This window comes from Bacillus cereus group sp. BfR-BA-01381 (assembly GCF_022663555.1).
Classification (GTDB): Bacteria; Bacillota; Bacilli; order Bacillales; family Bacillaceae_G; genus Bacillus_A; species Bacillus_A pacificus.
Genome location: NZ_JAKUFR010000006.1, coordinates 57,672 through 106,138, shown reverse-complemented (window position 1 = coordinate 106,138; position 48,467 = coordinate 57,672). Strand labels below are relative to the sequence as shown.

Sequence of the window (48,467 nt, the reverse complement as noted above, 5' to 3'; positions counted from 1 at the left end):
TTGTATTACACAATCCATACTAATGATTATAAATGTTAAAGGTGGTGCATTGGATTGATAGTTCTTGAAACTGAACGCCTCGTTCTTCGCTGGTTTGATATAAAAGATGCTCCATTTATTCTTAAATTAGTAAACGATCCTGCATGGATTCAGTATATCGGTGATAAAAGGATTAAAAACTTAGAAGATGCAAAAAAATACATCTTAAACGGACCCATCGATATGTATAATAAAATGGGCTTTGGCCTTTACTTAGTAGAACGAAAAGAAGATTTCACTTCACTTGGTATGTGCGGTCTTATTAAAAGGGATTCATTAGAAGATGTTGATATCGGCTTTGCCTTTTTAGAAGAATTCCGTTCAAAAGGATATGGCTACGAGTCAGCCTCTGCTGTAATCGAATACGGTGTACAAAAACTAGGACTGAAACGAATAGTAGCAATTACTACTATTGATAACATCCATTCAGGAAAGCTTTTAGAAAAAGTAGGATTGAAGTTCGAAGAGATCATTTCAGACTCAGGGGAAGATTTAAAATTATTTGGGTATAACGCATATTAAATTGACAGCGTTCTCTTTTAACCTAATCAAAAAATATTTCTTCAATATATGATTAAAATACTCATCTGTTTTTTAACGATATAACAACGCTAACATTTAAATCACAACCCTAATTTTCAGTACTGTATTTATTCTTAAAAACTCTCTATCTTGTTCTTAAATTTGTCAAAACTCTTATGTAGTTACATGAAAAGTTTATGCTAATATGTTACTAAGAAACTATGCGTTCCCTTAACCCTGTATTCGGCCCTGTATTTTTTGCAGGGCCTTTGTTTATTTAATTTACTTATCACGTGCTTATACACATTAAAAGTTATTTCAAATGTAATAAACAATAAATAATAAAATAATTTTAAAATGAAATGTCCAAAAAAGCCTAATCTTTCTACAATACATTGAGAAATTAGGCTTTTTAATAGGAAAATGAAAATTCATAAACAATGAATAATTTACATGTTAGGCTTATCTGTTAAAGCAGAAATAATCCTGTTCACTAAGTCTTCTGGCATCCATTCATGATTTGTATCATTCGTTTCAGTTGGTCCTAAAGAATCAATGAACTTTTTAAACTTTGGAAATAAAACAATAGAAGTGATCCAATGGATCGTATGATTTATAGAGAAAAAATGAAAAACTCCTTGTTTTTCACCCTCCTGTAATATTGCTTTTAACTGTTCAAAACTACCTATAAAATACGGTTTAATCTTTTCTAATCTTGCACTTTCCTTAATAATCTCCTCATAGGCCAATGTGCCAATTTCAGGATTTTCTTTTATATGTGTAGTAAAAACTGTTAAATATTCTCTTAGAGCATTAATAGGATTAAATTGATTCTTCTCAAGAAAATTAGGTAACTCATTTGCAAGCCCATATTTCTTAAACACCTCATAATATAGGTTTTCTTTCCCATTAAAATAGTAAGAAGCCATAGCAACATTGACTTTCGCTTCTTTTGCAATTTCTTGTATGCTCGTACCTTCGTAGCCACGCTCTCCAAATTTTTTCTTAGCAGCCTTCAAAATATTTTCCATCGTCTGCTCTCGAGACTTCCCCATTTTACACACCTCAAATAATATATATTTCACTTCAAAAATCCAATACGGACTTTGAATAGAGTATCTTTTTAATGAAATTTAATTATATATTTAAAGTAGTAACTTAACAACCGATGAAGTCTTGATTACTTTAAACTATTGGCCACACAACGTACATCTCCTAAATCTCTCCTGTCCTATGTCATCATACAAAGAATTCATTTAAAAATGAAATAAAAATAAACACCATACTTAAAACAATATCCCGCTGTGTAGCATGAATAGCTTTCCAATACTTCACACTCTTTTCTAATTGAGTATAAGAATGAACAAACAATAATAAGGACCAGAGTTTATCTGTTTTTACAGATAAACTCTGGTCCTTTCATTACGTTATGCAGATTTAACATAAACCTTTATACTCATATCTTGATGAAATAATTATCCATCAATTGTACTTCGTTTGCTGATTAGATTTGTTTAATCTCAATATAAGGTCCTTTGATGTTTAATTTGTTAATGTCATTTGAGATATTACCTACAGTTGTTTTTTCATTAAACGTGTAGACCTTTTCACCATTTACAAAGATACCCCAATTTTTATCTTCGTAACTGATACCATAACCAGCATTGCTAGATGTCGCTTTGAGTTGGTTTCCATTCATTGAAAAAGATAATTTCCCTTTTCCTTTGTTAAGTTGGTTATTCACATTGTTGATACTACTCATTTGTTCTACAAGGGCTTTTTGGTTATCAAGAGTAACTTGATGGTTTTTCCAGTCTAATTTATAGTTGTTTGTAAAGAACTCATTATATGTATCTTTATTATTTGTTCCCCACCATTTTGAACTTACCCATTCGATATTGTACTGGTCTGAAATTCTACGATTTGTTATTTTTAAATCAGATGTAGATTCTGTTTTATCAGCAGTAATAACTGCTACTACATTAGGAGAAAAACCATATCCTGTTAAAGCAGGTACTGTATCTTTTGAAACAAAATTATTCGTTCCTTCATTATAACTACGTGATTTCATAAATAGTTGATTACCATAGAAAGTATTAAATGAATCACGATTATAAATTCCCCACTCCGGATAATTAAACGATTGGAATCCTACTTTCCAATTCAATTTTTTATCTGTATGAGTCTCTAATACCGTTTTATAGTCTACTTGATCGTAAGATACACTTTCTTTCCAAGCAAAGCTACCTGTAATACTCGCATCGGCATTTGGCCCTTTATCATTTACCCCAACTTTCACACTTCCGCCAAGTGTATATCCTACTTCAGAAGTAACCTTTGCTGAAGTCATTGTATTCACTGGGGCAGCTTTATGAAATTGAGCGCTATCACCACTTGTTATTTCTGCTTCCGTATGATACGCCGATGGCCATTTTAAACCTGCGTTATAGTATCCGCCATTAATTGTATATTTCGCATCTATATTACTACCATCAGTGGTAACAATTGCAATCTTTTTATCTGCGTAAGGATCCTCAATAAAAGAAACCTTTATTGAATTTTTAATATTCTGCTTCATGTCATAAGTAGTTTTAAAACTATTATAGACTTTTCCACCATTTTGAAGATTTTCTACAGTTCCTTTAGAATCTGCAAATGCAGATGTTGCTTGTAAACCAAGTGATCCAGACATAATAACCGACGCTACCGCAACACTTTTAGCTATTCCATTTGCTTTTTTCATACAGACAGCCACTCCTTTTTAAACATTTAAAAGATATAAACGTATTATTTTTAGCTCTCAATACTAAAGATAGATTCATAACGTTACAATGTAGAAATTTATTAATCTTTATGACAATAACTATCAACACTTGTTTTGCTAATTTCTATCTCTTTTTACTGATAACTATTATCAATATTATTAAAACACAGAATAACGATTTAAACAATAATTTTAAATATACATTTAAAATTATTGTTTAAAAAAGTGCAAAAAAATTATAGAATTCTTTATTTCGAGAATTACTATATATTCATTTACCTATTGCAACCTATATTCAGATACATTATTCCCCTTCCATTCATAATAATCTAAAATCCCCTCGTAAATGGCTTCTGCTGCAATCTGTCTTCCATTTTCTGTAGATAACTTACTGTAATCAATACCATTATCTATAAAAGCAAGTTCCGTTAACACAGCTGGCATGTCATTTTCTCTTATAACATGAAGATCTCCATGTTTAACACCTCTATCACGTGTTTGAAGTGCGTCTACTAATCGTTCTTGAATTTTTTCAGCTAAAACACGACTTTCTTCCACATGAGAATTTGTTTTTTCAGATTTAGAAGATTTATAGTAATATGTTTCTGTCCCTTTTGCATTACCGTTAAAAGCATTTGCATGAATGCTTATAAAGATATCACCCTGATTTTGCTTAGCAAACTTAACACGTTCCTGTAAAGAGCTTTTTTGATCATGTCCAGGTCTAGTATCAGATTCACGAGTTAGTAAAACTGTAAATGGAGTATGTTTTTCAAGCAATTGTTGAAGACGTAAAGAAGTATCTAGTACAATCTTACTTTCAGGTAATCCCTTTGTGTTTTTTCCAGGATCTTCGCCGCCATGTCCGGGGTCAATAATAATTGCTTTATTTTCTAAAGGATTACTTTGACTATATTGAAGCATATCTGTTTTTGCGGTTAGTTGTGCAGCTTCAGCACGTGTTATAAATCTATTTGGTTGCCAACCATTATCTGTACCAACTGAAATTTTTAAATCAATTAAGATATTTGCGAACTTTTCACCCCAATGTCCCTTTAAATCTTCAAATTTACTTTGTCCATTGTTAGTGCTTTTATTTTGTAGTTTATATGCATTCACTAGCATAGTAGCCATAGCAGCACGAGTAACTTTTCCAGAAGGGTTAAATATTCCATTTCCTTCACCTTTAATTATTCCTGCCTTTTCAGCTGCGGCAATATAGGGAGTTCCCCAGTGGTTTTGTGAATCTTTAAAAGATGGTTTTGCATTTAAATCAATGTGTATACCAAGAGCCTTTGTCATAATGGTTGCCGCAGAAGCTCTATCTAATGTGTCATTTGAACCAAAAGTTCCATCTGGATAACCATTCAATACTTGCTTATCAACTAAATAAGTAACTGATTTGTCAGCCCATGCAGGAACATCTGGGAATTTATGAGTATCTGCAAAAATACTAGAAGAATAAGATAGTAGACTTCCAGCAAGAATTCCTGTAGCAATTAATTTGTTCTTCAAAATTTAGCACCTCTAAAAATTTATTACAAGTTAGTAAATATATCATTGATAGTTAATCTTTACATAATACTCCTTAGAATAAAGCATAGATTAAGTTGGTATTAACACTATATTACAAATGAATAATTTAAAATCGAACTATTATTCCGAAAAGAATCTTCAGACATACACTTATAGATTGAAACTATTCAATATATTCACCAACATTGTGTAACTAGTATAGTTACTTATATATATGAGTGTCAATTGAAATAACCTTACAGTTTTGTAAGGTAACAAACTTAATAATTTATTAAGTAATTATTAAACAATGTAAATAATTATCTTTTATTTTAAGCACACTCCTTCTAAATTATTATTGATGCCTATTTCCAGCCTTAATGCACATCTTAAAAAGAGCACTTTTGAAAAGTACTCTTTTTACTTTGCACGCCACTGATTCTATTAGAAAACTTTTTACGAATTATGAACCTACAAACCTAGAATTCCTACAATCTGACGAGCCTTAGCATTATCAATATAATAATGCATCTCTAATCCACGTCTTTCTGCACGGAGCACGGTTCCCCTTAATTTTGATAGATGCTGTGAAACAGTGGATTGCGGGAGCCTTAATATTTCTGTCAACTGTGTAACATTACACAGTTTATGATGCATTAATTCATTTACAATTTTTAATCGAACGGGATGTGCCATTACCTTTAATACATCTACATCTTCCTCTCGGATTTTAGCTAGATCTCTATTAGATATTAATGTTGTCATTTCGCATTCCCCTTTATTATTAATTTCTATTTTCCAATTATCCTTATAAGTAGTACTTATAGCTATTTATCATTTGTCCTGTTGAGAAAATATATTCTCGTTCTTAAACAAAAAAAGACATCAATCCTATAAACAGTTTTTACTGTTCCAATGAATTGATGCCCTCTAATTTTTAGCCAAACTATATTTTGTTTTAAAAGGATTATTTTATAACTTTGAATGAGACTTAACATTCTTCGTTGCATAAAAAGTAATACTTTTCTCCCTTACTTAAAGTACAAATTAAAATCTTGATTCCCCTTACACATATTGTAAAATCCAAAAGAAATGTTTCTTCATTTTATCTTATACAGACAGATATATTATGTATTTCTCAACAGCAATAAACGTAGCTAAATCCCCTATAATAGTATCTCTAGCTGGTAACTGTCATACCTTTTTAAAATATCACTGTCTTTAATAACAGATCCTTTTAACTTTCCTCAATTAAAATATGCTTTTTATTTCATTTTCTGTTTAACCTCAATGATATGTAAACCTCTTTTAATCTATTAATCTCCTACTAAACTTCCCCATGTAGAGATAAAGGAGACTTCTCGTTCAAATAATAAATTATGCAATATTACATTTGATAATCATTTTCAATGTAACTATAATGATTACAGGGTCACTTTTAATCCAAATATTCTATGTGGAGGTTTTATTATGTTTAAAAAAATCATTGTATCTTCTATGGCGCTTACTATGTTTGGTGGGGCTGCAACTATGCTAGAAACACCTACCGCTCAAGCGGCTTCTTATAACTCAACATCATCTTCTTACTTTGATGTCACTCCTGAAGAAGCGGCTACTTTTTATCAATCTCAGGACTATAAAAAATTAAAAGCCTTTATGGATGACTTTGAAGCTAGAAATCCTTATGTTCCTGGTGGAGGCTACGCTCAAGGTAGTGTTCGTATGCAAAAATTCAATGATGCTCTTAGAGATGCCAAATTAACAAATGTATACCAAGAATTTATTAGAATTTCGTACTACAATCATTATCCAGAACCAAAATAATCTAAACAAATAAAATGCTTATTACTTTAACTTAGCCTAATTTTAAATGTATAGCCTAAAACTAGAAAAACCACTTATACAAGTGGTTTTTCTAGTTTCTTATGTAATTTAACTGAATTTCAAGTCACCTTCATTTTAAGATTTCTCAAAATCGACATCCTCGTTTTTACTTTTATGTGTAATTCTCATTTCAATATAGTTTCTTTCGAGTAAGTAAAGACTAAATTAACTTATAAAAAAGGCGTTTTAAATTTAATTCATAGATCTTACTGCAACTTGGAATTGTCCCTTAGAACCATCATCATTTGAAACGTAAATACTATACGTTCCAATTGGTAATGGAGATAGAGCATTCCGTACATTTGTAACATTAATTTGTTGTTCTCCAGGTTTTATATAACCACCAACAATTAGCTCCATATTTGGACCTTTTATACTATATCCCATTGTATTTTGACCATTATTTTTCATAAAGAAGCTTAAATTTTCACTCCCACTATATACAAAAGAAGTTATAGCCTCTCCACTATAATCCATTGTTTGAGTTAATAATATGTCTGTAGGAATATGTTCAACAAAATGAATTGTATCATTCATTTTGTTTACTTCTTCAGCATAAGTATTATTTCCTAACACACCAAGTGTTAATGCTGAAATGACTCCACAACTAAGCACTAGTTTATTAAACTTCATTTTAAGTTCCCCCTTGATGTTTGTATTCTATTACCATCATACATTCTTTTGTAAGTGCGTTTTTATGTAATAATTCATATCTTTAAACCTATATATCTTAAATTTACACCTTAATGGTTATTAAGAAACTGACATAGATAAGGCTACAGTATTATGCTTCACAAAAAAGAACATGTAAATTTCAAAGTCTTTTTCCCACAAGAATTCATACAATTAAATACCAAGACACTCAAATAAATAGTGTTTCCATTTCAGATAAAATATACTAATAAAAAATTTTGAAATTTTCACTTTGTAATTTGATATATTCCATGTTAATATAACGAAGGCTACAAAACAGAAGTCACCACATATATCATCTTCACAGAATATTCACAATCAAAAAAATCATTTTTATCAGTAACCCAATCCAAATTTCACCTATACAAAAATCAAATTCTAGTTTTATATATAAATATCTAAGTAGATTTTTTATCTATTATTTCTTCTAACTTCCTTATCAATTTTAATACGAATAATATAATAGTGCTTTTTCAAGTGCTTTTCCTATTTTAGATAGAAAGTCTACTGATACTAAACATCTAGGTTTAACTCATACATAATCCTATATACAAACTATCGGAGATGCAAAACTATGGGAATTTCTACTCTTTTATTAAATACCTTTATAATAATAATTTGTATCCTTAGCTACCATGTATTTTGGTTAGAATTTAAAGAAAAAATAATATGTAATCATATATTGATTTCTATCCTTTCCTCCGTTGCTATTATTTTTTGCATGACGTTTCCTTTTCATTTACATGCTGGATTTATTTATGATTTACGTTTTATTCCTATCATATTAGTTTTTCTATACGGAAATACAAAAAACATTGTTTTTATAGGAATTTTATATCTTTCTTATCGATTTTACTTAGGCGGAAATGGCGTTCTTCCATCATTTATTATCTTTACTATTATTTCTGTTATAACAATGTTCTTTCGTAACGTATTACCTAAGTATGTTAAAGAAAAAAAACTATTATTAAGCTTGCTTCTTATTTTAGTATGTACAACTTCACTTTCTATCTGCGGTTTTGTAACTCAAATAAATACAGGTGGTAAAATAGACTCTACTCTCATAGAATTTTTATTAAATTATATAATCATTAATATTTTCACAGTATTATTATCAGTTTATTTAATAGAGGGAATGATTGAGAAATATAAAATGAAAGAAAAGCTGCAACGGGCTGAAAAATTTTATATAGCTAGCGAACTAGCCGCGTCCATTGCACACGAAATTCATAATCCACTAACCACAGTACATGGATTCACTCAATTGTTAAATGAAAAACATGCCTCTAAGCTACCTCAGAATCAGTACTTAGAAATCATGTTAATTGAAATGCAGCAAATACAATCCACTATTAATAACTATTTATCCTTAACAAAACCACAGAACACCCTAAATGAGAAAATAGATATTAATCATATTTTAAATCAAGTGAAAGACACTATTTCACCACTCGCTCTATCATATAAAGTTGAAATAAAACAAAATAGTACAGATTCCTTTTATATAAATGGAGACCCCGAAAAATTCAGAATCTGTCTAAACAACATCATACAAAACGGAATTGAAGCCATGATAAATGGTGGCGTATTACAAATAAATATACAGAAAATAAAAGGGAATATTATAATCGATATTATTGATTCAGGGATTGGAATGTCCTCTCAACAAATAAAACGAATTGCTTTGCCATTCTATTCAACAACAGAAAAAGGGACTGGACTTGGCACTATGATTGCTTATAGCATTATTAAAGAATTAAACGGAGATAGAGAGTGAATTAGGTAAAGGAACACGTTTTTCTATTAGTATCCCCTGCTAATATGACGGAATTATTTAAATGATAAAATTTTCACTACTTAACTTATTAAATAAATTTAAAAAATCCCGCTACTCGACTCATTAGTCATCTTGATTTCGCGAATGAATTAAAAGTAATAAGGACCAAAGTTTATCTATTTTTACGGATAAACTTTGGTCCTTTAATTAAATCAAACATACTTGAATTTTATTACTTTGCTCACATCTCTATGAAATAATAATTTATAGATTGTACCTCATTTACTGATTAGATCTGCTTAACTTCAAGATAAGCTCTCTTAATACTTGATTTCTTCATATCATTAGATACTTCCCTACAGTTATTTTTTCATTTAAATTATAAATTTTTTTAATATGCATAACGATACTCCAGTATTTATTTTTGTAACTGATATCGTTACCTGCATTACTAAATATAAGCTTAAATTGATTTCCATTCATTGAAAGACTATTTCTCTTTTACTATTTCACTTCTACCGTATAATTCCCTGTTCCCCCGCTATACTGATACACATGTAAGTAATACTTTCCTGGATACGTGTAGTAACTTCCTACTAACTTATTCCCTTCTTGCTGTGCATACGTAACATAATTATTTAAATCTGCTTCCGAATAAAGAACCCAGTTCATTCCGATATTATTTTCATTCGTTACGTTAATTTGAAGGTTTTTAGCAGTATCCACATTAATTTCAAAGAAATCACTCGTATCGCCATTTCCTAAACTAGCACGTAAAATTTGATTTAGCTGCAGTTTATTTGCTGTTTGAAATGAGTTATTCGGCTCTTTTTCCACACTGTTATCTTCTTTCTTTTGAACCGTTACATTCGTTGTAGCAGTATTCGTTAATCCTTTGTCATCTGTTACTGTTAATTTCGCTGTATATGTTCCTTCTTTTGTATACACGTGAGTCGGATTTTGCTCATCACTTACTGCTCCATCGCCAAACTCCCATTTATACGAAATGATTTTCCCATCTTCATCTTTTGATCCATCGCTTTTAAACGAAATTGCTTCATTTACCTTTCCGCTATATGGACCATTTATAACCGCAACTGGCGCTTTATTCACAGCACCTTCTTCTGTATTAATACCATGGAATACAACATCATACTCAAATTGTCCTGCTGCATTCACACGATAGTTTACGAAGTATGCTGTTACTGTTTTATAGCCTGTCCATTCTTTCGCACTTAAACGTTTTAACGTATCATTCACGTTTTGTGTAATTGTCTTCCAGTCTTCATATTCTCCTTTTGCAGTAGTACCTGTGTATGTTCCTTGTAGTGTAAATGTATGAAAGAACTGTGATTTATTTTTCTTAACTGATACATTATTTAATTTTGCTTCTGCTGTAATTTCTGCCGCAATATCTGAAACTGGTTTCGGTGCGTGAGTTGCTAAATAATCATCTGATACTAACGGAACATTATATTTCTCACGGTTATCTACTAACATTTGCATATAATCTTGATATTCTTTATTTAAATTCACATCTTTACTTAAAGCAGAGCGGTATGCATCATATGCTGTTACATCATTTTTCCTAATAAGATCATGAATTTTGTCAAACATATCATATCTCTTATTGTACATGTACGATTGTAAAGCGAAGGAATAATTATAGAAATCCCACGTTCCATATTTTGCGTTTAACGTTCTCTCTGCTGTATAACGTTCTGCTGGATTTGAAGATATTCCTCCTATAATGCTCTTTCTCGGTACAACATTATCTGTTCTCGTTGCCCCTGCAAAAAACTCCGCATTCCCTTCTTCAAACCAAGATAATCTCTCATTCTCATACATCTTCCCTTGTCCCCAAAGTCCTGGCACTTCATATCTACCTTGTAAGTAATGTGTGAACTCATGTCGGAACAATTCTTCTAAACTATAAATACTTTCTTCTGGCGTACGTTCATAAGTAAAGAACGTACCTGTTCCTTCTATATAAAGACCGCCGTTATTCGTTTCATATCCGTATAATTGACGGTTAAATTGATATTCAGATGGGCTATTATAAATAACCATTGTTAATACATCATCAGGATTGCCTTTTTCTAACGGCTGGTCACTTTCAACCGTACGATGGAATTGTGCCTTCACTTCTTTTGCCGCCCAATATAGACGTTTTACTTTTTCTTCTGTCACCTTATCTCCAGCTTTTAACACAATTGCTCCATCATCGAACGTATACGTTTTCGGTAAATATTTTTTCTTACCATCTTCTCTTATTTGATCTAGATCAACCACTTTACCATTCGCATCTTTCCCGCCATAATTCGTCGCAATTTGCTCAGCAGCTACGAAATATTGCTCTCCTAAATACGGATACATTTTCATTGCGTCCGTTACAACTTGCAACCCTTTCGTTCCTGTACTATGGAACGTACCAAGTCTACCTGTATAATAAATACCATTATTAATTAACCAACCATTTTTCGCTGTCACCGTTCCAATTAAGGCAAAACGACTTAATTCATTAATATAGCTATCAATTTTTTGATACCACATTGTATCTTTCGGTGCTTTTCTCGTATCGTATAAATACGATTGAATATCGTAATCAACACCTTGCATAATATCGTAAATCGCATTTCCAGCTGATAGATTGTCTACCAATGTAGAAAAATTATCGTTATATTGTTTAAAAATCTTTGCAGCTGATGTTATCGTTTCCACATCACTCGAAGCATTTCCTATTAATTTTCCGTATGATGAGACAACTCTATTTTGTTCTAACGTACCGAGTTTGAAATTCGGGTTATTCGCAATCGTTTTTAATGCAGGTAAGCATTTATCATGATAGCTTCGATCATTTAGTTTACTTAATTCTGTATGATAAAATCCTAGATAAAACCCTGAGCGTAATACCTCTACTAAAGTCTCAATCCCTTTTGAATCATCCTTCGTATAAGCTTGTCCTTGCTGCTTCAATTTATCAATAATTGCCTGCATTCTACTATCATTTTGATAGAATGCAAGACTATCCTTATTAAACTGAAATAGCCCAGTAATTTGCTCCCAATCAATTGTTACAAGTAAATCCACTAACTGCTGATTGCTCAATTGATTTAATTCAGCAATTGTATACGTTTTCGCTGCGGTTAATTGTTTACTTTTCTTTTTTACTTCAGGCGGTCTTTGTGACAAATCAGCAAATTGTAGCCTTTTCTCAAAAGACTTATTTTCCAACACTTTTGATGAATGAGCTAATTCTTGCACTGGTAATTGTACACCAACCGGCTCCATTTTGAGCACATTCCGATATGAAACTTGCTCTCCCTTTGTACCTTCTGCCAATGCGCCCCCTTGAAAACTCCCTAACATGAAACTAGCAAAGCTTACCCCTACTAACACTTTTTTTGAATAGCCTTTCATGCTCTCCCCTACCTTACATTTTTAGTGTACCGCACCATTATTTTACTATTTTTACTTTTTATACTGTATTGAGAAAAAATAAGGTAACGTTCACACATGTATCCATACCATGCAAAATTAACACTTGACTTTATGTGCGTTTTATATCAAAAAAAGATAGATGATAGCGTAATTCCCGCTACATCTATCCTCGTTTTCAGCGCTATGATTTTAACTTTATGAATGTAACTTCCGGTAATGTTTGCATATGCTGAATAAACTCATTCTTTTCTTCTGGCGATATATTTTTCAGTTGCATCCCTACCTTATAAACAGTTTCTATACCTTGCTGTGAAGCTTCCACTTCATATGAAAGTATTGGAATGCCTTTCACTTGTAGTGTTTCTAATATTTGTTGTACTGCTTCATGTTTATTTATACACATTTGCACCGTTATATTTTGTGGAAATAAAAATTGCACCTTAAAAATACGACTTACAATCTCTAAACCAATTAAAACGAGAATCGTCGCTCCAATTCCTACTACATACATGCCAGCCCCAATTGTTAATCCAATTCCTGCTGTGGCCCATAAACCAGCTGCTGTCGTTAATCCTTTCACCGCCTGCTTTTGAATAATAATTGTCCCTGCACCTAAAAAGCCTACACCACTAACAACTTGTGCTGCAATACGGCTTGGATCAAGTGCCATATGTTCTTCATTCATAATATCTGAAAAAGCATATTTCGAAACGACCATTATTAATGCACTCCCTACCGCTACTAGGAAATGTGTTTTTAATCCCGCCTCTTTTGATCGAATTTCCCTTTCAATACCGATTATTGCCCCTAACAAACCCGCAACACCAATTCGTATAATGAAATCAAAATTTGCACTCACGAGCCCTTCCCCCTTTCATTCATTATAGATAGATAAAACAAAAATTATCACACACATCCATGTATCGATATGAAGGAATTTCACTAAAATACACTTAATACCTAGGTCGTTTTATGTTAATATTTTAAATATTAACATAAAATAAATAACTTCCAATTTTAAACATCCACTCATTTTCTTGAAAAAACAAAGGTGGATTACATGAAATGAGGTTGAGAAAGTTTGGAAAACGCTTTCATTTTTTGTTGTAATTTTTTATACATTCTACATAAATAAAGGAGCTTGCTAACAATGAACGTCTCTTTGCTTACACCTACTACCGATTTACAAGACGAATACTTAGATTTTTATAACGAATGGAAAGATAGCGGTGAAACGATGATTCCGTGGGTTATTACAAAAGACCCTTCTAACTTCCCCGCTATGGTACAAGAACTACTAGATGCCCATAACGGAATAAATCTTCCTGAATCTTGGGTACCAGATTCTACGTATTGGCTCGTTACAGATCATAATAGAATTGTAGGCGCTGTTAATATACGTCATAGTTTAACCGAACATTTATTTAACGCTGGCGGTCATATCGGTTATGGCATTCGCCCTTCTGAAAGAAGAAAAGGTTATGCTACGAAGTTATTAGAATTATCTCTAGAAAAAACGAAGGAATTAAACATCGAGAAAGTACTTGTTGTTTGTGACGAAGTGAATACAGCTTCTGAAAAAACAATTTTACATAACGGTGGACTTCGTGATGATGATTTCACTGAGGAAGATGGGAATGTAGTAAGAAGGTTTTGGATTGAGCTATGAAGAAGTCCACCAATAAACATACTCTTGTTATAGAGAAGTATAGTAGAAGTAATGAGCTACAAGTAAAACAACTATTAAAATTCTTTCCTTTCAATCCGTGTGCTACCTGGATTACGTATCAAAAAGAAATCGGAAGGTAATTATACACCTTCCGACTTCTTTTATGCTGTTTCTATTTCAAACTGTACTGTAATACCACTAGGGTCTACTACAGTAAATCCATTTAAAATCTCATTTATTCCATGTTGTTTTTCTATTAATCTTTCTTTCACTTCATCTAACGCTTCTTTATGCGGCAGTACTATCGTATACACTTTTAATCCAGTTGCATGTGCCGGTGGGTGCGGATTATTTACTCCGTTCCACGTATTTGCGCCTATATGGTGATGATATCCTCCTGCAGAAATGAATACGCAGTCATCTTCGCGTTGCTGTACTTCAAAGCCTACTGTATCTACATAAAATTCATATGACTCCTCTACATCGGCTATCCGTAAATGCACGTGTCCAACGACAGTATTAGCAGGTAATCCATCAAATTCATAATCAACAAGCGTTGCTAGTTCTTTTAAATCAAGCGGGGTACTTCCTCCTGGCCCTTCTCCCCATTGATCGCGCGGACGATCCGCATATATTTCAATACCATTTCCCTCTAAGTCATGTAAATAAAACGCTTCGCTATACGTATGATCACTCGCACTATTAAACCTTGAAATTGGTAAAATTTCATTTGAATATGTATAACGTCCCTCTTGCTCAGCTGGACTATCAATTACATTCTTATTACGAATCACACCAAATAATGCCGAAGCAAACGCCTCACGAGTCGGAACTAAAAAGGCTACATGATATATACCAGTCGTACGCGGCTCTTGCAGTAACCCGGCCTCTAACTTTTCAAGAACAAGTAACGTGTTCTTTCCACCTTTTCCAGATAAATACGCTTTATTCCCCTCTTGCTTAATTACTTCTAAACCTACAACATTCTCGTAAAAAGCAATTTGACGTTCTAAATCTAACACCTTAAATTCAACATGACCAATACGTGTTTTTGGATGAATTTGTACCATGAGTAACTTCCTCCCCAGTTTCCTTTTATTTTTATATAAGTTGATGGACAATAGCCACATTCAACGAACATACTTTAATTTTGTTTTTTTGTAGCATCAACTTTCAGCCATTTTGTTGATATTTCGCTTAATGTCCCATCTTGTTCTAATTCTTTCAATGCTTTATTTATATCTTCTAACTTTTCGCTCTTTTTAGCAAATGGAAATGCAATCTCTCCCCATTTAAGTGGACCAAATCCTACTTTCACATTATCTAAATCGGCCTTTTTAATTGTTGTTTCTACTTGCACTTTATCATTATAGTAAGCATCTACACGACCAAGTCCTACTTCATTCAATTCTGCTGTTGGATCTTCTGAGAACGTTTTAATTGTAAAAGCATTATTTTTATTTAAAGCTTTTAATTCTTGTTCCCCGGCTGTACCAAGCCCCACACCTACAGTCTTTCCTTTTAGATCTTCTATCGATTTAATTGTATTATTATCTTTCTTAACCGCGAAAACAGATCCTGAATAAACATATGGAATTGAAAAGTCATATTTCTTTTTTCTTTCCGGAGAAACCGATAATTCATTTGCAATTGTATCAATACGACCCGAGTCTAATAAACCGAATAATCCTTCAAAATCAGAAACGTTCCATTCAACTTTATATCCAGCTTTTTTAGCAGCCGCTTCAATAATTTCAGCATCAAAACCTTTTACTTTCTCACCCTCTTTAAAAATAAATGGACTACGACCTGCAGACGTCCCAACTTTCACTACTTTTTCATCTGTTTTTTTGCTCGCTGTATCTGAACCACAAGCAGATAAAAGCCCAACCGATACTGTTAATGCTAATGTTAGTAATAATGATGATTTCCTCATAATTTTTCCTCCTAAATAACGAAATGATTGCCTTCTTCTGAAGCATTCAATTGTCGTAAAAACTTTTTCGTACGCTCATTTTGTGGATTCCGAAAAATTTCTTCTGGCGTTCCCTGCTCTACAATAATGCCATCAGCCATAAATATAATACGGTCCGCTACTTCTTTCGCGAAATTCATTTCATGTGTGACAATAACCATCGTTATATGCTGCCTTGCCAAATCCTTAATGACTTGCAATACCTCGTTCACTAATTCTGGATCAAGTGCAGAAGTCGGTTCATCAAACAATAATACAGCGGGATTTAAAGCCATTGCCCTAGCAATACCTATTCTTTGTTGTTGCCCACCTGATAACATCGTTGGGTAGAAATTTTCTTTTTCAGCTAAACCTACTTGTTTTAATATTTCTTTTGCTATTCTTTTTGCTTCTTCTTCACTTTTTTTCTGCACAACTGTTAATGGCGTTGTAATATTTTGCAATGCTGTTTTATTTTTAAATAAATTATAATTTTGAAAAACCATCGCTGTTTTTTGGCGTAATTTTATTATTTCCTTTTTATAAAGCTTCTTCACATGAATCTCTAAATCTTCAATTCTAATACTTCCATCCTCTGGTTGTTCTAATAAATTTAAACATCTTAATAGTGTCGATTTACCTGAACCAGAAGGTCCAATAATGACTACCACTTCTCCTTTATTTACAGTAAGTGAGATTCCTTTTAGTACTTCATTACTTTTATAAGATTTATACAAATCACTTATCTCAATCACACATATCACCTCATCCTTGTTACAAATACGGTGCATCCAGTTTCTTTTCTAACTTTTTCTGTCCCCAGCTAATTACGATTGTAATAATCCAATATACAATTGCTACCGCTAAGTAACTTTCCATATAACGATACGATTGTGCCGCTAACATTTTCGCTTGCGCTAAAATTTCAGCCACCCCAAGTGCAAAAGATAACGAAGATTCTTTTAACAATCCAACAAAATTATTTCCAAGTGACGGTACTGCAACCCGAATAGCTTGCGGAAAGATAATCTGTCGCATAGCTTGCGCCTTTGTCATTCCAACTGATAAACAAGCATCCATTTGTCCCGATTCGACAGCATTTAATGAACCCCGAATAATTTCTGACAAATACGCTGCATTATTTAAACTGAGACCAATTAAAGTCGCTTGCATCGCTGTAAGTACTGTAAAGGTTGGGAATATTTGCGGCAATCCGAAATACAACACGAACAATTGAACTAATAAAGGTGTTCCTCTAAAGAAAGATATATATACTCTTGCAATAGAATATAGAAATTTCGTTTTGTTTTTCGTTATGATCGCCAAACCTATCCCTATAACAAAAGAAATAATCATTGAAACTACAGTAATTCCTAAAGTTATGTATACATACTTAAATAATTGCGGAAAACTTTCTAAAAAATACGTTACATCAAACTTCACTCTATCCCCCCTCTCTAAATAAAAAACTCTTCTTACACATATAAGAAGAGTTGAATGTTAATCCATTTCCCCTCATCTTCCAAACGCTTCATACGTTTGCTGGACTTAGCACAGTACTTTTATAGCCTGTTGCTGAGATTTCATCGGGCCAGTCCCTCCATCTCTCTTAATAAGAAAACTAATAAATTTTTCCATTTATTTAGTTGTTATTATGAAGAATACAGTTAATAACTAATAATGTCAATAGGAAAACTAAGAATTAAATTCGATAAAGTGAAACTTTAATCAGTGGGGGGTTCTTCATCCCCCACTGATTATTAGTTGAACCAATCGGGCTTTTATGGGCAGTTGATCCCCCATCTAACTTCTTTGTTTTCGCTGAATTTTGAGGTGGGGGGTCTTACTGCCCATTAAAGCGGGATAAATTCCCAAACATCTTGTTCCTCACATTCACCTAGTCTTGAAATGTATCACTAATACTGGATAATCTAGAAAAAGCCATTATTTCTATTGTTAATAGAAATAATGGCTTTTTCTAGATTATGATTCTTATCGCATTTTATGTACTTCAGCAACTAACTTTCCACCCTGAATGCCCATATAAAGTTTCACAGGTGCATCATTCGTGTTTTCAAATACTAAGTCTAAGTATGGATATGCAATCGTAGCATCTCTTCCTTGTGGAACATAACCTACCGTTTTAGAATGTGTCGTTCTCTCTACCATTTTCAAACCAGCTTGATCTGCTGCATTGTATAATGTTGATGATGTTTGACAAACACCACCGCCATATCCATCTACTAACTTACCATCTACAATTTCTTTTCCTAATTGATATCCTTTATCCGGTGTTGTATCACCAATTAATGCATTGAAAGAGAAACTGTCCCCTTTTGCTAATACAACTCCATTTATGCTCGCTGCTGACAAACGAATATTTTCAATACGTCCACCTGTTGAGCCACCTAAATTCGTTTCATATCTACCAATTACCGTGCCACTTCCTTGTGCATCACTTAATGTTGCAGTAGGCTTTTTCTCAACAATAGGTAACTGATATGAAGAATCCCACATACCTACGTTTAATAATTTATTTACTAATTCTTTTTCCATTAATTCATAAGAAGGTTTTCCTTCTTGCCAACTTCCATCAGGTCCTAGACGTGAAGGGACCATCTTTTTGTCAACATTTTTCCCAACTTCCCTAGCAACCTTCTCAACTGATGTTTTAAATTTCGCTTCATCTTCAAAATAACCTAGACTCGACAAATCTAGCTTTTTCACTTCCGTACCTGTACGACCATCTACTAAACTAATAGAATCCTGTACTTCTGCTTTAGCCTCTACCGTGTGGCCACCAATATCACTTACTAATGCAACATCACTTACTTTTGTACCACAGCCACTCACTACAGCTACACATAAAACCCCAACTAATATACCCTTTACTTTACGGAACAATATACTCTCCCCTTTTCCCCAATACTACTTTTATGTATTATTTCATTTTTATGTATGTTTTGTTACAATCATTTTACAATATATTTATAAATTGTTACAAGTTATTTTTTACTCTATATAAATTACTCTTTTCTTTTCCAAATGTCTATACATATTTACATAAAAGTTTGAGTTTGATAGGATTGTAACTTTTATGTAACCTCTCCCTATTATCCAGTATATACCATAAAACGAACGAAATACAAATGCAACACTCCATATTCGTATTTATAAAAAACATCCTGTGAATATAAATAGGTATTTGCCGTGCCACACTCCGCTTTTACACATACATTATGGTGAATTAACCTATTTTAAAGAAATGGAGGATGTTTTTATGTACCCCTACAATCCATACGATCCATATAACCAAACTGGTTATCAACCTCAATATGATTTACAAGCACAATACCAACAATATATAGATCCAGTAGAACAAGTTAATCCATATGATCAAACTCGACAATTCCAACTTCCAATCTCTTTTCCTGGTGCTGGAAACCGTCAATTAGAAAGACGAGTAAATGAGCTTGAACAAAGAGTACGTCAATTAGAAAACACGGTTGAGCGTCATACACGTAGATTAAACCGCTTAAACCAACGTTTACGTACAGTAGAAAACAGACTGAACATTCCATTTTCAGCATTAGAAGACGGATTTTAATTTCGAAAATAAAAAATATATGAAGGAAGGGGGCTTCCCCTTCCTTATATAAATTGACGAAAGTTTTTTCCATCTCTATACTGATAAGAGTTAATGAAATGAAACAAGGTGATAAATATGGATTTTGAAATAAATTATCTTTCCTTTTATGTTGTACAAGTAGAAGGAAAAGGTGAAGCTGTTGATAAACGCTACAAACATTTTCAAACATTAGACGCTGAAGAGTATGAAGATAGCTCCTTAAAAGAATTTTTGAATGGAGAATTATTAAAAATTTCAAAGCGAAAAGTAGAACGTCATGCGAAAACAGAACAAGCTCCGACAAAGATCGGTCGCTTTATTGTAGAAGAAGGGCACGAACTTGATTCAAACCCTCATTACAACTTATTTAATCGCATCCGCTTTGCAGAAACGAAGGAAAACTTCAAAGATATGAGCGAACCTCTCGTTTATACATATCTTGACACAAGTGCTGTGCGCGGTGGTGTATTTTTAATTGCGCAAGCAAAACTACGCAAATACTTTGATGATCCATTCGTCTTCGTTATGAAATGTGACTTCGAGCCAAAAGTCGCTTCTATTTCCGATGAATCCACACTAATTCGTAACGTTGAAATGGCCATCACAACAAAAAATATGAAATCTATCCAATATCCGTACATGCCCGAAGAAGGTATGGTCGAAGTGGGCGAGCTAAAAATTCACCAAGCATCACACGCCCGTTACTTTGAAGACTTCTTAAAATTCGTCGAATACGAACGCTCTATGCCTGAAATTATGAAAACACAAGTAATGGACATGGTATACGACCAAATTGAAGATGTATTTGAAGAAGGTACGGAAGAGCGCGAACAATTCGACCAAGCGATGGAAGTATGGGCTGCCAGTCCGAAACGCGAAATTATGGAACAATTTTCAACCGAAGAAGTAATGGAAGCTACCGCTCAAATCGTCGAGCACGCTCCTGAAGTGGAATTAAAGCTAAAAGCAGATCATATCTCTGTAAAGGCCCTGCTTGCTGATTTCGGAGATCAAATACATATCGCAAAGGTAAATGACCGATACGTACTAATGATCGAAGCTGATACACTTACATTTGAGAAAGGCTTCTCTCCAATTGAGTTTCTGAAGCCAGACGAGTTGCAAGACGTAATTGAGCGAATTGAGAATAAGCAGCAGTATTCTTATGATCCGAACGGGATTGAATAAATTCTTCTATATACCTATTTTTACGGAGCACTATTAACAAACGATCTTTTATTTAGGGCATATTTGAAAGTTATGTAAAAAACCGATTCTACTGAGAATCGGTTTTTCTGCTTTATAATAAAATATGCTTATTTTTGATCCAAGAGGACATTTGTTACAGAATCAAGTAGATTACTTCTTTATTACACAAGCGTATTTCCAATAGAAGGTCTTACTTCAATATTTCTAGTTGAACAAGTCCTTCTATACATTTTTTATGTTTTCTTTTTAGTCACTATGTATGTTGTTCAAGTGAAAATTTCACTTCACTACCTCAAATTTATTGTAATCGTAGAAAGATAATTGAAAACGATATTCTGGATGCTCTCTCACCCAATCGTAGGCTTCTTCTAAAATTTCCATTTTGTTTTGCAAGTCATTCAATTCACTACATTCATCCTTTTTTTGTTTGCACAGAGGACAAAATCCATTCACTATTTCGGCACTCATCGCCCTAATCGTTTTACTTTCTAAGTTAACTACTAAACGAAGAAGAAAAGAATGCTCTTCTTTTGTAGTCACCGTCATTTCAGCAATCCCATCATCCTCATTCCAAAAGACTCCGTTTAATTCCATCTGTACGTTGACGTCTTTAATATCTAAGTCTATCACTATCACACCTCCCTTGTATAAAACTCATCTTTTACTCTTCGATTTTAATCTTTAATACACCACGCTTTAAAGATATATTAAGCTTTTTCCAATTCTTCTTCTTTGCTATGAAAGGAAGTGTAATTACCGCTAATAGCGTGGTAAATATTATCCCAAAAACTAAAACTGTTACAATGTTAAAGATTGCTTCCATTCAACTTTACCCTCTTTCATTTCTATGGGCTCTAATTTTATGAATATATTAAAAAATTTCTTACCACACCTTAAATTTCAAAGTAGCACAACAAATCAATTCCTATTTATATGAATACTTTATTCATCCATCAATACAATGACAGTAAATTTATGTAGCTAGAAATAGAGAAGAATGTCATTTAACCTCTGCATTCTTCTCCATCTCAGCCAAATACCTAATCTGCCTTTCCGCTTTTCTAACCGCCGTACGAAAATGCTTTTTTAGAAGTTCTACTGTAGGTTCACTTATATAATATCTTTCCGTAATACTTTCCCACGTGTCACTACTTTCAAATGTACTCCAAACGAAAGGACGCTCAGTATTTTTTCTCATTTCTTTAAATACCCATTTTCGCATCTTTTTTTTCGCTTTTTCTGTTAGTTTTCCGTTCTCTACAAGTTCAAGCTCTCCATGTCTTTTGTAACGTTTATAAATATCTCTCTCGCTATATACTTTAAGAAGTATTTTGGCTGTATTCTCAGCATCTGCTAAAGCTCTATGCTGTTTTCCTTCCCATGTTAAACCGAGCTGTTCTACTGCGAATTGTAAACTTGGTGTATGCTCAAATAATTCTTCATACGCTTGGAAAACAAATTTCTGTAAATCAAATTTGCTCTCTTTTTCCATAGAGGGACATTCTACACCATGCAACGTACAATCATGAGATAGAAAGCGATAATCTTCTCTTCCCCATGAAACAAATATAGAATCCTCTCCGATAAACTGAATAAATTTCTCTATAATTTGCGGGAATTTCTCTACACTCATTAAATCTTTCTTTGTAATCCCTGTTAATTTTGTCGTATGACGAGTAAGCCTAGCGCCCGGTTTTACTAATTCCGAAAATTCTCCAATTATCTTCATTGTACTCGCTTCTATTTTTACAGCCCCAATATCAACTATCTCTGACGGATCGTCTGATTTATACGGCCTGAAATTTCTCTCTATATCAAACACAATAAAATGTGTAGCGTTTTCCAATTTATTTACCTCTTTCTACATTCCTTTTCACACACATACTTTATTTTCAGTATTTATTTATTCATACACTTTATGCATGTAATACCTCGTCTAAAAAGCAAAAATTCAATCTCATGATGCTATGTCCATAGGAGGCTATTCAATAAAAATGCAAAAAAAAAGAAGGGCAAGCCCTTCTTTTTTCCACAATTACTTCTTGTTAACGTTTGTAGCTTGAGGTCCACGGTTACCTTGTTCTACTTCGAAAGTAACTTCTTGACCTTCTTCTAAAGTTTTGAAGCCTTCGCCTTGGATAGCTGAGAAATGTACGAATACGTCTTCTCCGCCTTCAACTTCGATGAATCCGAAACCTTTTTCTGAGTTAAACCATTTTACTTTACCGTTTTGCATGAAAAAAATCCTCCTACAATGTACCTATATGTACATATTCATTTTCAACCACTTTACAAAAATAAGTCAGACATTAAAAAAACTGCAACTCTGAGGAGATTTAACATTGCTATCCTCCTCGGAAGTTACAGCTCATTTAAATCTCTATATTATTAAAAGTAAAATGGTTTAAATATAATATATCATATCAATATAATAAAAGCAAAGTTTTTTTTACTATACAACTTTTTTCTTCCATTGCATTGCTTTTGATTCACCTGATCCAGCTACAACATAGCCTTCTTTTTCATTCACGATGCGCCAGCCATGCCCTTTAACAGAGTCACATACTGTAACAATTCCTTCTTCTAGAAGTACACGACAAACAGTACTAATCCCCGCCTTATTTTGCGTTGACGTTGTATATAGCACATGCTGATCTACACTTAAGTCTAAATAGCTACTTGCTTTTTGCTCACTTTGACATGTGTGCCAATATATTTTTTCACTCTCTATACTTTCATCTATTTTACAAAAAGAAATATTACCGCTAATCCCCTTGCACGACCCACTGGCTGCTACTAAATAAGAATTGTGTAAAGTCAACGCTGAAATCATCTGATTCATTACGATTTTAATCCTCTTTAATTTACGTGTCTCCAAATTAAAGAGCCAAACACCACCATATTTAGCATGTATTTTCGTACCAATAAATAAGTAATGTTTATATAAAAACAACGATCGAATAGATGGTGCCCCGCCACCATACTCAAGAAATGGATGAATGGTTTCCCATGTCGAACCAAAATCATTTGAATGATACAACGTTTTATCTCCATGAGCAATGACAGTTCCTTGTACATTACTACACACATTCCAACTCGTTGCCTTTGTTGGAAAACGTTGAACCGTCCAATTCTCCCCACCATTCATACTACGAATAAAAATTCCTTCGTCACCTACACCATACACTACATTTTCTTCGCTATGTAAATCCCTAATTCGTTTTTGAAAACCATGTAAAATTTGTTTCCATTCTCCGTCTTGTTCAATAAATAAACCATTATATGTAGTAGCTAACATAAGCTTTCCATCTCTTAACTTTGTAATAGCGGTCGCACTTAACATTGTCTCCACGTTGACACTCCCATTCTTAGAACTTCTCAGCAAATGCAATTGCAAAATTACTGCATTTTTCCACATCCTCTTCATCTTCTGGAGCTAGTTCGATTTTCAATCCTTCTTGTACAAGCTCTGCACCGCGCTCTACAAGTCTTTCTTCAAATATCGTTACCGCCTCACAAAATAGTTCATACGCCGTATCACCTGATCCGAATACCGCTGCTTTCTTCCCTGATAAATCTATATTTTCTAAGTCATCATGGAAATCTTCCGCTTCAAATGGTAATTCCCCATCTCCCCACGTATAAGACCCTAAAATGATTCCATCATAAGCTAATAATTCTTCAGCATCCATGCCTTCCATTTCTTGCAATACTACTTCATGATCAAAGGCATCTAAACTAACTTTAATTAAATCAGCAATACTCTCTGTATTTCCTGACATACTCGCATAAGCTATTAAAATTTTCGCCACTTCGGCATCCCCCTCTTACAATAAATGATTCTCATTCTCATTATATTAATAATGATAATCAATTTCAATTATATTTTTTATTTTTATTTCTTCCATATAAAAAAGCACAGATGACTATACAATCATCTGTGCTTTTTTATTACTTTTTAAAAATACCAAACGGCTTTCCAACTGGTAAAACAACTTTTCCGAAGTGTGTATTTAACACTGCTGCTGCTGAACCATAGAAAGATAATAATGAAATAAGAATTTCAGAATATGCTGCTAAATTATGCATTGCATGCGGCATAACACCTAAAGTACTTAATGAAAGACCAATAAATAAGAAATCAATAAGGACGAAAATCATAAATAATACTTTATGTGTTTCCATTGCACCAATTGTCATAAAGATTGTGAAAATCAAATATCCGATAAAGGCTACACCAAGCTGTTTTGAATCTGCAGCTTGTGCTAATTTTTCGCCAAATACTCCAAGTTGAATTAACCAAGTCATTCCAACGCCTAGCCAAAATAGGCCATACGCACCAAATGCTGTTGTACCGAATGTATTGTTATGCTTTGCATCGTGAATGCACGCAAAGATTTGTGCAAATCCTCCTAAAAAGATTGCCCACGGTAATACGAGTGAAACGCCATCTGTTAAGCCTAACTTTTGAGATGATGCTACAAGTGTTACCATCGCTAATCCAAATAGACCAATTCCAGATGGATCTGCTGTTGTCATTTTCACATGATGTGTAGTTGTTTGATTGCTCATATAAACCTCCTGATTATAAACATACTCGAATACAATACTTAAATCAGAAGACTATGTCAATGGTTTTTTTTGTATGTTGTCAGACCTTACTTTTTATAATGATTGAATATACTTCCGACCACTTCATACGGTTTTATATTCACTTTTTCCAACTCATATATCGGCAACCATAACGGAATATAAATCCCTCTATCTTTCAGTTCGAATTCTTCAGCTTTACCACTTCCAAAAACTCCACCTATAATATCGGCATTAAAATAATACTCCGTACCCTTATACTCCACCTTTGCAATTAAATGCTCCACTTTTATATGTACCCCTAATTCTTCAAAAATTTCTCGCCTTGTTGCTTCTTCAGGTGTTTCTCCTTCTTCGATTCCTCCGCCTGGAAAAACATAGTACGTTTCATCTTCTCGAATACGTTTTATAAGAGCTATTTTTCCTTCCTGCACAATGATAGCCGCGCCGCGATTTCTTATCATTTTATTACCTTAATACCGATCGCAACTGTTCCCCACTTTTTTTCTTGTTCTTTCGTATATATTTTGTATGTACTTTCTAACATTTCCCCTAAACTATCATTTTCACAATCCAATAATTTTTTATCAATTTGTTCGTACATTTCTTGAAAGTTTTCGTATCGTTTTATTTCCGTTACTTTGACAGTAATCGTTTCCTCTGTCGTAAGGTTCGTAAATACAATATGATCGCCTTGTTTTATGAGTTGACGTTTTTTATCGTATAAGCGCACTTCATACACTTTTTTTCCTAATTGAATTGACTGAAAAGGTTTATTATATAATCCCATTTCATATCTCATACATTCCACTCCCACTTATTCATTTTACCTATTAACACTGGTCACCTTACTACACCTTGCATATAATATTCCACGCTTATTTCTTGATTGAGAAAGAAGGTTGAAGAATCATGTTATATTTAAATCAAAAACCTGAATATAGTAAGTATGATATCGGTGATTATACTTATAGTAAAGTAGGTCCAACTATTTTTTCTTGGAATGATGAAACGAAATTAAAAATAGGTAAGTTTTGTTCATTAGGAGAAGACGTTGTTTTCATACTTGGCGGAGAACATCGCGCGGACTGGATAACGACTTATCCATTTAACGCTCTTTTCAGCGAAGGAGCCCATATTACTGGTCATCCCTCTTCAAAAGGTGATATCGTAGTCGGTAATGATGTATGGATTGGTTATCAATCCTGCATTTTATCTGGTGTTACAATTGGTAACGGTGCCATTATTGGCGCAAAGAGTGTTGTTACAAAGGATGTACCGCCATATGCAATTGTAGCTGGTAATCCTGCAAAATTTGTTCGATATCGTTTCCCGCAAGAAACAATTAACAAACTAGAAAATCTCGCATGGTGGGACTGGGATATTTCTGTTATAAAAGGAGCTATTCCATTTCTACTCTCCGACAAAATCGATGAATTTTTCATCTCGCCCGAAAAAGAATCTACATGATTCATACAGAAAGAGCATCCTTCTCTTACAGGATGCTCTTTCTGCATTTATTTTTTCTTTATTTGCAAGTGATCACACAGAGAACATTGAAAAGGAATTTTCCCTAAACAATTAAGATTCGTTTCGCAAATTTGTTCTATCGTTGGAACGAACGGAATGACGACCATATTACTTTCTACTATTTGTGTAACAGGTGGCAATACTGTACCTACTTGATGTTCGAAACGAATACTCGCTTGATTAATATAATTTCCTGAACCACTTGGTGCGCTCTGCACTACTACTTGGAACGAAACGGTTCGCGCTTGACCAGGATTTAAACTTCCTATAAGAAATCCTGATACTGGGTTTACATTTGGCACTGACGTATTATCAACCGTTACAGTTCCAAGAACAAATTGAACACTACTATCTAACATATCTTGAAAACGAATGTTTTGTATTGCTGTATCCCCCGTATTTGTAATAACTGTCGTAAACGTAATAACATCTCCAATCGTTGCTGCCTGTAAATCTGCTGTTTTTACGACTGTCGTTGAGACATTTTGAGAAATAAACGGGATAACAACTGTATTGCTATCACCTTCAACTAATACTGGCGGCTCATTCGGGTTTACAATTGCAAACCCATTTGCTATAGCAGTATTTGTAACTAAATTATTTATTTGTCCTCCTGTTATTACAACTTGGAAATTAATAATTGCCGCATCATTTGGCTGAAAATCACCTAACGGGATACCAGTATTCGGATTGGCAAATGGGAAAGGTACATCATTTACCGTTACCGTGCCATTTATAAATAACGTATTCGGATCAATGATATCTGTTAAAATAATATTCGTCACAGGAACTGTACTGTCATTTATAACGGCGATTCCGTAAGTGATAACATCTCCTACCATCGCTACTTCAAAGTTTGCTCCTTTTGCAACAAATAAGATTGCAGTATTTACCGTTACTATAACTGTATTGCTCGTGTCCATCACTGTAACTGGCGGCTCTCCTGGTACTAAAATATATTCTGCCAACGCCCCTGCAACGTTCACTACTGTACCACCATCTGGAAAACTTGTAATCGTAGCTTTATATGTTACAAGTGCGGTCTCACCAACTGGAATATCAGGTATCATAAATCCGAGCTGCGGATTTAACCCCGGCTGTGAAACTCCATTTATCGTTACACTATTTGCTACAAAATCGGCTTCTGGAGATAGCACATCTATAAATTGAACATTCATTGCATCAGCAGTACCAGTATTTAATATACGAACCGTATACGTTACCGTTTCTCCTACTCCAACAACTGAATGATCTACTTCTTTTAGCATATCTAAGCTGCCTCTATTTACTGGCGTAACCGTCGTATTACTTGAATTCGTAATTGTAAACGGAGGTTCTCCTGGAATCAATTCGAAATCACCCGTTACTCTCGCTGTATTCATAATGCTACTAGAAGGCGGAACCGCAATTACATTTACTTCAAATGTAATTAATACACTATCCCCTACTGCAAGATTCGGTAATGAAAAGCCTACAAATGGATCTAAGCCTACTTGCGGAATTCCATTTATTTGTACACTTCCAGGAACGAATTCTAAACTAGGTGATGGGACGTCAACAAACTGAACATTCGTCGCTGTTACCGTTCCCGTATTTGTAACTTGCACACTATACGTTAACGTATCTCCTACTCGCGTTGCTTGTTTATTTACTGTTTTTATTACATTGAAGCGCCCTCTATTCACCCTCGTTATTGTCGTATTACTTGGCTGATTTACTATAACTGGTGGCTCTCCTGGCACTAAAGTAAAGCTTCCTGTTATATTTGCAACGTTCGTAATTGTTCCTGATGACGGTATGCTTGTAACTGTCGCTTGAAACGTCACTATAACTGTTTCACCAACTGAGATATCTCCAACTCCAAATCCAGTAATCGGATTTAAGTTTGGTTGCGGGGCTCCATTTATCGTTACACTATTTGCTACAAATGACGCACCTGTTGAAATGGTATCAATAAACTGAACATTGTTAGCTGTTACTGTTCCTGTATTCGTTATTTGTACTGTATACGTCAATATATCTCCCACTAGAGTAGCGGCTCTATTTACTTGTTTAATAACATTAAAGCGTCCTCTATTTACAGTTGTGAGTGTTGTATTACTTGGCTGATTTACTATAACTGGTGGTTCTCCTGGTACTAAAATAAAGCTTCCAGTAACATTTGCCGTATTGGCAATTGTTCCGTTTGACGGAACGCTAACAACTGTTACTTGGAATGTGACTTCTACACTTTCACCTGGATTTATATCTGGAAGCGTGAACCCATTATTCGGATTGAACCCAGGTTGTAACACACCGTTTATCGTTACACTGTTCTGTACGAATGTTATAGAGGAAGGTAATACATCACTATATTGAACATTCGTTGCTATCACGGTTCCCGTATTTTGAACTACTGTTGTATATGTGATTGTATCGCCTACCGCAACAACCGGCTGACTTACTGATTTTAATACATTTAAACCAGGCTCATTGATTTCTGTTAATGTCGTGTTACTCGTCGTTGTCTCAGTAATAGGCGGCTCTGTCTCACTTACAGCAAATGTAGCCGTAACGTCCACAAAGTTAACAACTGTTCCACCTTGAGGTATGCTCGTTACCATCTCTCGGTATGTGACAAGTACAGAATCACCTACAGGTATATCTGGAACTGTAAAGCCTATGAATGGGTCTAGTCCAGGTTCTGGTATTCCATTTATACTCACACTTCCTGGAACAAATGCTACACCACTCGTACTAGAATCAAGAAATTGAACATTCGTTGCCGGTACTGTTCCAAAGTTAGAAATTAGTACATCATAGGTTAATATTTCTCCAACCGTCGCTGCCTCTTTATCTACTATTTTCACTGGAGAAATTGAAGCTATATTAATTGTCGTAACGACTAAATTCGTTAATATCGTTTGCGTAATCGGTGGCTCCTGCGGATTTGGTTGTGAAGTAAACGTAACGTCAGCATCATTTAATATGACTTCATTATCTGGAATTTCCGTAATGGTCACTTGGAACGTTACAGAAATACTCGCACCAGTATTTAATAACGGAGTAACTGTAAAGCCTATTTCTGGATTTAATCCAGGTTGCTGTATTCCACCTATCGTTACACTGTTGTCAACAAACGTCGTCCCTTCTGGAATGACATCCTGGAAGAGTACGTCTGTAACAGGGATAATTCCTACATTCGTTATTAACACTGTATACGTTAATACATCTCCAACAGCTCCAGCGGCAACATTTACTGTTTTTGTTGCTGTCACTTCGCCAGGAGGAGGTAATGGTATTGTAACTACCGTTGTATTACTTGAATTCGTTGTTGTTACAGGTGGTTGTAAAGGATTTAATAAGAAAGTGGCTGTAGCAGATGCTGTATTTAATACTGCTCCGCGTGTAGACGGTGCAACTACCGTAACTTGGAACGTTACTGTCAATGATGTTCCAGCTGCAATATTAGGAAGCAGGAAACCTACATTTGGGTCAAATCCAGGTTGTGGCGTTCCATTTATCGTCACACTATTTGCTACAAATGTTGTTTCTAGAGCAATTGGATCAATGAAAGAGACATTCGTTGCTGTTACTGTGCCGTTATTTCGAATGACAACAGAATACGTGTAAGTTTCTCCAAGTGCTGCTTGTTGTACAGATGAAGATTTTTGTATATTTAACTGTGCTGTATTTACTTGTGTCACTACAAAATTACTAGTTGTAGTAGTTGTTATAGGAGGACCTGCTGGATTAATAAGGAAACTTGCGGTAACGTTTGATTGGTTTCTTATATTTCCACCACTCGGAACACTTGTCACTGTCACTTGGAACGTAATTGTAGCAGTTTGCCCCACCGGAATATTGGTAACAGGAAAACCCGCTATAGGATTCGCACCTTGCTGAACGACTCCATTGATCGTTACACTATTCGCTACAAATGTAGCTCCAGATGGGATTGGATCTTGAAAAATAATATTCGTTGCAGGAACAGTTCCTGTATTTTGAATAAGAATCGTATACGTTAACGTATCTCCTACTCCCGCTTGTGTTGTATTTACACTCTTCATTACATTAAGCGATCCCACATTCACTCGCGTCACAACAATATTACTAATCGTTACAATTGTAATTGGTGGCTGGAGAGGACTGACTTGGAAATCCGCAGTTACATTCGCATTATTCGGAAGAACTCTATTTGGTGGTTCACTTGTGATTGTCACTTGAAAAGTAACTGTTACTGTCCCTCCTACCGGAATATTAGCAAGCGGAAATCCAGAGGTCGGATCTAAACCCGATTGCGGGGCTCCGTTTATTGTTACACTATTCGCTACAAAAGTGGTTCCAACTGGAATCGGATCAAGGAATGATACATTTGTCGCTGCTACTGTTCCACTATTTTGTATACGAACTGTATACGTTAACGTATCTCCTACACCAGCTTCAGTAGCACTTACACTTTTCATTACATTTAATCCTGAAGAATTCACGACCGTCATAACAGTATTACTTGGTACTGTTACAGTAATTGGTGGCTCTGTTGGATTCAGAAGGAAATCTCCAGTGACATTCGCATTATTTACAACATTATTTCCTTGGGGAATTTCATCAATTAATACTTCAAACGTAACAATTACATTCGCGCCAGTAGGCAAATCATTTAACGGGAATCCAAGTTCTGGATCTGCACCTTCTTGTAAAATACCATTAACAAATACACTGTTTTCAATAAATAATGTTCCTTGTGGAATTGAATCTTGGAATAACACATTTGTAGCTGGTACACTACCTGCATTTATAATTTCGATTGTATATACTAAAATATCGCCTACGGTTGCCACATCCGTATTCACTGCTTTCACAACTTCAAAATTCCCTGATTGTACAGTTGTATTCACTAGGTTACTCGGAATAGTAATCGTAACTGGTGGTTCACTCGGATTCACTTGAAAACTTGCTGTGACATTCGCGCGGTTTAAAATATCTTCATCTCCTGGATCCTGTACAATTACTACTTCAAATGTGACTACAACCGTTTGAGCCGCAGGAATATTTGGAAGAGAAAATCCTGTATTCGGATTCAATCCACTTTGTGGTACTCCATTAATTGTTACAGAATTTGCAACGAAAGAAACAGCGGAAGAAATAGTGTCTTGGAATAACACATTTGTTAGGGGAACGTTTCCTGTATTTTGAACGGCAATCGTATATGTTAAAGTATCTCCTACTGCTGCTTGCGTTGTATTCACTTCTTTTATTACATTTAAACCGCCTGTATTAATTTGTGTTACCACTGTATTCGTCATTCTATTAATTGTAACTGGTGGCTGATTCGGATTAACAACAAAATCAGCAGATATACTCCCCCGATTCGCAATCGTACCTCCCGATGGTGTAGATGTAACTCGCACTTGAAATGTAACAGTCCTACTTCCGCCAGGAGATATATTAGCTACTGTAAACCCAGTCGCTGGATTTGCCCCAGGTTGTGAAACCCCGTCCACAGTCACACTATTTGCGATAAAAGTCGTTCCAACTGGAATCGGATCTTGAAAAATAACATTTGTCGCAAGTACATTTCCGATATTCTCAATAGTAATAGTGTACGTAAGAACGTCATTCACTGTCGCAAAAGCTCTATCTACTGTTTTTCTCGTTCTTATATCAGCTATATTAATAGTAGTCACTACAGTATTACTTGTCGCTTGCCCTGAAACTGGTTGTTGACCAGGCACTGGGGTAAAGGTAAAGGTTGCACTCGCACGGTTCGGAATTGGATTGACAAGAGGATTAGATGTTACTCGAACTTGAAAGCGCACTACAGTCGTTTGTGAAGCATTAATACTTCCTAGATTAATACTACTTGCTGGATTCGCTCCTGGACGCGCTACTCCATTCACTGTAACACTATTTGGAACAAATGTTGTGCCAGCCGGGATGCTATCAACAAAAATCACATTGTTTGCAGCAACATTTCCATTATTTGTGACATTAACTGTGTACGTTAATACATCATTAAGTGTCGCAGTCTGTAGATCTACAGATTTTTGCATACTTATAGTTGCTTGGTTCACTGTCGTTTGTACAGTATTTGAAGAAGACATACTAGTAATAAGTGGACTACCGACGAAAGGACGGAATTGATACGATACCATTGCACGATTTAAAATAGGATTTGGATTCGGGAATGATGTTATTCGAACTTGAAATGTAACGATTCTTTGAGCATTATTTGGTATCGTTCCTAAATTAATTCCACTAGTTGGATTTGCACTTGGTTGTGTTACTCCACCTACCGTTACACTACCAGCTATAAATGTTGTGCCGTTCGGAATACTATCTTGTAATACAACGTTGTCCGCACTTCCTGTTCCTGTATTCGGAACTGTAATCGTATAAGTGAGAATATCCCCTATACCTGCAACTGCTTTATCAACAGATTTGGCAGGATTTATAATCGGCCCCGTCGCATCAATTTGAACACCAAAACCAGCCGCTGCATAACCATCACCATTTGTAACGAACCGAACGGTTGCTGACGTTTGATTATTTACTAATGATGATGAAGCATCTACGTTTGTAATATCCCATCCTTGTCTTCGAACAGCCAAAGCTACCCCTAACGGCTGGTTTAAATCTCCAAATGTACCGCTCGTATCTAAATTTCCGCTGTCATTACAAATTTGAGACTGGAAGAAATTATTTGCAGGGTTTCTCGGCCCGAATAATGCAACTGTAGCATTTGGGTTTGGTCCAAAGCGAAGTTGATCTCCAGAAATGTTGGAATCTCCCTCTTGAGCAGTTACAAGTACCCTTCCTGTTACAGCTCCTGTAGCTGGCGTAGCAAATCCTGAAATAGTAGCATCAACTGGTGGTGATGAAGCATCAATAATTTCTTGACCTGCATATACTGACAAATTTCGAAGTGGTAAACTTGCATTTTGATACACAACCTCAAGCGTCCATCCCGCTGAACGGCTAATTGTTGGGTCAGCTGAAGTTCTTGCAGCTGGCACAGCACCCGTTGTATACGTGCCTGCCCCACCTGCACTAACAAGATTCGTTACATTGGCAGAGCGAGCATAATAAAACTGGTTTCCTACTGAACCTTGCTGCGCAGTAGCAGGATCTGGCGTAACAGAAAACGTTCCTGCTGGCGTTGTAAATGTAATGTTATCATTTAAAAATGGTAAAACATCTTCCGTATCAGTCCGGAAAGTACCAGCCCAAACTAATTCTGCATATAACACACTGCTTCCCGCTGGAAGATTTAAAATTGCACTTGAAGAATTCAATTGCCACTCATCTGTTGTCCCTGCTGGGAATCCTGGTACTTGCAGCGCTGTATTTACTGTCGTAAACACAGCAAGTGTACCAAAAATATTACCTGGTGCAGGTGATGTAGGGCTAAGTCCCAGCGTATTCCCAGTAAACGTGACGGCACCAGGTACTGTTGTCGTAAAACGATTTATAAAAGGCACACAATCATCTCATTTCAATTATAGTAAAAAGTGCTCTATACTATAAAATGTAGACAAACTATACAATGTACGTTGTCCAACAAAATTCCGCACATATGAGAGGAGTTTATAAAACTATGCGCTACGTTATCATAACAGGAACTTCACAAGGTTTAGGTGAGGCTATTGCCACACAATTGTTAGAAAAGAATACAACTGTCATCTCTATTTCTAGAAGAGAAAATAAAGAGCTTACAAAACTCGCAGAACAATATAATAGCAATTGTGTTTTCCACTCCTTAGATCTTCAAGATGTACATAATTTAGAAACGAACTTTAACAAAATCATTTCATCTATTCAAGAAGACACTGTATCATCTATTCATTTAATTAATAACGCTGGTACACTCGCACCAATGAAACCAATAGAAAAAGCTGAAAGTGAAATGCTCATTACGAACGTTCACATTAATTTACTTGCGCCGATGATCCTCACCTCCACTTTCATGAAACATACGAAAGACTGGAAAGTAGATAAACGTGTGATAAACATTTCATCTGGTGCAGGAAAAAATCCTTACTTCGGATGGGGCGCTTATTGTACAACGAAAGCTGGCGTAAATATGTTTACACAGTGCGTAGCAACCGAAGAAGCAGAAAAAGAATATCCAGTAAAAATCGTCGCTTTTGCACCTGGTGTTGTTGATACAAATATGCAAGCACAAATTCGGGAAACAAATAAAGAAGACTTCACAAACTTAGACCGCTTCATTACATTAAAAGAAGAAGGAAAGCTATTATCACCCGAATATGTTGCGAAAGCTATTCGGAATTTATTAGAAACCGAAGACTTCCCTCAAGGTGAGGTTATTAGAATTGATGAATAACAAAAAGGCGTGCTAAAATAGCACGCCTTTTTGTTCTACTTCTCTAAAAATATAAGCACAGCCTCCGCAATTTGCTCATAACCAATTTCTTGATAAATTTTATTCGATGTCGGATTTGCCAGGTCCGTATATAATGTCGTTGTTTTGTAACCTTCATCTAACATACGTTGACTAAGTGCCGCTACACAATTAGATGCGTATCCCTTTTCCCTTGCTTCAGTCGGCGTATATACGAAATTAACTGTTATATTATTTTTAGTTGGACGTGTTTTTGCTGCTACAGAAACAAGTTTTCCGTCTACTTCTAGACCAAATAAACGATGATTGGTAATTAATGTATGTGCAGTTTGTTTTGCTTCCTCTTTCGTAGTAGGAAGATTCACATCTTCGCAAAATTGATATATCCACTCTTCTATTAATGTTAATTCATCACTACTTACTTCTCGAAAAAACCCATCCTTGCCCGGTTTCTTCTTCACTTCTTTCAACTCATATACCCCTTGCTCCATTACAACATTCGTTTTCTTATTTTCTAACACCGCAATCTCTTCTGCTAAGTGCTGTACAACTTTCTTATCACCAATTAATCCAGGAATATCCGGATATATTTTCGTTAACTCTTTTGCAAGCTCCTTGATAGCTACTCCCGAAATTTCAGAAGTTGCAACAATAATTTGTTTCTTCTCTTCTGTTTGAAGAAATACAACTGCAATTTCTTCTCCTTGTTTCGCTATCCCCATAAATATCGGTTGGTGGACCATTTGTAATACGCCTAATATGAGATTATTTTCCTGTTCATTCTTTTCTAGAAATGGTGTAACCTCTTCTTTAAAATTAACAATATCTTCATATACATGCAATTGAATCATCGACAATCTCTTCTCTCTATTTATAGTTTTATTAAGGTATTGGCGCTTAATTCACTAAATTCCTCTTTTACGATTCAATAATATTTGAAGCTAACGTATTCAAATCATTTTCAGCTTGTAAAATTCTCTGTTTTTCCTTTTCAAATACCTCTTCTTCTTGTCGAAATGACTCTTTTCGATTGTTAATCATGCGCTCCATTTCTTTTTTACTCGGCCCACCGTATACATTTCTTTTTTGTATAAAAGCTTCTGGCGATATAATTTCTTTCCACTCTTTTTCTAATAAAGTTATATTAAATTTTTCTTGTAAGTACATATTCACATCTTTCACATGTAATTCATGAAGCTCCTTTTTCTGCTCCAATGACATATTTGCAATAGTACTTGCTGCATGATGCGCATGCCGAAATGGAATTTCATAGTTTTTTGTTAAAACATCTGCGAAATCAGTTATCGTAATTGCATGTTTATAAGAACGATTTTTCAACGTTTCTTCCTCTACCTTCATCGTTCGAATAACTGCATTCATAATAGAAAAAACACGAATAGTCTTTTCAATCCCTTTATATAAATACGGCTGCAAGTCATCCTCTGTATCAACAATATCACCAAATGGTGTATTATGAATCATTTGAAATACTGTAAATGCTTCTCCTAAAGCACTACTCGTAATTGCACGGGCGTGTTCAATGGAAACTGGATTTCGCTTTTGCGGCATAATACTACTAATTTGCACATATGGCTTCGCTACAGTAATACCATCATATTCTTTCGTCGCTAATAGTAAGAGGTCATGGATCCATCTGCTCGTATTCGTCATCATTACCATAAGTAATGAGCTAACTTCTAATAAATAATCCGCTCCAGCAACAGCATCATATGAGTTCTCAATTACATTTGTAAACCCAAGTAAATCGGCAACTCGCTCTCGTTTAATTTGGAAACTTGTTGTAGAAAGTGCAGCGGCTCCCATTGGTGACTGATTTAAAAGTTTGTACGTTTTTTTCATGCGTTCTAAATCTCTCTGCATCGTATCATAAATCGCTAACGTATAATGACCAAATGTCGTTGGCTGTGCTGGTTGTGTATGTGTATAAGCTGGCATAATCGTTTCCTTATGATCAGAAGCAAGTTGCAGCATACTTTCCTGCAATAACAAATGATGTTCCATTAATCGTAATACATACCGTCTTAAACTCATGCGATACATCGTTACACCCATATCATTTCTACTTCTACCAATATGCATATTACTTACAAAATCGCTTTTTGCTTCTTGAGAAATTAAATGTTCCACTAAAAAAAAGAGATCTTCATGCTGCTCTGTATAGAGCAATTGCTCTTCTGGCATTCCCTCTACCTTTTTTAATGCGTGTAATATAACTTTAGCTTCTTCCTTTTTCATTAAATTTTCTTCCATCAGCATTGTAATATGCGCTTTATGCACTTGAAACATATCTTTCAATAAGTAATTTCTTTGAAAATTAAATACATGTTGTAATACACAATCCACATATGTTTTCCCAGGGAAATCAGCGCCTTCACTCTTTATAAACTCTTCTTTACTTTGTTTCATCACCTTTTCCCCTTTCACCTAAGTATTACTACCCATCATACCCAGAGATAGCAAAAAAGTGCTTGTATATAAAAATAAACTCGGCGCCTCTGCACCGAGTTTACTTAATAAAAGTCGCATCATACTTATCACTTTGCAACACTTGGAAATGTAAGTTTGCTAAATGTTTCCGTATTTCTGCACTGTCGTCCTCATTTAAATTATTTGCTAAGAACACTATTTCTGTACAGTTCCCGCGTTTATCCATTGCATAAACTGCTTTTGTAACTGTCCATGGCGTATAACCATTTTTTTGCCCTGCATGTCTAAATGTTTTACGATATTTCTTAGCGCTCATATCTGTTTCAACGATATTTGCCCATACTTTTTCTTCAGCTTCTGTTAGGCCACCTTTATGATTCGCCTTTTGAAGCAGTACCATATAATCGTTTGCAGAAGCAGCTGGTAATCGATCTGACCAAATTTTATCGTAACGTTCCTCTAAATAAAGAGGAATTTCCTTCTGTAATAATGGCCCCTTCTTTTTTAAGCGTTCATGAATAATCATTGCATATTCACGATATTGCTCTTGAGACATTTCTTTTAACTTTTTCTCTATTTTATATTTCGGAACATGTAATTCTTTATGCAAATATCCTGGAATGTATAAAGATGAAACGATTGGAAATAGCGGCTGATGTGCTGGAAGCGATAAACTTTGTAAATTCCGATTAATATTATCTAATCCTAACACTTCCATTAAATATTCAGCATTCGCATTCGAACTAAACTTAACCATTCCTTTTGCCACTTCTTCTAAAGAAACCGCTCCTTCAGTTATCTTGCCTGTCTTCTCCAAATATCTTTGCCATCTATCTTGTGCACCACCATCTGTATTCGGTACATAATACCGATTCACGTCATTAATGGAAACAAAACTAGACGAATCAATTTTCCCTTCCGTAACTTGTTTCGTATATTCAAGCGCCACAATTAATTTCATTGTACTAGCAACTGGCAATACAACGTTAGGATTGACAGAATAAACAACTTTATCATTTCTCTTTACTAGAAGCGCACTATTTTTTTCATCTTTATGTTCTTCAATAAAGGATGCGATATACTGTGCATCATCATTATTTGAACTCCACACTTTTTTCACTAAAAAGTTACCCGATATTAGCAAAACGAAAATACCCACAATCACTGCGCATACTATAGTTTTTTTCAAATAAAATTCCTCTCCTATTGTGTAACTCTTCTCTATCTATCTCTTACAAACAAAATAATGGAGATGATTATTTTAGTAATCATCCCCACTATTTTAACTTGTATTCTCCCATTATGTCTACGTCATAATTTTAACGAAATCTTCGAGAAATTTTTTATAATGTAACGACCAACCAATTCGCACCCAATTCTTTAATGCTTTTGAGTCAGGTTGAGGCCGGAAATCAGCAATACTCTCTCCTTTTGCAATTCCAACTGTATCTACATCGACTCGGCGATATACATAATCCAAAAGGGACGGATTTGCCGCAACCATCATTGTAACGACGTCATGTACTGGACTACCTGTTATTTTCGGGTTTAACTTTTTATATGCTTTATAATAATACGTAAATATCGGCTCGATCAACTTATTGAAACTCGTTTTAGAGTGTTTTGTAATATATTTTACCATTTCCGGCGTAATAATAGCTTCAGATGTAACGTTAAGTGGCACTAATGTCACATTCTTAGCATTTTGCATAACTAATTGTGACGCAATGGGATCACCATGAAAATTCGCCTCTGCGACTGGTGTCACATTTCCAGGCATTAAAAAAGCACCGCCCATTATATAATATTCTTTCACAAACTTCATCATCGGCTTTTCTAAAATAAATGCTGTCGCTAGTGTCGTTGACCTACCTGCATCAACTATAATTAATTCTCCTTTATACTTTTCAAGAATATCAAAAAAAGCACAAAAAGGTTTTATATTTGGTGAAAAAGTTTTTGGAGGTTTAATTGGTCCTAAACCGTCTGCCCCATGAATTTCTGGATAATACGTTGTAACATCTCCGGATAAAGGGATTTTTGCACCATTAATAACAGGTATATCCTCTCGCCCTGCCATTTGCAATAAATATGCTGCATTACTCGTTGCCTTTTCCTGCGTTACATTTCCATATCCCGTTACAACACCAACAATATCAATATCAGGATGCATAATTCCATACATGATGGCTAAAGAGTCATCAATTCCCGGGTCTCCCAAAAATAACACTTTTTTCATCGACCTCAACTCCATCCCCTCAATTGTTATTAATTTATGAATAGCCATAGACATACAGAATAAAAAGAACAAAATTATACGAAAAAACGTAGTCCTATAAGGACTACGCTCTTCATCTAGCCTATACTATGCTTCTTCACAACACTCATACTTCCAACAATATAAGCGATAAACGCAAAACAAATCGGGAAGACAACTGTATGTATACCGAACGGATTCGGATAGAAAAGATGGATGCACATATATGAGCTTACTCCAACTAAAATGGAGGCAAGCGCTCCTGTTGCATTCCCTTTTCTCCAATATAACCCTAATACGATCGGCCAAATGAATGCTGCTTCTAATCCACCGAAAGAAAATAAATTTAACCATATTAAAAAATCTGGTGGTTTAATTGCTGCTGCATAAACGAGCAGCCCTACGATAGCAGTAATCCATAAACTTCCTTTTCTAATCGTACTATCTGCTGCATCTTTATTTATGTAATTTACGTATATATCTTTAATGATAGATGAACTTACAAGTAGCAATAACGAGTTTACTGTAGACATAATGGCTGCCATTGGTGCAGCTAAGAAAACCCCAGCTAGCCACGGTGGCAACACTTCCATCGCGAGTAGCGGCATTACTTTATCTGGTACTGTTATACCTGGAAGTACGACTCGTGCGAACACACCCGTTAAATGCATACCAATCATAATGGTACCCACAACAATCGTCCCAATTATTAACGCTTGATGCATCGCTTTTGAATTTTTATAAGACATGGCACGCACACTAATTTGCGGTAAACCAACAACGCCAATTCCAATTAAAATCCAAAATGATGTCACGTATGATTTTGTTAAACTACCATCTGCTCCGAATGGTGTAATTAAATTCGGATTGATTTGAACAAGTTCCTGCATAATCTTTTCAATTCCACCACCGGCAACGACAGTAGCGATTAAAATGATTGTCGTCCCAACTAACATAATGATACCTAATAACGTATCTGATAAAGCAACTGCACGAAATCCACCAATTAATACGTACACAAGTACAGAAAAAGTAAATAAAAATAGTGCTGTTGTATAAGAAAGACCCGTTAGCGACTCAATTAATCGGCCACCACCCACCCACTGAGCTACTGTTGCTGAAAATAAAAAGATAATAATACATAACGCAGAAAGTATGACAACTGCTTTATTATTGTATCTTCCCTTTAAATAATCGATAAGAGTAATAGCTTCCATCTTCCTAGCAATAATGGCAAACTTTTTACCTATAACTGTTAAAACGATATACCCTGTTACAACTTGAATCGCAGATAACAATACCCATCCAAGCCCCATATTGTATGCTATACCAGGGCCACCAATAAAGCTACTAGCACTACCGTACGTAGCAATCATTGTCATTGCTAATAATAAACCACCGAGCTCACGCCCACCTAAAAAATATTCTTGCAAAAACTTATTATGGGCAGTCGCTTGTACACGTCTTGAAGCATATACACCAATTAAAAATACAACGATAAACGAAATTATCATTGGAATGATTACATACCAATTCATCTATTATTCCTCACTTTTTTCTTCCTCATCGAGTGAAATATCTTGAAATACAAAACGAACAACTAAACTAAGTAAAATAACCATAACGATAAAACCAACGATACAGCTATAAAAAAACCATGCTGGAAAACCAAATACATATGTATATTCACTTGGATTTTTACTACCAAGCCCATAAGCAAATCCGTACCATATTATAAAATTGATAATAGCAAGTCCAAGACCAATTAACGCTTCTCTATGGGCGATTCGAAAGCGTGGATCATCATGATAATTCTTCATTTTTCTCCCTCCTCTCACGATGTATTATTGTACCATTGTTCTTCTAGTTTTTCCTACTAGAAAGCAAAAACAAGCAGGATTTTTTATAATCACATAGAAGACTTTCTTACATTACATATTTTTTACAATTGTAACACAAATGAAATTTGAATTTTCAGTATTTGTTAATTATGATTTTAATTAGAGGCTTTCCATCTAGTTTCCACATCCTTGATTTCGGAATAAACGCCGTCTCGTACTGCGTTTACATTATATTTTCAAGGGGGTTATACAATGAGTCAACTAGCTGTAAATCTTCATGAAAAGGTAGAAAAGTTTCTTCAAGGTACAAAAAAGTTATATGTGAATGGATCTTTCATTGAAAGCGCTTCCGGTAAAACGTTTAACACACCTAACCCAGCAACTGGCGAAACACTTGCCGTCGTTTCTGAAGCTGGTCGCGAAGATATTCATAAAGCTGTCGTTGCAGCTCGCATGGCTTTTGACGAAGGTCCTTGGTCTCGCATGAGCACTGCTGAGCGAAGCCGGCTTATGTACAAGCTAGCTGATCTAATGGAAGAACATAAAGAAGAGCTTGCACAGCTTGAAACGTTAGATAACGGAAAGCCAATCCGTGAAACAATGGCAGCAGACATACCACTCGCAATTGAACATATGCGCTATTATGCCGGCTGGGCGACGAAAATCGTTGGTCAAACAATCCCTGTTTCCGGTGATTACTTTAACTATACACGCCATGAAGCTGTTGGTGTCGTTGGTCAAATTATCCCTTGGAACTTCCCGCTTCTTATGGCAATGTGGAAAATGGGAGCAGCGCTTGCTACAGGATGTACAATCGTTTTAAAACCTGCAGAACAAACTCCACTATCTGCCTTATACTTAGCTGAATTAATTGAAGAAGCTGGATTCCCGAAAGGTGTTATTAATATCGTTCCTGGATTCGGTGAATCAGCTGGACAAGCTCTTGTTAATCATCCACTCGTTGATAAAATTGCATTTACTGGTTCTACTCCAGTCGGTAAGCAAATTATGCGCCAAGCATCTGAAACATTAAAGCGCGTTACACTTGAGTTAGGCGGTAAATCACCAAATATCATCCTGCCAGATGCTGATTTATCTCGCGCGATTCCTGGTGCACTTTCTGGTGTTATGTTTAACCAAGGACAAGTATGCTCTGCTGGATCACGTTTATTTGTTCCGAAGAAAATGTATGATAATGTCATGGCTGACCTTGTCCTTTACTCTAAAAAATTAAATCAAGGTGCTGGCTTAAGTCCAGAAACTACAATCGGTCCTCTCGTTTCCGAAGAACAACAAAAACGTGTAATGGGCTACATCGAAAAAGGGATTGAAGAAGGTGCTGAAGTACTTTGCGGAGGAAGTAATCCATTCGATCAGGGCTACTTCGTTTCTCCTACAGTATTCGCTGACGTAAATGATGAAATGACGATTGCAAAAGAAGAAATTTTCGGTCCAGTTATTTCTGCAATACCGTTTAACGATATTGATGAAGTAATTGAACGTGCAAATAAATCACAATTTGGCTTAGCAGCTGGTGTGTGGACAGAAAATGTTAAAACAGCACACTACGTTGCAAGTAAAGTACGTGCTGGTACAGTATGGGTAAACTGTTATAACGTCTTTGATGCAGCATCTCCATTTGGAGGATTTAAACAATCCGGTCTTGGTCGTGAAATGGGATCTTACGCATTAAATAACTATACAGAAGTGAAGAGCGTTTGGCTTAACTTAAATTAATGAGAAAGAACCTGACCTATCCGGTCAGGTTCTTTCATTATGTATGTCTTTAAACTTGCAGTCCTCCGCTCACATTCAATACTTCTCCTGTAATATAGGATGCGTATTCTGATGCTAAAAAGGCTGCTGCGTTCGCAATATCTTCTGGCGTTCCAATTCTACCAACTGGAATCGCGCCAACCATCTTTTCTTTCACTTTATCTGGTATCGTTTTTGTCATATCTGTATCCATAAATCCTGGACAAATCGCATTACACGTAATACCAAAATTCCCAACTTCTTTCGCTGCCGTTTTCGTTAAACCTACAACGCCTGCCTTCGTAGCTGCATAGTTTGCTTGACCTATGTTTCCTTCTCTACTAATTGAAGATATATTAATAATACGTCCATACCCTTGTTGTCTCATGTAAAGGAGAGCTGGTTGCATACAATAAAAAACACCAGTTAAGTTCACTTGTAATACTTGTTCCCAAGCAGACTTCTCCATTTTATGTAACATTGCATCTCTTGTAATTCCAGCATTGTTCACCAAAATATGTAATGTACCGAATTTTTGAACCGCATATTCAATTAACGACTTCGCTTCATTTTGATTACTCACATCACATCGATATGAGCACACTTCATATCCTTCGTCCGATAACTCACGTGTCGTTTTTTGTAGCTTCTCTTCATTTACGTCGCTAATTAATACTTTCGCCCCTAGCTTTGCATACACCCTTGCAATCTCTTTTCCAATTCCCTGTGCAGCTCCTGTTACAACAGCTGTTTTCCCATTTAAAAACTCCATTCCTATCCCCCATTTCTATTACTTATACTGTATATTTCGGCTTTTTACTTTCCAATTCCTCTTTGTATAAAAAAGTCTATTTGTGTCAAACTAACTTTGCAACGTCGCATAAAGTGAAACTTTAATCAGTGGGGGGTTTTCTTCCCTCCACTGATTATTAGTTGAACCAATCGGACTTTTATGGGCAGTTGATCCCCCACCTAACTTCTTTGCTTTCGCTGAATTTTGAGGTGGGGTCTTACTGCCCATTAAAGCGGGATAAAGTGCAAGGAGATTGTGTCGAATGAACAAAAAAAATTTCAAACAAAACAAAGCTACTGATGGCATTGATGTAGAGTTCTCTCGTGAACTTGCTGACCACAATGACTTAGAAGCAAACGCACGTGCAAATGCCGCTGATGCACGTCAAAAACGCCAGTCAACTGAAAAATAAGGAAAGCACAACCTTATTCTTTTCAACAGGGACCTACTACCCAACAAAATAAACCGAGAGATATCTCTCGGTTTATTTTCTATATTTTTTTATATAGTGTGCCAAAGTAAGTAGTGGATATATATGAGCATAGCTATGGTAACGAATATAAAACCCTCCTGGTAAACCTGTTCCAGTAGGATATTTTTCATTCACATAAGGATTCGCAAGCAAATATGAAATACCTTTTCGAATAACTGGCGTCTCTATATCATAGTAAGAAATGAGAGCATCTAACGCCCATGCTGTTTGGGATGGTGTACTAAATGGTAAAGTAACGAACCTTTTCTCCACACTACTGTGGCATGATTCTCCCCATCCACCATCTTCATGCTGTATATGTTCAAGCCATAAAGCTGCTCGTTTTAATGATGGATTACTAGATGGAATTCCGAATGATCGTAATCCTGTCATAACAGCCCACGTACCATATATATAACAAATCCCCCATTTCCCATACCATGACCCATTCTCCTCTTGTACATTCATTAACCAATTTATCGCACTTTGTTTTTGTTTCTCAGGTAATGCATTTTGCGCATATGTCCCGAAAAACTCTAACACCCTCCCTGTAATATCTGGTGTAGAAGGATCTGTAATCATATCGCTTGCATTTTCGATTGGTAAATTTGCTAATATATTGCTCGTCACACCTTTTTCAAAAGCTCCCCACCCCCCATCATTATTTTGTAATCCTTTAACCCAATTAATCCCTTTCTGCCAAGCATTATCTACCTTTTCATTTCCTCTACTTCTTGCCAACACTCTTAGTACAGCTGTTGTATCGTCAACATCTGGAACTGTCGTATTTACATCTGAAAAACCCCAACCACCTGGAGTAAGCAACGGAGCATGTACGCTCCAATCAGCTTTTTTTGTATGCTGTTTTTTTAATAAATATGCTGTTGCATTTTGAAGCATTTTATTATCTTTCGAAACGTGGGCCTCTTGTAACGCATAGCTGAGTAAAGCTGTATCCCATACTGTTGAAGGAGAGTTTTGCAAGTGACTCCCTCTTTCCATCTTCCATATATAAGATGTTATCCCAGCTATAGCCTTTTGAATCAGTGATGATTGAGGAGAATGCCCTAACGCAAGTAAAGCATAAATCATATAAAACGAGGCAGTTGCGTAACTATATAACGTTCCATTTTCATCAATACGCTCTTTCATGAAACGTTCGACTTCCTCATATCCTTTATGATGTAACGAAAGTGGGTACGAGATAATTTGTTTTACATCACTTAATAACGTTTGAAACAACAGAGACCGATCCTCCCGAAACCATTCTCCGCCCCCGCCCGCAATGTGATTTAAATTTGGCAATAACTTTTTCCCTACTCGAAATCTTTTATTTAAACACACCATCATCGGAATTAAATGGATACGTGCTGAGCTACTCAATTCAAATATACTGAGGGGGGAATCATTCTGTAGAAACATAATTGGTGTTGGTAAATAAAAGAGTGAAGGATATTCATATTCTCCATGAATTGCTAATAAAAACTTCGTCATAAAATGAGCACGCGCCACGCCTCCGCGTTCCTTAATAAAATTTTCTGCTCGCTTCATGTTCGCATCTTCTTTTGTATATTTTTTCGAAGCAAGTAAGGCAGCATAAGATTGAATGGTAGCTGATAAATTACCTCCCACTTCATCTTCATACAATTTCCACGTTCCTTCATTTGTTTGAAGTGATGCTAACCTTTTTACAAACGGTTCTATCTCTTTATCTCTACCTAATAATTTTAATAAAAAAATCATATGGCAATCTGTTAATGGAGCTCCTTCAAAACAAAATCGCCACGTACCATCTTGCCGTTGCATCGTTTGAAGTGCAGTTGCTCTTCTCGCTATTTCTTCATACACTTTTTCATATAATAACAAGTTATTCACCCACCTTTCGAAATCCGTATAACGATATTCAAGAAGGTCGCTGAATATGTATGAATACAAAGAAAAGCAGAACATATAAAGTGAAACTTTAATCAGTGGGGGGTTCTTCATCCCCCACTGATTATCAGCCCTCACCAATCGGACTTTTATGGGCAGTTGCCCCCACCTAACTTCTTTGCTTTCGCTGAACTTTGAGGTGGGGGTCTTACTGCCCATTAAAGTCGGATAAAATGCTCTGCTCATAAACAATATCCTACTCCGACAATAATCCCTAATAAAGCACCAACTACTACTTCATACGGCGTATGCCCGACAAGCTCATTTAATTTCTTATATTCTGTTTGTCTACCGTGAAAAAACTCATTCAATATTTTCGCCTGTTTACTTACTGCCAGCCTTACTCCTGAAGCGTCATACATAACTATAATGGCAAAAATAGCAGCAATTGCAAATAAAGTACTTTCCACACCTTCCACAGCGCCAACACCTGTCGCCAGTGCTGTAACAGTTGAAGCATGAGAACTTGGCATCCCACCTGAAGCGAAAAACTTTGCAAAATCAAATTCACCCGTTTTGAATAATTTAAAGACTACTTTCGTTAATTGTGCTAAAAACCATGAAATTACAGCGGCCATAAGCGGATCGTTATGTAAAATTGTTTCCACGTTCTCAGCTCCCTACTAGCTATAATGGAAATCCTATAGTATCAGTATAAAGAAAAATGCGTAGAAAATACTACGCATTACGATACTTTTGCTGATTTATTTTTTATAAATTTCGGTTGTTTCTGCACTAAGAACTTTGTTTTCGCTACCGAGAATACAAATAATGCAACCCATATACAGAAAAATGCAATCATATGAGTAGATGTGAAATGTTCACCAAATACGAATACACCTAAAATTAAACTAATTGTTGGCGCAATATATTGTAAAAAACCTACCATATAAAGTGGAATAAGTTGGGCTCCTTTTGCAAAATAAAAAAGTGGTAACGCTGTAACAATGCCCGCTCCTATTAATAGTAATGTCGATAACATTGAGATAGAGCCAAATGAGCCAAAACTATGTACTCCTGTCATTACTAGATAAATAATTGCAAACGGCGTCACTAACATCGTTTCCATCGTAAGTCCAATTGTCGCATCATAGTTTAACAATTTTTTCGTTAATCCATATAAGCCAAATGAAAGGGCAAGTGATAAAGAAACCCATGGAATAGCACCGAAACGTACTGTTAAAATGATAACTCCTACTCCAGCTAAACCAACTGCAACGTATTGCCAAAAGTTTAACTTTTCCTTTAAAACGACTGTACCAAGTAAAATACTAATAAGCGGATTAATATAATAGCCAAGACTTGCTTCAATGACATGATTATGATTAACGGCCCATATGTAGACAAACCAGTTTCCACTAATCAAGACTGAAGCTATTGTTAATGACATTAATAATTTAGGTCGTTTAA

General features: G+C 35.3%; 41 protein-coding genes, 1 pseudogene and 1 riboswitch (1 of these 43 only partly in view). Of the genes and pseudogenes, 10 read left to right on the top strand and 32 right to left on the bottom strand.

All coding sequences use genetic code 11. The features are described from left to right. The first annotated feature begins 54 nt into the window (after nt 1-54). Nucleotides 55-561, top strand: coding sequence for a GNAT family N-acetyltransferase (locus MR079_RS03760; protein WP_000636229.1), 507 nt, complete (start codon nt 55-57; stop codon nt 559-561). Between the two features lie 449 nt (nt 562-1,010). Here MR079_RS03760 and hlyIIR read toward each other — a convergent pair whose 3' ends face one another. The 4 genes from hlyIIR to MR079_RS03740 form a co-directional block, all read right to left on the bottom strand. After that, nucleotides 1,011-1,616, bottom strand: a complete 606-nt coding sequence (hlyIIR, locus tag MR079_RS03755) for a hemolysin II regulator HlyIIR (protein WP_000520492.1) — start codon at nt 1,614-1,616, stop codon at nt 1,011-1,013. 449 nt (nt 1,617-2,065) lie between these two features. Further along, nucleotides 2,066-3,304 carry a hemolysin II HlyII gene (gene hlyII, locus MR079_RS03750; protein WP_000710127.1) on the bottom strand — a complete coding sequence of 413 codons (1,239 nt, stop codon included), beginning with the start codon at nt 3,302-3,304 and terminating at the stop codon, nt 2,066-2,068. A 300-nt stretch (nt 3,305-3,604) separates the two neighbouring features. Then, nucleotides 3,605-4,840: an N-acetylmuramoyl-L-alanine amidase gene (locus MR079_RS03745; protein WP_000791593.1), complete on the bottom strand. Its 1,236-nt coding sequence runs from the start codon at nt 4,838-4,840 to the stop codon at nt 3,605-3,607. A 471-nt stretch (nt 4,841-5,311) separates the two neighbouring features. Beyond that, on the bottom strand, nt 5,312-5,605 hold the full coding sequence (locus tag MR079_RS03740) for an ArsR/SmtB family transcription factor (RefSeq protein WP_000209271.1): 294 nt from the start codon (nt 5,603-5,605) through the stop codon (nt 5,312-5,314). Between the two features lie 705 nt (nt 5,606-6,310). Between MR079_RS03740 and MR079_RS03735 the strand changes: the two genes are divergently transcribed. Then, the gene (locus MR079_RS03735) at nt 6,311-6,664 is read left to right on the top strand and encodes a hypothetical protein (protein ID WP_000473489.1); all 354 of its coding nucleotides are present in this window, start codon (nt 6,311-6,313) and stop codon (nt 6,662-6,664) included. A gap of 252 nt (nt 6,665-6,916) precedes the next feature. Here the strand turns inward: MR079_RS03735 and MR079_RS03730 are convergent, their stop codons facing one another. Next, nucleotides 6,917-7,357 carry a hypothetical protein gene (locus tag MR079_RS03730; RefSeq protein WP_000671236.1) on the bottom strand — a complete coding sequence of 147 codons (441 nt, stop codon included), beginning with the start codon at nt 7,355-7,357 and terminating at the stop codon, nt 6,917-6,919. A 634-nt stretch (nt 7,358-7,991) separates the two neighbouring features. Between MR079_RS03730 and MR079_RS03725 the strand changes: the two are divergent. Further along, nucleotides 7,992-9,237, top strand: a pseudogene (locus MR079_RS03725) (ATP-binding protein). Between the two features lie 461 nt (nt 9,238-9,698). Here the strand turns inward: MR079_RS03725 and colA are convergent. Both colA and MR079_RS03715 read right to left on the bottom strand, forming a co-directional pair. Beyond that, nucleotides 9,699-12,614, bottom strand: a complete 2,916-nt coding sequence (gene colA, locus MR079_RS03720; RefSeq protein WP_242293547.1) for a collagenase ColA — start codon at nt 12,612-12,614, stop codon at nt 9,699-9,701. Nucleotides 12,615-12,816: 202 nt separating this feature from the next. After that, entirely contained in the window at nt 12,817-13,494 is a 678-nt protein-coding gene (locus MR079_RS03715; RefSeq protein WP_001275622.1) for an MgtC/SapB family protein, read from the bottom strand. Between the two features lie 291 nt (nt 13,495-13,785). On the opposite strand from MR079_RS03715, the gene MR079_RS03710 reads away from it, so the two are divergent. Next, nucleotides 13,786-14,304 (top strand): GNAT family N-acetyltransferase, encoded by a 519-nt coding sequence (locus MR079_RS03710; protein WP_001103108.1) that lies wholly within the window; start codon nt 13,786-13,788, stop codon nt 14,302-14,304. Nucleotides 14,305-14,465: 161 nt separating this feature from the next. Here the strand turns inward: MR079_RS03710 and MR079_RS03705 are convergent, their stop codons facing one another. From MR079_RS03705 to MR079_RS03685, 5 genes are all read right to left on the bottom strand, one after another. Then, nucleotides 14,466-15,374, bottom strand: coding sequence for a VOC family protein (locus tag MR079_RS03705; RefSeq protein WP_242293546.1), 909 nt, complete (start codon nt 15,372-15,374; stop codon nt 14,466-14,468). A 74-nt stretch (nt 15,375-15,448) separates the two neighbouring features. Beyond that, nucleotides 15,449-16,240: an amino acid ABC transporter substrate-binding protein gene (locus tag MR079_RS03700; protein WP_242293545.1), complete on the bottom strand. Its 792-nt coding sequence runs from the start codon at nt 16,238-16,240 to the stop codon at nt 15,449-15,451. A gap of 11 nt (nt 16,241-16,251) precedes the next feature. Then, the gene (locus tag MR079_RS03695; RefSeq protein ID WP_000570172.1) at nt 16,252-17,013 is read right to left on the bottom strand and encodes an amino acid ABC transporter ATP-binding protein; all 762 of its coding nucleotides are present in this window, start codon (nt 17,011-17,013) and stop codon (nt 16,252-16,254) included. A gap of 19 nt (nt 17,014-17,032) precedes the next feature. Continuing rightward, entirely contained in the window at nt 17,033-17,701 is a 669-nt protein-coding gene (locus MR079_RS03690) for an amino acid ABC transporter permease (protein ID WP_000667175.1), read from the bottom strand. A gap of 69 nt (nt 17,702-17,770) precedes the next feature. Further along, a riboswitch (SAM riboswitch) is annotated at nt 17,771-17,877 on the bottom strand. Nucleotides 17,878-18,250: 373 nt separating this feature from the next. Next, on the bottom strand, nt 18,251-19,162 hold the full coding sequence (locus tag MR079_RS03685; protein WP_139866274.1) for a VanW family protein: 912 nt from the start codon (nt 19,160-19,162) through the stop codon (nt 18,251-18,253). A gap of 361 nt (nt 19,163-19,523) precedes the next feature. On the opposite strand from MR079_RS03685, the gene MR079_RS03680 reads away from it, so the two are divergent. Further along, nucleotides 19,524-19,865 (top strand): hypothetical protein, encoded by a 342-nt coding sequence (locus MR079_RS03680; protein ID WP_001997954.1) that lies wholly within the window; start codon nt 19,524-19,526, stop codon nt 19,863-19,865. A gap of 117 nt (nt 19,866-19,982) precedes the next feature. After that, nucleotides 19,983-21,074 carry a DUF3900 domain-containing protein gene (locus MR079_RS03675; RefSeq protein WP_000345047.1) on the top strand — a complete coding sequence of 364 codons (1,092 nt, stop codon included), beginning with the start codon at nt 19,983-19,985 and terminating at the stop codon, nt 21,072-21,074. A 300-nt stretch (nt 21,075-21,374) separates the two neighbouring features. Here the strand turns inward: MR079_RS03675 and MR079_RS03670 are convergent, their stop codons facing one another. The 9 genes from MR079_RS03670 to MR079_RS03630 form a co-directional block, all read right to left on the bottom strand. Continuing rightward, entirely contained in the window at nt 21,375-21,725 is a 351-nt protein-coding gene (locus tag MR079_RS03670; protein ID WP_242293544.1) for a hypothetical protein, read from the bottom strand. Nucleotides 21,726-21,756: 31 nt separating this feature from the next. Then, on the bottom strand, nt 21,757-21,918 hold the full coding sequence (locus MR079_RS03665; protein ID WP_000387289.1) for a hypothetical protein: 162 nt from the start codon (nt 21,916-21,918) through the stop codon (nt 21,757-21,759). A gap of 177 nt (nt 21,919-22,095) precedes the next feature. After that, nucleotides 22,096-22,941, bottom strand: a complete 846-nt coding sequence (locus tag MR079_RS03660) for an exonuclease (RefSeq protein WP_139866276.1) — start codon at nt 22,939-22,941, stop codon at nt 22,096-22,098. A 189-nt stretch (nt 22,942-23,130) separates the two neighbouring features. Then, nucleotides 23,131-23,331 carry a cold shock-like protein CspB gene (gene cspB, locus MR079_RS03655; protein ID WP_001179150.1) on the bottom strand — a complete coding sequence of 67 codons (201 nt, stop codon included), beginning with the start codon at nt 23,329-23,331 and terminating at the stop codon, nt 23,131-23,133. Between the two features lie 216 nt (nt 23,332-23,547). Next, complete coding sequence (locus tag MR079_RS03650) at nt 23,548-24,447, bottom strand: WD40/YVTN/BNR-like repeat-containing protein (protein WP_242293543.1); 900 nt, start codon at nt 24,445-24,447, stop codon at nt 23,548-23,550. Between the two features lie 16 nt (nt 24,448-24,463). After that, a complete protein-coding gene (locus tag MR079_RS03645) occupies nt 24,464-24,907 on the bottom strand; it encodes a flavodoxin (RefSeq protein ID WP_001062754.1) in 444 nt (147 codons plus the stop codon). A gap of 139 nt (nt 24,908-25,046) precedes the next feature. Beyond that, complete coding sequence (locus MR079_RS03640) at nt 25,047-25,667, bottom strand: acetate uptake transporter (RefSeq protein ID WP_000070935.1); 621 nt, start codon at nt 25,665-25,667, stop codon at nt 25,047-25,049. Nucleotides 25,668-25,753: 86 nt separating this feature from the next. Next, nucleotides 25,754-26,149 carry an NUDIX hydrolase gene (locus MR079_RS03635; RefSeq protein ID WP_139866278.1) on the bottom strand — a complete coding sequence of 132 codons (396 nt, stop codon included), beginning with the start codon at nt 26,147-26,149 and terminating at the stop codon, nt 25,754-25,756. After that, entirely contained in the window at nt 26,146-26,487 is a 342-nt protein-coding gene (locus MR079_RS03630; protein WP_242293542.1) for an ASCH domain-containing protein, read from the bottom strand. Before MR079_RS03630 ends, MR079_RS03635 begins: the two co-directional genes overlap by 4 nt. 110 nt (nt 26,488-26,597) lie before the next feature. Here MR079_RS03630 and MR079_RS03625 point away from each other — a divergent pair, with 110 nt between their 5' ends. Further along, complete coding sequence (locus tag MR079_RS03625) at nt 26,598-27,155, top strand: CatB-related O-acetyltransferase (RefSeq protein ID WP_139866280.1); 558 nt, start codon at nt 26,598-26,600, stop codon at nt 27,153-27,155. 47 nt (nt 27,156-27,202) lie between these two features. On the opposite strand, the gene MR079_RS03620 is transcribed toward MR079_RS03625, so the two are convergent. Further along, nucleotides 27,203-34,675 (bottom strand): DUF7507 domain-containing protein, encoded by a 7,473-nt coding sequence (locus MR079_RS03620; protein WP_242293541.1) that lies wholly within the window; start codon nt 34,673-34,675, stop codon nt 27,203-27,205. A 116-nt stretch (nt 34,676-34,791) separates the two neighbouring features. Between MR079_RS03620 and MR079_RS03615 the strand changes: the two genes are divergently transcribed. Further along, a complete protein-coding gene (locus MR079_RS03615; protein WP_139866282.1) occupies nt 34,792-35,541 on the top strand; it encodes a (S)-benzoin forming benzil reductase in 750 nt (249 codons plus the stop codon). 35 nt (nt 35,542-35,576) lie between these two features. Here the strand turns inward: MR079_RS03615 and MR079_RS03610 are convergent, their stop codons facing one another. The 6 genes from MR079_RS03610 to MR079_RS03585 all read right to left on the bottom strand — a co-directional run bounded on the left by MR079_RS03610 (nt 35,577) and on the right by MR079_RS03585 (nt 42,084). Further along, nucleotides 35,577-36,410, bottom strand: coding sequence for a GNAT family N-acetyltransferase (locus tag MR079_RS03610; RefSeq protein ID WP_242293540.1), 834 nt, complete (start codon nt 36,408-36,410; stop codon nt 35,577-35,579). 67 nt (nt 36,411-36,477) lie between these two features. Continuing rightward, complete coding sequence (argH, locus tag MR079_RS03605; RefSeq protein ID WP_242293539.1) at nt 36,478-37,986, bottom strand: argininosuccinate lyase; 1,509 nt, start codon at nt 37,984-37,986, stop codon at nt 36,478-36,480. A gap of 100 nt (nt 37,987-38,086) precedes the next feature. After that, entirely contained in the window at nt 38,087-39,196 is a 1,110-nt protein-coding gene (locus tag MR079_RS03600) for a serine hydrolase (protein ID WP_000751370.1), read from the bottom strand. Between the two features lie 117 nt (nt 39,197-39,313). Continuing rightward, nucleotides 39,314-40,246, bottom strand: a complete 933-nt coding sequence (locus tag MR079_RS03595; RefSeq protein WP_242293538.1) for a nucleoside hydrolase — start codon at nt 40,244-40,246, stop codon at nt 39,314-39,316. A gap of 116 nt (nt 40,247-40,362) precedes the next feature. Beyond that, nucleotides 40,363-41,802, bottom strand: a complete 1,440-nt coding sequence (panF, locus tag MR079_RS03590) for a sodium/pantothenate symporter (protein ID WP_242293537.1) — start codon at nt 41,800-41,802, stop codon at nt 40,363-40,365. A gap of 3 nt (nt 41,803-41,805) precedes the next feature. After that, nucleotides 41,806-42,084 carry a YhdT family protein gene (locus tag MR079_RS03585; RefSeq protein ID WP_000800722.1) on the bottom strand — a complete coding sequence of 93 codons (279 nt, stop codon included), beginning with the start codon at nt 42,082-42,084 and terminating at the stop codon, nt 41,806-41,808. Between the two features lie 273 nt (nt 42,085-42,357). Here MR079_RS03585 and dhaS point away from each other — a divergent pair, with 273 nt between their 5' ends. Continuing rightward, entirely contained in the window at nt 42,358-43,842 is a 1,485-nt protein-coding gene (gene dhaS, locus MR079_RS03580) for an aldehyde dehydrogenase DhaS (protein WP_042514765.1), read from the top strand. Between the two features lie 49 nt (nt 43,843-43,891). On the opposite strand, the gene fabG is transcribed toward dhaS, so the two are convergent. Beyond that, nucleotides 43,892-44,632 (bottom strand): 3-oxoacyl-ACP reductase FabG, encoded by a 741-nt coding sequence (fabG, locus tag MR079_RS03575; protein ID WP_000395028.1) that lies wholly within the window; start codon nt 44,630-44,632, stop codon nt 43,892-43,894. Nucleotides 44,633-44,915: 283 nt separating this feature from the next. On the opposite strand from fabG, the gene MR079_RS03570 reads away from it, so the two are divergent. After that, nucleotides 44,916-45,065: a YfhD family protein gene (locus MR079_RS03570; RefSeq protein WP_001035808.1), complete on the top strand. Its 150-nt coding sequence runs from the start codon at nt 44,916-44,918 to the stop codon at nt 45,063-45,065. Nucleotides 45,066-45,137: 72 nt separating this feature from the next. Here MR079_RS03570 and MR079_RS03565 read toward each other — a convergent pair whose 3' ends face one another. From MR079_RS03565 to rarD, 3 genes are all read right to left on the bottom strand, one after another. Next, nucleotides 45,138-46,991: a terpene cyclase/mutase family protein gene (locus tag MR079_RS03565; protein ID WP_242293536.1), complete on the bottom strand. Its 1,854-nt coding sequence runs from the start codon at nt 46,989-46,991 to the stop codon at nt 45,138-45,140. A 248-nt stretch (nt 46,992-47,239) separates the two neighbouring features. Then, nucleotides 47,240-47,665, bottom strand: a complete 426-nt coding sequence (locus MR079_RS03560; protein WP_242293535.1) for a divergent PAP2 family protein — start codon at nt 47,663-47,665, stop codon at nt 47,240-47,242. Nucleotides 47,666-47,742: 77 nt separating this feature from the next. Beyond that, nucleotides 47,743-48,467, bottom strand: the 3' portion of a protein-coding gene (rarD, locus tag MR079_RS03555; protein ID WP_242293534.1) for an EamA family transporter RarD. It continues 217 nt past the right edge of the window; the window shows 725 of its 942 coding nt (coding positions 218-942); its start codon lies off the right edge, out of view; it ends in the stop codon at nt 47,743-47,745.

Excerpts from the sequence above, each read along its gene's own strand:
- hlyIIR (WP_000520492.1), bottom strand. The coding sequence starts at position 1,616 with ATGGGGAAGTCTCGAGAGCAGACGATGGAAAATATTTTGAAGGCTGCT.
- hlyII (WP_000710127.1), bottom strand. The coding sequence starts at position 3,304 with ATGAAAAAAGCAAATGGAATAGCTAAAAGTGTTGCGGTAGCGTCGGTT.
- MR079_RS03740 (WP_000209271.1), bottom strand. The coding sequence starts at position 5,605 with ATGACAACATTAATATCTAATAGAGATCTAGCTAAAATCCGAGAGGAA.
- MR079_RS03735 (WP_000473489.1), top strand. The coding sequence starts at position 6,311 with ATGTTTAAAAAAATCATTGTATCTTCTATGGCGCTTACTATGTTTGGT.
- MR079_RS03730 (WP_000671236.1), bottom strand. The coding sequence starts at position 7,357 with ATGAAGTTTAATAAACTAGTGCTTAGTTGTGGAGTCATTTCAGCATTA.
- colA (WP_242293547.1), bottom strand. The coding sequence starts at position 12,614 with ATGAAAGGCTATTCAAAAAAAGTGTTAGTAGGGGTAAGCTTTGCTAGT.
- MR079_RS03710 (WP_001103108.1), top strand. The coding sequence starts at position 13,786 with ATGAACGTCTCTTTGCTTACACCTACTACCGATTTACAAGACGAATAC.
- MR079_RS03705 (WP_242293546.1), bottom strand. The coding sequence starts at position 15,374 with ATGGTACAAATTCATCCAAAAACACGTATTGGTCATGTTGAATTTAAG.
- MR079_RS03700 (WP_242293545.1), bottom strand. The coding sequence starts at position 16,240 with ATGAGGAAATCATCATTATTACTAACATTAGCATTAACAGTATCGGTT.
- MR079_RS03680 (WP_001997954.1), top strand. The coding sequence starts at position 19,524 with ATGGAGGATGTTTTTATGTACCCCTACAATCCATACGATCCATATAAC.
- MR079_RS03675 (WP_000345047.1), top strand. The coding sequence starts at position 19,983 with ATGGATTTTGAAATAAATTATCTTTCCTTTTATGTTGTACAAGTAGAA.
- MR079_RS03665 (WP_000387289.1), bottom strand. The coding sequence starts at position 21,918 with ATGGAAGCAATCTTTAACATTGTAACAGTTTTAGTTTTTGGGATAATA.
- cspB (WP_001179150.1), bottom strand. The coding sequence starts at position 23,331 with ATGCAAAACGGTAAAGTAAAATGGTTTAACTCAGAAAAAGGTTTCGGA.
- MR079_RS03640 (WP_000070935.1), bottom strand. The coding sequence starts at position 25,667 with ATGAGCAATCAAACAACTACACATCATGTGAAAATGACAACAGCAGAT.
- MR079_RS03635 (WP_139866278.1), bottom strand. The coding sequence starts at position 26,149 with ATGATAAGAAATCGCGGCGCGGCTATCATTGTGCAGGAAGGAAAAATA.
- MR079_RS03630 (WP_242293542.1), bottom strand. The coding sequence starts at position 26,487 with ATGAGATATGAAATGGGATTATATAATAAACCTTTTCAGTCAATTCAA.
- MR079_RS03625 (WP_139866280.1), top strand. The coding sequence starts at position 26,598 with ATGTTATATTTAAATCAAAAACCTGAATATAGTAAGTATGATATCGGT.
- MR079_RS03615 (WP_139866282.1), top strand. The coding sequence starts at position 34,792 with ATGCGCTACGTTATCATAACAGGAACTTCACAAGGTTTAGGTGAGGCT.
- MR079_RS03610 (WP_242293540.1), bottom strand. The coding sequence starts at position 36,410 with ATGATTCAATTGCATGTATATGAAGATATTGTTAATTTTAAAGAAGAG.
- argH (WP_242293539.1), bottom strand. The coding sequence starts at position 37,986 with ATGAAACAAAGTAAAGAAGAGTTTATAAAGAGTGAAGGCGCTGATTTC.
- MR079_RS03595 (WP_242293538.1), bottom strand. The coding sequence starts at position 40,246 with ATGAAAAAAGTGTTATTTTTGGGAGACCCGGGAATTGATGACTCTTTA.
- panF (WP_242293537.1), bottom strand. The coding sequence starts at position 41,802 with ATGAATTGGTATGTAATCATTCCAATGATAATTTCGTTTATCGTTGTA.
- MR079_RS03585 (WP_000800722.1), bottom strand. The coding sequence starts at position 42,084 with ATGAAGAATTATCATGATGATCCACGCTTTCGAATCGCCCATAGAGAA.
- dhaS (WP_042514765.1), top strand. The coding sequence starts at position 42,358 with ATGAGTCAACTAGCTGTAAATCTTCATGAAAAGGTAGAAAAGTTTCTT.
- fabG (WP_000395028.1), bottom strand. The coding sequence starts at position 44,632 with ATGGAGTTTTTAAATGGGAAAACAGCTGTTGTAACAGGAGCTGCACAG.
- MR079_RS03570 (WP_001035808.1), top strand. The coding sequence starts at position 44,916 with ATGAACAAAAAAAATTTCAAACAAAACAAAGCTACTGATGGCATTGAT.